The 40,695-nt window shown below is 63.5% G+C and carries 42 protein-coding genes (1 of these 42 running past the window's edge); 15 read left to right on the forward strand and 27 right to left on the reverse strand.

What is annotated here, in order from left to right; genetic code table 11:
• The 8 genes from NKH35_RS14525 to NKH35_RS14560 form a co-directional block, all read right to left on the reverse strand.
• A protein-coding gene (locus NKH35_RS14525; RefSeq protein ID WP_352446074.1) for a xanthine dehydrogenase family protein molybdopterin-binding subunit crosses the window boundary here: on the reverse strand, positions 1–984 show its 5' portion. It extends 384 nt beyond the left edge of the window; 984 of the gene's 1,368 nt are visible here — the first part of the coding sequence; it begins with the start codon at positions 982–984; its stop codon lies off the left edge, out of view.
• 11 nt (positions 985–995) lie between these two features.
• Entirely contained in the window at positions 996–1,478 is a 483-nt protein-coding gene (locus NKH35_RS14530) for a (2Fe-2S)-binding protein (RefSeq protein WP_023673043.1), read from the reverse strand.
• A 60-nt stretch (positions 1,479–1,538) separates the two neighbouring features.
• Complete coding sequence (locus NKH35_RS14535) at positions 1,539–2,333, reverse strand: FAD binding domain-containing protein (RefSeq protein ID WP_023673044.1); 795 nt, start codon at positions 2,331–2,333, stop codon at positions 1,539–1,541.
• Between the two features lie 16 nt (positions 2,334–2,349).
• A complete protein-coding gene (locus NKH35_RS14540) occupies positions 2,350–2,793 on the reverse strand; it encodes an SRPBCC family protein (protein WP_352915067.1) in 444 nt (147 codons plus the stop codon).
• Positions 2,794–2,904: 111 nt separating this feature from the next.
• Positions 2,905–3,732 carry an AraC family transcriptional regulator gene (locus tag NKH35_RS14545; RefSeq protein WP_023696208.1) on the reverse strand — a complete coding sequence of 276 codons (828 nt, stop codon included), beginning with the start codon at positions 3,730–3,732 and terminating at the stop codon, positions 2,905–2,907.
• A gap of 149 nt (positions 3,733–3,881) precedes the next feature.
• Entirely contained in the window at positions 3,882–4,652 is a 771-nt protein-coding gene (locus NKH35_RS14550; RefSeq protein ID WP_031194897.1) for an SDR family oxidoreductase, read from the reverse strand.
• A 39-nt stretch (positions 4,653–4,691) separates the two neighbouring features.
• Complete coding sequence (locus NKH35_RS14555) at positions 4,692–5,690, reverse strand: ABC transporter permease (protein ID WP_023673048.1); 999 nt, start codon at positions 5,688–5,690, stop codon at positions 4,692–4,694.
• A 41-nt stretch (positions 5,691–5,731) separates the two neighbouring features.
• On the reverse strand, positions 5,732–6,472 hold the full coding sequence (locus NKH35_RS14560) for an ATP-binding cassette domain-containing protein (protein WP_023682237.1): 741 nt from the start codon (positions 6,470–6,472) through the stop codon (positions 5,732–5,734).
• A gap of 466 nt (positions 6,473–6,938) precedes the next feature.
• Here NKH35_RS14560 and NKH35_RS14565 point away from each other — a divergent pair, with 466 nt between their 5' ends.
• Positions 6,939–7,928, forward strand: a complete 990-nt coding sequence (locus NKH35_RS14565) for a sugar-binding protein (RefSeq protein WP_023673050.1) — start codon at positions 6,939–6,941, stop codon at positions 7,926–7,928.
• 179 nt (positions 7,929–8,107) lie between these two features.
• A complete protein-coding gene (locus NKH35_RS14570; RefSeq protein WP_023733128.1) occupies positions 8,108–8,890 on the forward strand; it encodes a FadR/GntR family transcriptional regulator in 783 nt (260 codons plus the stop codon).
• Positions 8,891–8,908: 18 nt separating this feature from the next.
• On the opposite strand, the gene NKH35_RS14575 is transcribed toward NKH35_RS14570, so the two are convergent.
• Positions 8,909–9,847 carry an NAD(P)-dependent oxidoreductase gene (locus tag NKH35_RS14575; protein WP_023687954.1) on the reverse strand — a complete coding sequence of 313 codons (939 nt, stop codon included), beginning with the start codon at positions 9,845–9,847 and terminating at the stop codon, positions 8,909–8,911.
• Positions 9,848–9,964: 117 nt separating this feature from the next.
• Here NKH35_RS14575 and NKH35_RS14580 point away from each other — a divergent pair, with 117 nt between their 5' ends.
• Together NKH35_RS14580 and NKH35_RS14585 are read left to right on the forward strand one after the other, a co-directional pair.
• Entirely contained in the window at positions 9,965–10,855 is an 891-nt protein-coding gene (locus tag NKH35_RS14580) for an NAD-dependent epimerase/dehydratase family protein (RefSeq protein WP_023733126.1), read from the forward strand.
• Positions 10,856–10,973: 118 nt separating this feature from the next.
• The gene (locus tag NKH35_RS14585) at positions 10,974–11,750 is read left to right on the forward strand and encodes a FadR/GntR family transcriptional regulator (RefSeq protein WP_023733125.1); all 777 of its coding nucleotides are present in this window, start codon (positions 10,974–10,976) and stop codon (positions 11,748–11,750) included.
• A gap of 148 nt (positions 11,751–11,898) precedes the next feature.
• Here the strand turns inward: NKH35_RS14585 and NKH35_RS14590 are convergent, their stop codons facing one another.
• From NKH35_RS14590 to NKH35_RS14615, 6 genes are all read right to left on the reverse strand, one after another.
• Positions 11,899–13,005, reverse strand: coding sequence for a Gfo/Idh/MocA family protein (locus NKH35_RS14590; protein ID WP_023733124.1), 1,107 nt, complete (start codon positions 13,003–13,005; stop codon positions 11,899–11,901).
• Between the two features lie 33 nt (positions 13,006–13,038).
• On the reverse strand, positions 13,039–13,875 hold the full coding sequence (locus tag NKH35_RS14595; protein ID WP_023712088.1) for an ATP-binding cassette domain-containing protein: 837 nt from the start codon (positions 13,873–13,875) through the stop codon (positions 13,039–13,041).
• The gene (locus NKH35_RS14600) at positions 13,872–14,987 is read right to left on the reverse strand and encodes an ABC transporter permease (protein ID WP_352915095.1); all 1,116 of its coding nucleotides are present in this window, start codon (positions 14,985–14,987) and stop codon (positions 13,872–13,874) included. Before NKH35_RS14600 ends, NKH35_RS14595 begins: the two co-directional genes overlap by 4 nt.
• A gap of 157 nt (positions 14,988–15,144) precedes the next feature.
• Entirely contained in the window at positions 15,145–16,113 is a 969-nt protein-coding gene (locus NKH35_RS14605) for a rhizopine catabolism ABC transporter substrate-binding protein (protein WP_023682230.1), read from the reverse strand.
• A 63-nt stretch (positions 16,114–16,176) separates the two neighbouring features.
• Positions 16,177–17,088, reverse strand: a complete 912-nt coding sequence (locus tag NKH35_RS14610; protein ID WP_352915072.1) for a polysaccharide deacetylase family protein — start codon at positions 17,086–17,088, stop codon at positions 16,177–16,179.
• Positions 17,063–17,446, reverse strand: a complete 384-nt coding sequence (locus NKH35_RS14615) for a hypothetical protein (RefSeq protein WP_352915075.1) — start codon at positions 17,444–17,446, stop codon at positions 17,063–17,065. The genes NKH35_RS14610 and NKH35_RS14615 overlap by 26 nt, the downstream gene beginning before the upstream one ends.
• Here NKH35_RS14615 and NKH35_RS14620 point away from each other — a divergent pair.
• The gene (locus NKH35_RS14620) at positions 17,445–18,689 is read left to right on the forward strand and encodes a DegT/DnrJ/EryC1/StrS family aminotransferase (RefSeq protein WP_352915077.1); all 1,245 of its coding nucleotides are present in this window, start codon (positions 17,445–17,447) and stop codon (positions 18,687–18,689) included. The genes NKH35_RS14615 and NKH35_RS14620 overlap by 2 nt on opposite strands.
• Positions 18,690–18,710: 21 nt before the next feature.
• Here NKH35_RS14620 and mocR read toward each other — a convergent pair whose 3' ends face one another.
• The 4 genes from mocR to NKH35_RS14640 form a co-directional block, all read right to left on the reverse strand.
• Positions 18,711–20,177 (reverse strand): rhizopine catabolism transcriptional regulator MocR, encoded by a 1,467-nt coding sequence (gene mocR / locus NKH35_RS14625; RefSeq protein ID WP_023696197.1) that lies wholly within the window; start codon positions 20,175–20,177, stop codon positions 18,711–18,713.
• A gap of 1 nt (position 20,178) precedes the next feature.
• Positions 20,179–20,385, reverse strand: coding sequence for a LacI family DNA-binding transcriptional regulator (locus tag NKH35_RS14630; protein ID WP_023682225.1), 207 nt, complete (start codon positions 20,383–20,385; stop codon positions 20,179–20,181).
• Between the two features lie 214 nt (positions 20,386–20,599).
• Positions 20,600–21,511, reverse strand: coding sequence for a myo-inosose-2 dehydratase (gene iolE / locus NKH35_RS14635; RefSeq protein WP_352915080.1), 912 nt, complete (start codon positions 21,509–21,511; stop codon positions 20,600–20,602).
• 214 nt (positions 21,512–21,725) lie between these two features.
• Positions 21,726–22,013, reverse strand: coding sequence for a DUF3175 domain-containing protein (locus NKH35_RS14640; protein WP_352656156.1), 288 nt, complete (start codon positions 22,011–22,013; stop codon positions 21,726–21,728).
• A gap of 230 nt (positions 22,014–22,243) precedes the next feature.
• On the opposite strand from NKH35_RS14640, the gene NKH35_RS14645 reads away from it, so the two are divergent.
• The 7 genes from NKH35_RS14645 to NKH35_RS14675 all read left to right on the forward strand — a co-directional run bounded on the left by NKH35_RS14645 (position 22,244) and on the right by NKH35_RS14675 (position 30,233).
• Positions 22,244–23,416, forward strand: a complete 1,173-nt coding sequence (locus NKH35_RS14645) for an MFS transporter (protein ID WP_352915098.1) — start codon at positions 22,244–22,246, stop codon at positions 23,414–23,416.
• Positions 23,417–23,575: 159 nt separating this feature from the next.
• Positions 23,576–24,604, forward strand: coding sequence for an HTH-type transcriptional regulator GntR (gene gntR, locus NKH35_RS14650; protein ID WP_023682222.1), 1,029 nt, complete (start codon positions 23,576–23,578; stop codon positions 24,602–24,604).
• Positions 24,605–24,928: 324 nt separating this feature from the next.
• Complete coding sequence (locus tag NKH35_RS14655; RefSeq protein ID WP_023682221.1) at positions 24,929–26,053, forward strand: sugar ABC transporter substrate-binding protein; 1,125 nt, start codon at positions 24,929–24,931, stop codon at positions 26,051–26,053.
• A 100-nt stretch (positions 26,054–26,153) separates the two neighbouring features.
• Positions 26,154–27,716 carry a sugar ABC transporter ATP-binding protein gene (locus NKH35_RS14660; RefSeq protein ID WP_023815609.1) on the forward strand — a complete coding sequence of 521 codons (1,563 nt, stop codon included), beginning with the start codon at positions 26,154–26,156 and terminating at the stop codon, positions 27,714–27,716.
• Positions 27,713–28,693, forward strand: coding sequence for an ABC transporter permease (locus NKH35_RS14665; RefSeq protein WP_023733121.1), 981 nt, complete (start codon positions 27,713–27,715; stop codon positions 28,691–28,693). The genes NKH35_RS14660 and NKH35_RS14665 overlap by 4 nt, the downstream gene beginning before the upstream one ends.
• On the forward strand, positions 28,690–29,676 hold the full coding sequence (locus NKH35_RS14670; protein ID WP_023673071.1) for an ABC transporter permease: 987 nt from the start codon (positions 28,690–28,692) through the stop codon (positions 29,674–29,676). The genes NKH35_RS14665 and NKH35_RS14670 overlap by 4 nt, the downstream gene beginning before the upstream one ends.
• Positions 29,677–29,678: 2 nt before the next feature.
• The gene (locus tag NKH35_RS14675) at positions 29,679–30,233 is read left to right on the forward strand and encodes a gluconokinase (protein ID WP_023673072.1); all 555 of its coding nucleotides are present in this window, start codon (positions 29,679–29,681) and stop codon (positions 30,231–30,233) included.
• Here the strand turns inward: NKH35_RS14675 and NKH35_RS14680 are convergent.
• Positions 30,228–31,361, reverse strand: a complete 1,134-nt coding sequence (locus NKH35_RS14680) for a lysophospholipid acyltransferase family protein (RefSeq protein ID WP_352915085.1) — start codon at positions 31,359–31,361, stop codon at positions 30,228–30,230. The genes NKH35_RS14675 and NKH35_RS14680 overlap by 6 nt on opposite strands.
• A gap of 101 nt (positions 31,362–31,462) precedes the next feature.
• Here NKH35_RS14680 and NKH35_RS14685 point away from each other — a divergent pair, with 101 nt between their 5' ends.
• Positions 31,463–33,031 carry an acyl--CoA ligase gene (locus NKH35_RS14685; protein ID WP_023690804.1) on the forward strand — a complete coding sequence of 523 codons (1,569 nt, stop codon included), beginning with the start codon at positions 31,463–31,465 and terminating at the stop codon, positions 33,029–33,031.
• Between the two features lie 65 nt (positions 33,032–33,096).
• Here the strand turns inward: NKH35_RS14685 and NKH35_RS14690 are convergent, their stop codons facing one another.
• Complete coding sequence (locus NKH35_RS14690) at positions 33,097–33,546, reverse strand: RrF2 family transcriptional regulator (RefSeq protein WP_023673075.1); 450 nt, start codon at positions 33,544–33,546, stop codon at positions 33,097–33,099.
• Between the two features lie 259 nt (positions 33,547–33,805).
• Positions 33,806–34,792: a sulfate ABC transporter substrate-binding protein gene (locus tag NKH35_RS14695; protein WP_023707711.1), complete on the reverse strand. Its 987-nt coding sequence runs from the start codon at positions 34,790–34,792 to the stop codon at positions 33,806–33,808.
• A gap of 240 nt (positions 34,793–35,032) precedes the next feature.
• Between NKH35_RS14695 and NKH35_RS14700 the strand changes: the two genes are divergently transcribed.
• The gene (locus tag NKH35_RS14700) at positions 35,033–35,305 is read left to right on the forward strand and encodes an AbrB/MazE/SpoVT family DNA-binding domain-containing protein (protein WP_023687970.1); all 273 of its coding nucleotides are present in this window, start codon (positions 35,033–35,035) and stop codon (positions 35,303–35,305) included.
• The gene (locus NKH35_RS14705) at positions 35,305–35,703 is read left to right on the forward strand and encodes a type II toxin-antitoxin system VapC family toxin (RefSeq protein ID WP_023725412.1); all 399 of its coding nucleotides are present in this window, start codon (positions 35,305–35,307) and stop codon (positions 35,701–35,703) included. The genes NKH35_RS14700 and NKH35_RS14705 overlap by 1 nt, the downstream gene beginning before the upstream one ends.
• A gap of 14 nt (positions 35,704–35,717) precedes the next feature.
• Here NKH35_RS14705 and NKH35_RS14710 read toward each other — a convergent pair whose 3' ends face one another.
• From NKH35_RS14710 to NKH35_RS14730, 5 genes are all read right to left on the reverse strand, one after another.
• Positions 35,718–36,758 (reverse strand): sulfate/molybdate ABC transporter ATP-binding protein, encoded by a 1,041-nt coding sequence (locus NKH35_RS14710; protein ID WP_023673079.1) that lies wholly within the window; start codon positions 36,756–36,758, stop codon positions 35,718–35,720.
• Positions 36,759–36,831: 73 nt separating this feature from the next.
• Positions 36,832–37,716: a sulfate ABC transporter permease subunit CysW gene (cysW, locus tag NKH35_RS14715; RefSeq protein WP_023690809.1), complete on the reverse strand. Its 885-nt coding sequence runs from the start codon at positions 37,714–37,716 to the stop codon at positions 36,832–36,834.
• Positions 37,709–38,560, reverse strand: a complete 852-nt coding sequence (cysT, locus tag NKH35_RS14720; RefSeq protein ID WP_023687973.1) for a sulfate ABC transporter permease subunit CysT — start codon at positions 38,558–38,560, stop codon at positions 37,709–37,711. The genes cysW and cysT overlap by 8 nt, the downstream gene beginning before the upstream one ends.
• 18 nt (positions 38,561–38,578) lie before the next feature.
• Positions 38,579–39,607 (reverse strand): sulfate ABC transporter substrate-binding protein, encoded by a 1,029-nt coding sequence (locus NKH35_RS14725; RefSeq protein WP_023673082.1) that lies wholly within the window; start codon positions 39,605–39,607, stop codon positions 38,579–38,581.
• Positions 39,608–39,837: 230 nt separating this feature from the next.
• The gene (locus NKH35_RS14730) at positions 39,838–40,521 is read right to left on the reverse strand and encodes a M15 family metallopeptidase (protein WP_352915101.1); all 684 of its coding nucleotides are present in this window, start codon (positions 40,519–40,521) and stop codon (positions 39,838–39,840) included.
• Positions 40,522–40,695: the final 174 nt, after the last annotated feature.

Here is a 40,695-nt window from a genome sequence, read left to right on the forward strand (position 1 = left end):
ATCGGTATAGCCGGTCACCTTGCGCGCAACGATGCGGCCATCGTTCATCACGCCGTCCTTGATGATTATCTTTTCGGCGGCGCGGGGTGAGGAGATCTGCATCTCCTCTTCGCGGCTGTAGATGAAGGAGACGGGACGTCCTGTCAGCTTGGCGCCAAGAATGGCGATCGGCTCGACGATGACGTCGACCTTGCCGCCAAAGCCGCCGCCGACAGTGCCGCCGACGAAATGCAGTTTGGAGCCGGGCATCTGCAGGATGATCGACGCGTTGTCGAGGGTGAAGAACATCGCCTGGGTGTTGGTGTAGCAGGTGAAGCGGTCATTGCCTTCGGGCACCACGACGCAGCCCGTGGTCTCGGTCGGCGCATGCTCGATCGGCGAGGACTGGTAGCTCTGTTCCAGGATGTGGTCGGCGCCAGCGAAGCCCGCCTCGACATCGCCGAAGCGCACCTTGCGGCATTCGCCGCTGTCATAGAGGTAATAATTCTGGCCGTGATATTCGTTGACCAAAGGCGCGCCGGGCTTCAGCGCTTCTTCCATGTCGAAGACGGCCGGCAGCACCTCATAATCGACCTTGACCTTGGCTGCCGCTTCCTGAGCCGCGCGCTCGGTCTCGGCCAGCACCGCCACCACGGCCTCGCCCTTCCAGCGCACCTTGCCGTCGGCCAGCACCGTTTCGTCTTCCGGTCCGACCTGGATCAGGATCAGGATGGTGTAGACATTGTGCGGCACATCCTTGGCGGTGAGGATTTTCACCACGCCGGGATGCTTCTCCGCTTCGGAAGTGTCGATCGAACGGATGCGGGCATGGTGGTGCGGACTGCGCACCATTTTCAGGTGAAGCATATTCGGGAAGTTGCGGTCGGCGAAATAGGCGGTCTTGCCCGTCACATGTCCCGGCGAATCCAGCCGAGGCCGCCCATGGCCGATCTCGTGCAGGCCGTCCTTGCGCTGATCGGCGAAATAGTTTTTGCGCAGTTCCATTCTTTTGGTCCTTAGGCCGCGTTCTGCGAATTGGCTCGGGCCGCGGTCAGCACCGCCTGGATGATCGGCTCGTAGCCGGTGCAGCGGCAGATGTTGCCGGACAGCGCCTCGACCACATCCTCGCGGCTCGGATTGGGCGTGTGGTCAAGCAGCACCTTGGCGGCCATGATCATGCCCGGCGTGCAGAAGCCGCATTGCGTGGCGAAGGCGTCGAGGAAGGCACGCTGCAGCGGATGCAGGACGCCGGCCTCAGCGAGGCCCGATGTGGTGCGAATGTCGGCGCCGCCGCAGGTCTCGGCCAGCGTCAGGCAAGAGAGCCGGAGTTCGCCGTCGATGATGACCGAACAGGCGCCGCAGGTGCCCTGGTGGCAGCCGCCCTTGGGCGAGGTGTCGCCGATCTTGTCGCGCAGCGCGTGCAGCAGCGTCGTGCCGCTGTCGACAAATTCGGCCTTCTCCGAGCCGTTGAGCGTGAACTGAACCGGAACCTTTGCCATGTTTTCCTCCCAGCGCGCCTGCCCGGTTGATCGGACAGACGCGCGCCCCCCAAGCGGTGGTTAAGTAAGCAGCAGCCGGCCGAGATGGACCGGCAGAACCTCGGCGCGATACCAGGCGCTGGCGATCGGGTCGGTGATTGGCGAGGTGCCTTCACCGGCTGCAGCCAGCGCCGCTGCGACGCCGTCCTGCTCGAGCCTGCTGCCGATCAGTGCCTTTTCCGCAGCACGGGCGCGCATCGGCCGGTCTGCCATGCAGCCGAGCGCGATCCGCGCCGAGGAGACAGTGCCGTCGCCGGCCTGTTCGAGAACGGCGGCGATGCTGAGCACGGAGACGCCCTTCGGCTTGACCCGCGACACTTTCAGGAAGCGGAAATTCTCGGCCTTCGGCAACGCGAAGGCGACTGATGTGACGATGGCGCGGCTGTCGTCCCGCCTGGCCAGAAAATCCTCGATAGGCAATTCCCCATCATCGGTGCCGACCGTCGCATCCAACGCCAGCAGGGCGACAGCGAAATCACCGTAGGGCGCCGGTGCGAACAGATTGCCGCCGACAGTCGCCATATTGCGGATCGCCGGGCCGCCGACGGCGCGCGCAGCCCTGGACAGCGCCGCAAGCTCGGGATGGCGGGCGATGGCCGCCATTGTCACCGAAGCTCCGATGCGGACCTTGCCGCCGGCAACGGTGATCCCGGAGAGGGCCGGATCAGTCGAGCGGACGAGGCCGGTGACGGAGACATCGCCTTCATTGGCGGCGCGCACGACCAACGTGCCGCCGCCGAGATAGCGGGTGCCGGGCGCCTTCAGCGCCGCGTTGGCATCCCTGACGGCCGAAAAGGTCTGGAGGGCAAGCGCCATGGCAGTCTCCCCTGACTCAGCTCTGGCCAGAAAAATGGCTCTTCAATGCATTGAAGCCACCCTGGAAGACATTGGCGGCCATGCCGGCGGCGATCTTGTCGGCCTCTTCGGGCGCCGCGTCGAAGCTCGCGGTCCATTCAGCATAGGTGCGGTCGCCGTCGGTCACGCGGCGCAATTGCAGCGTTGCCTTGTGATTGGTCAGCGGCTGCGGCGTCTCCAGGATGGAGTAGCTGACGCGGAAATTCGAATCGGAGAAGTCGAGCAGTTTCTCGCGGATACGCGCGCCGCTGGCGAGCTCGAAATTACGCACGCAGCCGATGGTTTCGGCGCTCTTGCCGTCTTCGATATGGCTCTTGACCATGCGCGGATGCCAGCCCGGCAGGCCGTTGAAGTCGCGTATGCGCGCCCAGACCTTTTCGACCGGCGCGTCGATGACGCTGGAGACGGTGACTTCAGCCATATGATCATTCCCCTACGAATTCGATACGCTGCAGGGTAGGGCGGCGGCCGGCGCTGCGCTTATCAATGGGTCTTGCGGCCCTATCAAGGAGTCTGAAAAAGAACGGCCCGTTCAGGCCATGGCACGCGCCGCTTCGCGGTAAAGCGTCGGCGGCACGCCGACATGGTCGCGGAAGAAGCGCGAGAAATTGCCCTGGGTGGTGAAGCCGAGATTGCAGGCGACCGAGATCAGCGGCTCCTGCGACCACTGCAGCTGCCGCACGGCTTCCTCCATGCGCAGCGTGTTCCAGTAGACATTGGGCGTCAAATTGGTCTGTTCCTTGAACAAAGCGAAGAAATGCGGCCGCGACAAGCCAACGCTGCGGGCGACGTCGTCGAACGAGATGCGTTCGCAGACATTGGCCTTCATCAGCTGGATTGCCTTGCGGACGCGAAAGTCCTGCATGGTGTTGATGCGGATGCGTACCTCCGGCGGCGCCGAGGCGTCGGCGGCGTCGAGCACGCTATCGATGAAGCGCTCGATCTCGTAATTGGCGACGTCGTCGATGCTTTCATTTTCGCTCAAATGGTCGAGCAGATTGGCGGCGGCCTGGTGCAGCCATGGTTCGAGCGTGATTGCGGCCTGTGCAAACAACGGCGCCGACGAAGGCAGGTCGCGGCGCCGGCGCGCCCAATCCGGATCGATGTAGAAGGCGAGGAACAGGCCGGGCCTGCCGTTCTGCGACAGAATGTGGCTGTGCGGCTGGTAGGAATTGATGCCGGCGGCGGTGCCGGGACCCAGCGGCACCGTCTCGCGGCCGACGGTCATCTCGCCGGCCGTGCCCTCCAGCCAGATGATGATGTGGGCCTCGACATGCGCATGGGTGACGAAGTCGCTGGCGACATTCAGGACAGAAACATGTCCGAACCGGCCCCAATAGAGCCTGATCGCGTCCGTCATGGGTATACCTCCCGCAGACGACTGGCCTCCCTTCGCCTGCAACGGGATTGTGCGGCTGAGTTCGGGGTCGCGTCAAGGCTGGGAGGTGTGGTGAGCTTGGGGGGCCGCTTATGCCGACGGATTTTCAGACTGAGCGATAGGGTTTCCCGTCAAACCGAAGCCGTCATGCCGCCGTCGACATAAAGCGTATGGCCGTTGACGAAGGACGAGGCGTCGGAGGCGAGGAACACGGCGGCGCCGATCAGTTCGTCGACATACCCCCAGCGGCCGGCCGGCGTGCGCTTTTCCAGCCAGGCGGAGAATTCCTGGTTGTCGACCAGCGCCTGGTTCATCTCGGTGCGGAAATAGCCGGGGGCGATGGCATTGATCTGCAAGCCGTATTTCGCCCAGTCGGTGCACATGCCACGTGTCAAATTGCGGATTGCGCCCTTGGTGGCCGTATAGGGCGCGATGTTGGGCCGGGCGAGTTCGCTCTGCACCGAGCCGATGTTGATGATCTTGCCCTTGCCGCGCGCGATCATATTGCGGGCGACCGCCTTGCCGGCATGGAAGGCGCCGGAGACATTGGTCTTGAACAGCCGCTCCCACTGCTCCTCGGGAAAGTCCTCGAGCGGAGCGCGGAACTGCACGCCGGCATTGTTGATCAGGATGTCGATGGCGCCGATCTCGGCCTCGATGCGGGCGACATCGGCATCGACCGCGCGAAAATCCGTCACGTCGAAGGTCGAGGGGTGCGCTTTGAAGCCGGCGTCGCGCAAGCCGGCGACAGCACCGGCAACCTTGCCGGCATCGCGGCCGTTGAGCACGACACTTGCGCCATGCTCGGCAAGGCCGCGCGCCAGCGCCAGGCCGATGCCCTGGCCGGAGCCGGTGATCAGCGCCAGCCGGCCGTTGAGCTCGAACAGGGATTTCGATGTCAAGGCAACGGTTTCCAGCCGAAAGGTTCAGTCCAAAAACATTCAGTCATTGCGCCTGAAGTTGCGGATCCGGTCGAACAGCACCGCGAGCAGGATGGCGCCGCCGATGAACACGCCTTGCCAGAAAGCATTGATGCCGAGCAGACCAAGGCTGTTGCGGATCACTTCGATGAGCGCGGCACCGACAATGGCGCCGAAGGCGGTGCCGACGCCGCCGGCGAGATTGGCGCCGCCAATGACCGTGGCGGCGATGACCTGCAGTTCCATGCCGGTTCCGAGATTGGTGGTGACGGCGCCCAGCCATCCGGTCTGGATGATGCCGGCAATGCCCGCCGCCAGCGCCGAGATCATATAGACGGCGACCTTGATCTGCTTGACGGGAACGCCGGTCAGCGTCGCCGCGTGCTCATTGCCGCCAATGGCGAAGATGTGGCGGCCAAACTTGGTCCAGCGCAGCGTGAATCCGGTGATCAGCGCCAGAAGGATCATGTAGAGGACCGGATTGGCGATGCCGAACACCCAGGCGCCGCCGCCCAGCGCCAGAAGCTTGTCGTGATCCGGGCCGAACTGGAAGACGACAGTGTTGTTGGAGGCGACCATGGCGAGGCTGCGGGCAATCGACAGCATGCCGAGCGTCACCACGAAGGGTGGAAAGCCGAGATAGGCGATCATGATGCCGTTGAAGGCGCCTATGGCGAGCGCAGTGGCGATCGAGGCGAGGATGCCGACTTCTATGGAGTAGCCGGCATGCATGGTGACGGCCAGCACCATCGACGACAGGCAGAGCACCGAACCGACCGACAGGTCGATGCCGCCGGTGATGATGACGAAGGTCATGCCGAGCGCGATGATGGCGACGAAGGTGATGTTGCGGGTGATGTTGTACAGGTTCTTCGACGTGGCGAAGGCGTCGGTGGCAAAAGACAGGAACAGGCAGGCCAGGATGACCGCGATCACCACCCAGAAGGTCTGGCTGGCAAACAGTCTTGCCGGCAAGGATTGCTGCTTTTGTTCGATCGGCTGGTCAATTGTCAGTGCCATCGTCGACCTTCATGTGCTGTGCGTGGTGAAATTCGCTGAGATCAAACCTGTTCGATGGCGCCGGTGATCAGCCCGGTGACTTCCTCGGGCGAACTTGACGCAATCGTCTTGTCGGCGACCTTGCGGCCGCGCCGCATGACGATGACGCGGTCGGCGACGGTGAACACGTCAGGCATGCGGTGGCTGATCAGCACCACTGCGATGCCTTGGTCGCGCAAATGGCGGATCAGGTTCAGCACTTCGGCGACCTGGCGCACCGAGATCGCGGCCGTCGGTTCGTCCATCAACACGATCTTGGCCTGCGACAGCATGGTGCGGGCAATCGCTACTGCCTGGCGCTGGCCGCCCGACATCTGCTTGACGAGGTCGCGCGGACGGGTCTCGGACTTCAACTCGGCGAAGAGCTGGCCGGCGCGCTTGTACATGGCGGCATAGTCGAGGATGCGTAAAGGGCCGAGGCCCCGGCGCAATTCACGGCCGAGATAGACATTGGCGGCGGCGGTCAGATTGTTGCACAGCGCCAGGTCCTGGTGGACGATCTCGATGCCGTGCTGGCGAGCTTCCGCCGGCTTGTGCAGGATCAACTCCTTGCCGTCCATGCGCATGACGCCATGGCTGGGGCGGAAATTGCCGGCGATCATCTTGACCAGTGTCGACTTGCCGGCGCCGTTGTCGCCCATCAGGCCGACCACCTGTCCGGGCTCGATCGACAGCGATACGTCGTTGACCGCCTGGATGGCGCCGAAATGCCTCGAGATATTGGTGAGTTCGAGAACCGCCACCAGTCTTTGCCTCCCCGTGTTTTGCGACCCGCTGCTGTTCCCGGCGTGAATGCCGGCGCTGCTTTGGCCCCGCTCTCCCCATCTCCTCCCGGAAACAGCGTCAGCGTTCTTTTACGCAAAAGCCGGCGCTCGTCAATCAATTGTCGGACGAATTGAAGCGTTGGTTATCCAAAAATCCGTTTTGTAGGACAAATAGCATTGACGTTGGCCGCAAGCCGATATTAGCTAAGCGTCGGAGGAGATTATGCCGATGCCGCTGGCGGTTAGCCGGGCGGAATCGGCGGAGGTTTATCGGTCGAGGTTGCGGCGCCACCCTTGTGTTGAGCCGGGCCAATGCCGCATCTGGAAATGCTTATCGATCTGTCTTGGCGACACGAGTGCTCGTGAAACGAACCTCAGTCATCAAGCATCCGGTCGATCTGTGTGGCGGGCACGCCGTGTCCGTCTGTTTCAAGGGAGGACTGACATGAGGAAAACACTTTTGCTCGCCGCCGTCGCCGCCATGGCGCTGGGCGCCGGGCCGGCTTTGGCCAAGAAACAGCTCGTCATCGTGGTGAAGGGTCTCGACAATCCATTCTTTGAAGCCATCCACCAGGGCTGCGAGAAATGGAACAAGGAAAATGCCAGCTCGGAATATGAATGCTTCTACACCGGCCCGGCATCGACCTCCGACGAGGCCGGCGAAGCGCAGATCGTCCAGGACATGCTGAGCAAGGCCGACACGGTGGCAATGGCGATTTCGCCATCCAACGCGCCGCTGATCGCTCAGACGATCAAGACCGCCAATCCGACGATCCCGATCATGACGCTCGACGCCGATCTCAGCAAGGAAGATGCCGCGCTGCGCAAGACCTATCTCGGCACCGACAACTATTTGATGGGTCACAAGATCGGCGAGTACATCAAGAAGGGCAAGCCGAACGGCGGCACGATCTGTACCATCGAAGGCAATCCCGCGGCCGACAACATCCTGCGCCGCGCGCAGGGCATGCGTGACGCGCTGTCGGGCAAGGAAGGCCTGGCGGCACTTGCCGGCGAAGGCGGCTGGACCGAAGTCGCCGGTTGCCCGGTGTTCACCAATGACGACGGCGCCAAGGGCGTGCAGGCGATGACCGACATCCTCGCCGCCAATCCCAAGCTCGACGCCTTCGGCATCATGGGCGGCTGGCCGCTGTTTGGCGCACCGCAGCCCTATCGCGACCTGTTCGGGCCGCTCAAGGACCGCATCGCCAGCAACGACTTCGTCATCGGCGCCGCCGATACGATTGGCGATGAAGTGGCGATCGCCCGTGACGGCCTTGTAACTGCTCTGGTTGGTCAGCGGCCGTTCGAAATGGGCTACAAGGCACCGTCGGTGATGATCGATCTGGTCGAAGGCAAGGCCGTCGCCGATCCGGTGTTCACCGGCCTCGACGAATGCACCAAGGACACGGTCGACACCTGCATCCAGAAGTAGGTTCTCGATTTCGGGGCGCCCTTTGACGGGCGCCCCGTCTCTTCCCGGACGGACGCAACGGTTGGGGCAGCAGGCTCCGGCTTTGACGCGTCTGTAGTTTGGATTTTCGGCAACGAGATCGGCGCGCCGTGCAGGTTCGGACCAGTCCGGACGCAGACGGCCGACGCATTGGAACGTGAATGCCGGACGAGAAATCAAAGAAGCGAACCGAGCGGGCCAAGGCACAAGCCAGCCGCGGTCCGGCTGTCATGCGCAGAGCCGGTGCCGCGCATTTTCCGGGAGCGAGCGTCCATGTCTCGCTGGCCGGCGAGATCGGCCTCAGAATCGTGCGCGGCGATTATCCGCCCGGCACCATTCTGCCCAACGAGGCCAAATGGGCCGAGATCTTCGATGTCAGTCGTTCGGCGGTGCGCGAAGCCATCAAGATGCTGATGGCCAAAAGCCTGCTGGCTTCACGGCCCAAGATCGGCAGCTGGGTCGAGCCCAGGGAACGCTGGAACCTGCTCGACCGCGATGTGCTGGCCTGGTACGCGACCGGGCCGGACCGGGAGGCCTTCCTGCGCACGGTGCAGGAGTTCCGTCACATCATCGAGCCGGAAGCGTCGGCCTTTGCCGCCACGCGGCGCAGCGACGAGCAGATGGACGAGATCAGCCAGGCCTGTCGTGAGATGGGCGAGGCTCTGAACCTGCAGGAGCGTATCCGCGCCGATACGCGTTTTCACCTCGCCATACTGCGCGCCTCGGGCAACGATCTGCTGGTGCCGCTTGGCGTTCTGATCGAGTCGGCGCTCGATCATCTCTTTGTCTTCGTCACACGCGAGACCAGCGATCAGCGGCGGGCGCAGGCGCTGCATGAGGCCATCGAGAAGAACATCCGCCTGCAGCGCCCTGCGGCCGCGCGCAATGCGGTGCACAAACTGCTCGCCAACACCGACGATGTTATCGGCCGGTCGAGGCGCTGACACAGGCTTTTCGCCACCTCAAATCGTCTGCTTCTTGCCATCCTTGCTGGGCATCAGGTCGACGCCGTTGACCTTGCCGATATATGTCGCCAGCATCGGCACGAATTGCTCGGCCGGGCCAGTGGCATGGGCACCGGCGAAGGAGTTCTTGGTGGCGTTGCCGAGCGGGTTGGCGATGCCGGCCGCACCCGCCATCGATTCCAGATAGGTCAGGTCCTTGAAGGCGTTGGCGATGGTGAATTTATGCGCGTCGCGGTCGCCCTCCAGCGTCCAGCGCATGAAGGTCTGGTAGAAGCCGCAATCCATGCGGCCGTTGCGGATGACGCTGTCGAAACGCGGTGGCGAGATGCCGACCTTTTCGGCCAGCGCCAGCGCCTCGGAATAGATCGCGGCATAGCCCAGCGAGATGAAGTTGTTGAGCAGCTTCATGCGGTGGCCGTCACCGGTATCGCCAATATGGACGATGCGGCCGGCCCAGGTTTCGATGACCGGCTTCACACGGGCAAACAGCGCGTCGGGCGCGCCGACCATGGCGTCGAGCGTGCCTTCCCAGGCTTCCTTCGGGGTGCGGCTGAGCGGTGCATCGACGAAGTCGACGCCGATCTCCTTCAGTTCCGCCGCCAGCGCCACCGTCGAGACCGGATCGGCGGTCGAGCAGTCGACGACGACCGAACCCTTCTTCAAGCCCTCCTTGAGGCCGCCGGGGCCGCGGATGATGGCTTCCACCTCGCGCGAGCCGGTGACGCAGATGAAGACGATGTCGGACGCCGCCGCCACGTCGCGCGAAGTCGCCGCCTCCTTGGCGCCTCGGCCAATCAGGTCCTCCGCCGGCTTGCGGTTCTTGCGGCCGAGGAAGGTCAGGCCATAGCCCTTGTCGACGATGTTCTTGGCAATGCCGTGCCCCATCAGGCCAAGGCCGATAAAGCCGATCTTTTCGCTCGCGGCGGTCGTGGTCATGTCTTGAAGTCCTGTTGCGATGATTGATATTGGGCGCCGCCGTCTGGCGGGCGAGGGTGGTTGCGGAATGCCATATTGTCTGACAATACACGGAAATCCTAGGCATCGGAGACGAAAATGACAAAGCGGATCATGTTCACCGGCGGCAGCGGCAAGGCCGGTCGCCATGTCGTGCAATATCTGGTCGAACAGGGCTGCCAGGTGCTCAACATCGACACCAGGCCGCTCGACAATCCCAAGGTGCGCACGCTGATCACCGACATCACCGACAGCGGCCAGGTGTTCAACGCGCTGTCGAGCTATATGGGCCTGCATGAATTCGACCCGTCGCTGCGGCCGCAGCCGGTCGATGCCGTGGTGCATTTCGCCGCCATACCGCGCATCATGATCACGACCGACAATGAGGTGTTCCGCATCAATGCGATGGGCACCTACAACGTCATCGAGGCGGCGGTGAAGCTTGGCATCCCCAAGGTGGTGATCGCGTCCAGCGAGACCACCTACGGCGTGGTGTTCGCCAACGAACCGCGCGACCCCAAATATTTTCCCCTCGATGAAGAATACGACGTCGATCCGATGGACAGCTATGCTCTGTCCAAGGTCGTCAACGAGCACACGGCGCGCGCCTTTGCGCAGCGCAACGGCACCGATATCTATGCCTTGCGCATCGGCAACGTCATCGAGCCGCACGAATATTCGCTGTTTCCGAAGTGGTTTGCCGATCCGGGCTTTCGCAAGCGCATCGCTTGGAGCTATGTCGACGCGCGCGATCTCGGCCAGATCGCGCTGCGCGCCGTTGAAACGGACGGGCTCGGCTTCCAGGTGTTCAACGCCGCCAATGACGACACCTCGTCCGACCTGCCGACAGCGGAACTGTTGAAGCGGTTTTATCCCGACGTGCCGGTCAAGACGCAGCTCGGCGAATATGAAACGCTGCTCTCCAACCGCAAGGCCAGGGACATGCTCGGCTTCCGTCCCGAGCACAGCTGGCGCAAATACGTCAAATAGGTCTGGCAAATTGGGCTTTGGGGCAAGGTTGTAACCTGATCTGTGCACAGCCACAGGCTTTGCCGCCTGCGCCCGGTCCTCTGCTTGACAGCTTTCGAAATCCGGACTTTGTGGATGCATGAGGGACGGAAAGCCGAATAAGGGAAAGAAGTCTGACAAGACTGAGACAGCCGAGCGCCCGGCTGCCGTTCGGCGGGCTGACGCCACCCGGATGCCCGGCACCAGCGTGCATGCCTCGCTGGCCAGCGAAATCGGGCTTCGGATCGTGCGCGGCGACTATCCGCCAGGCACCATCCTGCCCAATGAAGCCAAATGGTCCGAAACCTTCAACGTCAGTCGCTCTGCGGTGCGCGAAGCGATCAAGATGCTGATGGCCAAAAGCCTTTTGGCATCGCGCCCCAAGATCGGCAGTTGGGTGGAGCCCAGGGAGCGCTGGAACCTGCTCGATCGCGATGTGCTCGCCTGGTACGCGACCGCGCCCGACCGTGAGGTGTTCCTGAAGACGGTGCAGGAATTCCGCCACATCATCGAGCCGGAAGCGACTGCCTTCGCAGCCATGCGACGCACCGAGGAGCAGATGGCCGAGATCAGCCAGGCCTGCCGCGAGATGGGCGAGGCGTCGAGCCTGCAGGAGCGCACGCGCGCCGACACACGTTTCCATCTGGCCATCCTGCGTGCCTCCGGCAATGACCTGCTGGTGCCGCTCGGCGTGCTGATCGAATCCGCCTTCGATCATCTGTTCACCTATACGACGCGCGAACTCGACGATCTGCAGCATGCACAGCAACTGCACGAGGCGATCGAGAAGGCCATCCGCCTGCAGCGGCCGGAGGCGGCCCGCAACGCGGTGCGCAAGCTGCTCGCCAATACAGACGGCGTCATCAACACCCGGTAGGATGTGCTGAAATTCAGGTGAGGCGGGCCTGCAAACGCCGGCTTTCTGCGCTTCCGGTGCTCACGTACTTAAGTACGCTCCGCTCCGGTTCTCGAACCCAATGTTTTCGGCGCGGCCTGACCTGAATCTCAACACATCCTGCGAGCGCTCAGCCGGCCTGCGAAGTGGCCAAATGCTGCCTGGTCAGCGCGATCAGCAGCGCCTGGTCGCGCGCGGCGTGCTCGGGGCGGTTGACCACCTCGTCGCCATTGACGATCGCACCCCAGAAGCCGCGCAGTTCCTCGACGAAGGCTTCGCCGTAGCCGGCGCGTAGATCCTTCCTCGACAGTGTGTGGCCGTCCGAGGTCTTCACAGTCAGCCGGGTCGGGTGATGGTTGAGCCAGGGCGAGGGGAATTCGAGCTCGAGGCTGGCAGCGTCGAAGAAGAGCGTGATGCGTTCCTTGTAGTCGGCGAGCTTCGGCACGGTGAGATGCGTCATCGTCCACAGCGCCTGGCCGTCGAGCAGTTTTACCGCGCCCTGGCCGCCATCGCCATTGGCGAAGATCTGCGCGCCGACAACCTCGCCCTCCGGCACGCCGAGTGCGTCGAGCAGTCCGTGCACGGCATTCACATCGTGAATCAAGGCGGAGCTGTAAGCGCCGATAAATCCACAGAAAGCCAGATCGGTCATGGGCTGGCCGATGGCGCGCTCGACCTGTTGTTTCTGCTTGCTTTGCGCGGCGGCAATCAGCTCCTCGGGAATGTCGTTGCCGCGCTTGTAGCGCTGGTGGGCGATGAACGGCCAGGCATCGGGATCGTTGACCTCGACCGAGACGGACCGCAACGTCTTTGCCGTGCCGGGCAGCGAGGCCAGCGCCAGCCGGTAGCTCGGATCGAAGCGCTTCATATAGCCGACCTGCATGACCTTGCCGGCCTTGTCGCGCGCGGCGACGATCTCGGCGATTTCCGCCGGGGAATAGCAGAGCGGCTTTTCGCTGAAGACATGCAGGCCGCGCCCGAGTGCGGCCAGCACCTGCTCGTGATGCAGCGGGTCGGGCGAGCCGATGACGACGGCGTCGAGCTTCTGGCCGAACAGTTGCTCCGGCGTTTCGAAATTGGCGATGCCGTGAATTTCGCTGACATATTCCCGCGAAATCCTTGACGGGTCGGCAACGCCGACCAGTTCGAACAGGTCGCCGAGCCGCAACAGGTTTGGAATATGCTCGACCTGCGAAATCATGCCGGCGCCGATGACGCCGACGCGTATCCTGCTCATGCTGTTAATACTCTCTGCAAAAGTGTTCCAGGCTCAGGGTGCGGCGGCCGGCCGGTTGCCGATCTGCGCCAACAGCCCGGCAATCTCAGCTTCCACCGCCTTCAAATCCTCGCCGCCCGACATGATGGAAATCACCTCGTCGCGCGAGATCTCGGACTTGGCGTATGTACCGCGATTGCGGCCGCGGTTGAGCAGCGTGAAAGTGTCACCGACAGGGTAGGCGTGGTGGATGTTGTGGCTGATGAAGATCACGGCCAGGCCGCGCATGCGCGCCTCGATGATGAATTTCAGCACCATCGCCGCCTGATGCACGCCGAGCGCCGAGGTCGGTTCGTCCAAAATCAGCACCTTGGCGCCGAAATGCACGGCGCGTGCGATCGCCACCGACTGGCGCTCGCCGCCCGACAGCGTGCCGACGGCCTGCGTCGGGTCGCGCACGTCGATGCCGATATCGGCCATCGCCTGGCGGGCAATTGTGTTGGCGCGCTCCTTGTCGAAGCGCGAGAAGGGCAGGCGGCTTCTGGTCGGCTCGCGGCCGAGGAAGAAGTTGCGCGTGATCGACATCAGCGAGATCATGCCGAGGTCCTGGAAGACCGTCGCGACGCCGAGGTCCTGCGCGTCGCGCGGGCTGCGGAACGTGACGGGCTTGCCGTCGACGAAAATCTCGCCCTTGGTCGGCCGGTGCACGCCCGACAGAACCTTGATCAGCGTCGATTTGCCGGCGCCGTTGTCGCCCAGCAAGCAGTGCACCTCGCCGGGATAGACCTTGATGTCGATATCCTGCAGCGCGCGCACCGAGCCGAAATTGACCGACACACCACGCAATTCCATGGCTGGCTGGATGGCCGGGGACGGGTTTGGGTAGGTCATTTGCCGCCTCCGCGTCCGAGCGCCTTGAGGCGGATGTAGTTGTTGACCAGCACGGCCATCAAAATGACGATGCCGAGGAAGACCTTGAACCAGTCGGTGTCGATGCCGGTGTAGAAGATGCCCATCTGCACCAGGCCGAAGATCAGCGCGCCGAACAGCACGCCATAGACGGTGCCGTAGCCGCCGGTGAGCAGCACGCCGCCGATGACCGCGGCGATGATCGCCTCGAATTCCTTGAGCAGGCCGCGCGTGGTGTCGGCGGAGCCGGCCTCCATCACCTGGATGGTGGCAAGCAAGGTCGCGGCACAGGCGGTGTAGATGAACAGCGCGATCTTAACCCGGTCGACCGGCACGCCGACATTGCGGGCGGCATTGAGGTCGCCGCCGGTGGCGAAGATCCAGTTGCCGTATTTGGTCTGGGTCAAGACATAGCCGGCAAGCGCTGTCAGTCCGAGCCACCAGACGATCGACATCGGAATGCCGACGACGAAGGGAATGCCGTCGGTGCGGGTGGCGATCCAACCTTGCGTGCCCATCCATTGGAAGAAGCCGGTCAGGAGATGGCCGTTGAACAGGCCCGCGGTTGCCGGGTCCGGCGCGCCGTCGAGGATGTAGGGGATCTGCGTGCGGCCGGTGACGGCGCGGGTGATGCCGATCGATAGGCCGCGCAGGATGTAGAGCGACGCCAGCGTCACGATGAAGGAGGGCAGGCGGGTCTTCACAACGATCAGCCCGTTGACGTAGCCGGTGAGGATGGCGACAGCGAAGGCGCAGGCGATGCCGCCCCACAGCGGTAGGCCCCAGTATTTCACCGTCAGCCCGATGACGACGCCGGCGAAGCCGACCATCGAGCCGACCGAGAGATCGAACTCGCCGGCGATGATGAGAAGGGCTGCGGCAGTGGCGATGATGCCGAGTTCGGCCGCCAGCGTCAGGAAGGTCATCGACCCCTGCAGCGAATAGAGGTTCGATGCACCCGGCAGCAGGGCGAAGATGATAATGGTGGCGATGAGGCCGCCGGCGGCACCGGCTTCGGGCCGGCGCAGCCATTGAGTCAGCCGGCCGGTGCTGGCCAGCCGCTCGTCAGCACGGGCCGGCCGTTTCGACATCATGCCGAAACGGTCCTTGCCCAGTACCCCGGGGGCCGGCGCTTCTGGAGGTATCGCCTTGTCTTCCACAACAGCCATTAGGCTCCCCAATCGCTCACTTCGCAATCTCGACCAGAGACGGGGAGCGCATGGCGGCTCCCCGATCCGTTTTGGTCTTGCCTTAGCGGATGCCGTCCTTGGCGAGCGCCAGGATCGCCTTGGCCTTGTCGGGCGAGTCGATGAACAGCGGGCCGGTGTAGGCGTTGTTCTGCGGCCAGAAGCCATGTGTGGCATGCTCGACCAGATAGATCACCGGCAGGTATCCCATCAGATATTGCTGGGCGTCCATGCCGAAGCCCATTTCGCCGGCGACGACGGAATCCAGGACTTCGGGGCTGATGTCGAAGGTGTAGAGCTTGATCTTGCCGAACAATTCCTTCTGCCGGAAGAACGGGATCAGCGGATTGGCGGCGGTGGCGCCGAGCGCGAAGACGGCCTGGGTGTCGAGATGCGCCGACAGATAGGCCTCGGTGCGGCGCTGGATGTCGGCCGGATCGGGCGACACGGTAAGCACCTCGGTGCCGCCGCCTGACGGCTTCAGCCCGTCATTCAACCCCTGGCAGCGCTGGTCGAGGCTGACATTGCCGACCTCGTGGTTGATGCAGACGACCTTGAGCGTGCCTTCCTTGGCCAGGCGCTCGCCGGCCTTCTTGCCGGAATCATATTCGGAGACTGTGCCGACATAGAGAGAGGTGCCGAGTTCGGCGCCTTCCTTCTCGCCGGAATCCAGCACGACCATCGGAATGTTGGCGGCAAGTCCGGCCTTGACCGATTTACCAAGCGCATTGGCGTCGGCAATGGAGACGGCGATGCCGTCTGGATTGGTGGCGATGGCCGCGTCGAGCAGGCGGGCCTGTTCGACCACGTCGAACACTTGCGGCGCATAATATTCGACCTTGGCGCCCGTGAGCGCCGCCGCATCGTCGACGCCGCGCTTGACCACCGACCAGTAGGGATCGGAGGCCGAGCCATGCACCACGAAGGTGATGCGGACATCCTTGGGATCCTTCAGGCCGGCCGCTTGCACGACGCCCGCCAGCATACTCATCGAGACAAGCGCGCCGAGCGCCAGTTTCAGAACAGTCTTCATGTCATTCTCCCATTGTCGTTGCAGTTCCAATTCCCTCTTTGCGCCTCGGCCGACCGGATCGGCTTACGGTGCTGCCCGGGTGGCCGCTTTGCGGGCCTTTGCCGGTGTCGATGCCCCGAGCCGTGCACGAAGCTCCTCGCGCAGCGGCTTCATGCCGATGACGTCGATGTCCTGCGCGCCGAGCCAGTCGCGGAAAGCCTGGTCGCGGAAGAGTTCATATTCCTCGGTGCGGATATAGGCGGAGCGCGGCTCGATGAGTTCCAACTCGCCCGGCGCATTGAAATGCAGGCAAAAGAAGGTCAAGCCTTTGCGGACTCCTTCGACCAATGCCTTGTAGGCTGGCTCTATCGGCTTTGAGCGTGGACGGCCCCAGGTCGTCTGTATGGCAGCGTCGAAGATGACAAAGCCCTTGGCCCGGGCTTCAGTGACGCCGCGCTGGAAGGCCGCTTCGGTGACGCCAACCAGATTGTCGTTGGGCGAATAGGCCGACAGCGTTTTGGTCAACAGCACCGGCAGCCGATATTCCAGGCCGAGCTTGATGTAGACGTCGCAAAACTCGGGCGACAGCGCTGCCCCCATATGGGCGTCAAGATGAGTGACGTCGATGCCGGCGCGGTAGGCGGTGTCGATCTGCGCGCGAAGCTCGGTTTCCACCGCTTGCGGTGCTGCCTTGCGGCGGGTGGTCGCGACATCGGGCCAGAAATAGCCGAACTCGTCCGTCAGGCCGGCCGCGCGCGACGGCGACGTCAGCGGCCGCCATTTGTAGTGCTGCTTTTCGCTGTTCAGCGTCAGGTGGACGCCGAGATCGAGCCGGGGATCGGCGGCTGCCGCTTCGGCCACCTCAGGGAACCATGGGCACGGCACCATCACGGCGCCGGAGCTGCAGGCGCCCAGTGCGGTCAGTTCGAGGAAGGCGCTGTTGGCGCCATGGCACATGCCTACATCGTCTTCATGCAGGACGAGCTGTCGCGTCATGGACGGCCACCGTTTTGCCGGCCACCATCTTGCCGGCCACCATCTTGCCGGCACCCTTTCGAGGGTCTTCCAAAGTGTGTCCCGTGCTGCATGGAACCGACCGTTTGCCCAACTGGACGCGATGGAACGCCCAATGCGGGCTTTCCAACAGGGCCACTTCAGCGAATTCGGATGGGTACGATTTTTCCGCGGGCCTGCATTCTGGAATGTCGATTTCATTCGTTATGCCCACAGTCGGCGCTAAACGCCGCTCCGACGTGAGCAGGATGGCTTGGTCCGATCGCAGCGGAGTGGTTCTTTCAAACAGCGGCCGCAGGCGTACTGCTTTCATACCATCAGCGATGTGGAGACTTGCCATGTACACTGCCGGCGAAGAAGAGATCGAAGCCATTGCCAGGGTGATCCGCTCGGGTGCGCTGTTTCGCTATGGCGAGAACAGCGAGTGCAACCGCTTCGAGGCCCGCTATGCCAGGCATCTCGGCGTCGAGCATTTTGCGCTGGCCGCCAGCGGCACCTATGGGCTCGCCGCCGGCCTGATCGGCCTCGGCATCGGCCCGGGCGATGAGGTGCTGGTGCCGGCGCACACCTATATGGCGACCGCCACAGCAGTGCTGTCGGTCGGCGCCATTCCGGTCATTGTCGATATCGACGAGAGCCTGACCATCGACCCGGCCGCTCTGCGCGACGCCGTCGGCCCGCGCACCAAGGCGGTCATCCCGGTACATATGTGGGGTGCGGCCTGCAACATGAACGCCATCATGGACATCGCTAAAAAACGCGGTCTGCTCGTGCTGGAAGATGTCTGCCAGGGCATTGGCGGCGGCTATGAGGGCAAGAAGCTCGGCTCCATCGGCCATGCCGGCGCCTACTCCTTCAACTACTTCAAGAACATCACGTCGGGCGAGGGCGGCGGCATCGCCACCAGCGATCCGAAAGTGGCCGAGCGCGCGCGCTGCGCCATCGACCCCTGCCACTTCTACTGGCAGGGCCGCAGCGACAGCATCAAGCCGTTCGCCGGCATCGGCGCGCGCGCCTCGGAATTGATGGGCGCGATGCTCAATGTCCAGCTCGACCGTCTGGACGGCATCATCGAGGCGATGCGGGCGGAGAAGAAGAAGGTGCTGGCCGGCACGCGCCATCTCGGCAATCTCGGCCTGACGCCGTCGCCGATGAACAGCCCCGACGACGATTGCGCGGCACAGGTAATGTATCTGCTGCCCAGCGAACAGGCGGCGCAGACTTTTTCGAAGACCATTCCGAGCGTCATTGCCGGCAAGACCGGCCGCCACAATTTCACCCAGTGGGACCAGGTGCTGATGCATGAGGGCGCGCATCATCCGGCGCTCAATCCGTACACGCTGCCGGAAAACAAGGGCCTGCGGCTGACCTATGCCGACGACCTCGGCAAGGGTTCTCTCGACATCCTCAACCGCACGGTGATGATCGCGATGAATCCGGCGCATGGCGACGCCGACATCGACGACATGATCCATAACATCGATGCGGCGGCCCGTGTGGCGCTGGAGAATGCCTCGCTGGACGATGTCGAGGTGCGCAAGGCAGCGCCCGTCGATCTGCAGAAATTCGATAGTGTGAACTGAAGCGCTCAGCGCTGGATCGGCCTATTGCCGGTCCAGCCGCATGAAGGCAGCGCGCAACGCCAGCACCGCGCGCAGGATCTGGCGTTCGTCCATCGCGGCATAGCCGAGCAGCAGGCCGTGTTCCGGCTCGCTCGAATGGTAGTTGATCGAGATGCCCTGCACGTCGAGGCCCTCCTTGACGGCGGCGGCGACGACGTCACTGTCCTTGTAGGGTCGGACAAAACTGGCCAGCAGTTGCATGCCGGAATCGTTCTCGGTCACTGTCAGCCATTCGGCCAGATGCTCCTGGCACAGCTTGACGAAATTGGCTTGCCGGCGCGCATAAAGGCGGCGCATGCGTTTCAGATGTGTGGCGAAATAGCCTTGCGTGATGAAGTCGTTGACCGTCGCCTGCAGGATCAGCGGCGCGAACTGGCCGGTGATCGAGACGGCACGGTCGAAGGGCACGGACAGTTCGCGGGGTACGATGAGATAGCCGATGCGCAGCGCCGGGATCAGCGTCTTGCCGAAGGAACCAATATAGACGACGCGGTCGGCATGATCGAGGCCGCGCAGCGCCGGCACCGGCCGGCCGCGATAACGATATTCGCCGTCATAATCGTCCTCGACGATCCAGGCGCCGTGGCGTTCCGCGATGTCAAGCAGCTGCAGTCGTTCCTCGATGCGCATGATGGTGCCGAACGGCCACTGACAGGATGGCGTCACATAGATTAGGCGCGGCGGCGGCAGCTCTGGGTCTGCGAGATGCCATCCAAGGCGATCGACCTTCAAGGGCGCAAGCTGCGCGCCGCTGGCGAGAAAGGCGCTCTTGGCGCCGAGATAGCCGGGCTCCTCCATCCAGACATGGTCGCCTTCGTCCATCAGCACGCGCGAAGCGAGGTCGAGTGCTGCCTGCGCGCCGGTGACGATGATGACCTGGTCGGCGGTGCAATTGATGCCGCGCGACAGGCTTATGGTCGAGGCGATGGCCTGGCGCAGGCCGGGATGGCCGGCAAAGGAGATATAGCCGAGCAAATTCTCATCGCGGCTGCGCGCATTGCGCACCAGAAGGCTCGACCAGATGGTGAAGGGAAAGGATGCCGATTCCGGCACGCCCGGATGGAAGTTGATGACGCCGGCATTGCGTGGCGGCTGCGGGCCGTTGACGATGGTCTGACCGCGCCGCGAGAGTTTTTGCGGGGCGGCGAGGCCGGCGCGCAGCGCGGCCGGCGGGCGTTTCTGCTGGATCGGCGCCACCCAGGTGCCGGACCCGGCGCGCGCCTCTATAAACCCTTCGGCGAGCAGCTGGTCGTAGGCGGCGATCACCGTGTTGCGGCCGACCTTGAGATCCTCGGCCAGCGAGCGTGTCGAAGGAAGCAGCGTGTTCTGCTGGATCTGGCCGTCGAGGATGAAGCGCCGCAGGGCGCCGTAGATCTGCCGGTGCATCGGTTCGTCCGAGCCGCGGTCGACCGACATGATGTCGAGGGAAAGGCGCATATGGTCGGCCAAGCTAGTCTCCGACCAACCTGGCGGCGCGGGCGATCTTCTCTTCGTTAAGCAGGCAGACAGTCTCCAGCACCAGCCGTCTGGTTTCGGGATGAACCTCGCGGCTGTTCTTCAGCGCGCGGTGAACGGTTGCCGCGCCGAGTTCCGCCTTCTCGGCGATCTCACGGATGGTGCAAAGCCGTTCCATGCCGAGTGCCGCCTCGAATGCCATGTCGCTCCTCCATCTGCATCAAGGCATGCCTCGTTCCCAGCCTCAAGCTGGAAACGCCGGGCCGGCAACTCGGGGGCAAAAATTTCGATGCCAAGAACTGTGCGATCCGCGCCGCCAAGGGAGGGCGGCGGCGCGGATCGCCGGGCGCTTTCGCGTCGCTACCCCTACCGAGGCGCGCGCCCAACCGGCCCAACCACCAGCCCCCCGGCGGTGGTTAGGCCATGTCTCGTATTGCCACGTCGAACCCGGCCGCGCAGGCCGTTTTGAGAAGCGAAGCGTAACCTTTCGTGGCATAGGTCAAGGGGTGTGCCTTGGCCGGATCCTGCTCGGCCTCAACGACGATCCAGCCTTCGAAGCCATGGCTGGCCAGAGGCTGCAGCAGCGACAGGAAATCGACGGAGCCATCGCCAGGCACGGTGAAGATTCCTTCCATCACTGCCGCCATGAAGCTCATGTCCTCGCGCCGTGCCTTCTCCAGCACGGCCGCGCGGACGTCCTTGCAATGAAAATGCACGATGCGGTCGAGATGCCGGTTCAGGAGCGAGGCCGGGTCGCCGCCCGAAAACAGGCAATGGCCGGTATCGAACAGCAGGCCGACGCTCTTGCCGGTTGCGGCCATCAGCCTGTCGACCTCGTCATCGCTCTCGACGATGGTGCCCATATGGTGATGGAAAGCCATGCCGACGCCGAAGGCAGCCATGCGGTCGGCGAGTTCGGTCAGCTTCTCGCCATAGGCGGTCCATTCGCCGTCAGCGAGGCGCGGACGCTGCGAGATCGGTGCGAAAATGCCGTCATGACGGCCGCGCGAGGTGTCGGCATAGACCACGCCGGCGGCCGGGGGGACGCGCAGCAGGGTCAGATGCGAGGTGACGGCGGCGAATTCCTCGTCGACCGTGCGGTCGAGGATGCGGCCGTCATACCAGCCGGAGACGAGCTCCAGTCCGTAAGAAGACAGGATCGGTCCAAGCTCGTCGCTTCGCCTGGGGAATTTGCCGCCGAGTTCGGTGCCGCGATAGCCGGCCTGCCTGGTTTCCGACAGGCATGTCGCGAGCGGCGTATCGCCGCCGAGTGCGGGAACATCGTCATTGCTCCAGGTGATGGGATTGATGCCGATCTTGACCGTCATGCCGCTACTTCAAAGGGCTCGGGGAAACACAAAGCCGAGGCCGGCAAACTGAGGGGAAAGAGGACCTGTCACTAGGTCCAGTTGAGGTGAATTTGGCAGAGCCAATCGGGAGCGCTAAAGCGCGTCCCGTTTGAACGGACTAAGTCGACGCGCTTAGGTCTTGGTTTATGCATGTCGTTGTCTCAAAACCGGCGCCACTTTTGAGCGACATGCATTAATCCTGCTGCGGCCGTCCGAAGGCCGCGCGCAGTTCGTCCTTGGCGTCCTCGAGCACTTTCCGGCGCGCCTGCGGCAGGTTCTTGCCGGCGCGGTTGATGTAGAAATTCAGCATCGCCATGGCCGACTGAAACGGCTCGGCCTTGCGGCGGTCGCTGTGCTCGGCCGAGCGCTTGAGCGAGGCCGCGATCTTCCTGGCGTCGTCGGCTTCGAAGATATGGTCCTCAAGGTCCATCGCATCGCTATGCTCGGTCACCTCGGCCGACCATTTCTTTTTCGCGGTCATGACAAACTCCTTCCTGTCGCAAAACTCGGGCAGGCCGCCGCCGGTTCCCGAGAAAGTCGCCGGGCCGCTGGAGCCACGAATCATGGCCCTGTGGCGCTGCCCGTCGCGGTGAATGCGCCGATAGTGGCGACACAACGGTCGACTTCCCAGGACCGTAGACAGGAAACGCCTTGACCCCGATCGTCGCCAATCAGGCGGATAGCCCCGGCATCGACAGCAGCTACGCCTGGATGCGGCTTGCCATCTCCATGCTGCTGGCGACGATCGGTGCGGTCGGCATGTGGGCCGTCGTCGTCGTGCTGCCGGCCGTGCAGGCCGAGTTCGGCGTTGACCGCGCCGCGGCATCGATGCCCTACACCGCAACCATGATCGGCTTCGCCGCCGGCAATGTGCTGGTTGGCCGCGCGGTCGATCGCATGGGGTATTGGATCCCGGCACTGCTATCCTCGGTGGCTCTCGCCGCCGGCCTGCTGCTCGCCGCGTTGTCGACCTCTATCCTGCAATTCACCCTTGCCCAGGGCGTGCTGATTGGTGTCGGCACATCGGTGATCTTCGGGCCGCTGATCGCCGACATCTCGCACTGGTTCAACCGTCGGCGCGGCGTCGCCGTCACGGCGGCGGCGGCTGGCAACTATCTCGCCGGAGCGCTCTGGCCAACCATCATGCCGACACTGATCAAGGCGGAAGGCTGGCGCTTCACCTATGCCGGCATCGGTGTCTTCTGCCTGGTCACCATGGTGCCACTGGTGCTGTTGTTGCGGCGCGCTGCTCCGGCGGCGGCTGCCGCCGGTTCACCCGGAAGCCGGCCAGTGCAGTCGATTTCGCTGTCGCCGGCGGCGTTACAGGTGCTGCTGATCGTTGCCGGTCTCGGTTGCTGCGTGGCGATGTCGATGCCGCAGGTGCACATCGTCGCCTATTGCATGGATCTTGGCTACGGCATTGCGCATGGCGCCGACATGCTGTCGATCATGATGGCGGCGGGCGTCGTCAGCCGGCTCGCCTCCGGCTTTGTCGCCGACCGCATCGGCGGCGTGAAAACCCTGCTTATCGGTTCCGTGCTGCAATGCCTGTCGCTTTTGTTTTACATCCCGTTCGACGGGCTTGCCTCGCTCTATGTCGTGTCGCTGGTGTTCGGCCTGTCGCAAGGCGGCATCGTGCCTTGCTATGCCATCATCGTGCGCGAATACCTGCCCGCCAGGGAGGCCGGCCAGCGTATCGGCATCGTCATGATGGCGACCATCTTCGGCATGGCGATCGGTGGCTGGATGTCGGGCTGGATCTACGACCTGACCGGCTCCTACGCCGCCGCGTTCCTCAACGGGATCGCGTGGAACTTGCTGAACATAGTGGCCATCGGGCTGCTGCTGTGGAAAGCAAAACGCAGTGCTGCCCTGATGGCTTAGGAAGGCAGGATTGCCCTGTTGCTTGACAAGGGCGATTGGCTGCGCGACGCCAGCAGGCGAGTGGGTGCGGCAGCAGCCGGTTGGCATGGTGGCGGTGGAAAAGCTGAACATGGTTTCGCAAGGGCGCAGCGGCCGGGGCCCGGCACGTGGAGGATGTCCATGACCAAGCCGCGCTCGCGTCGTGGGGGCGGCCGCCCGACCCTATCAGATGTGGCGCGCAAGGCCGGCGTCGGCGCCATCACCGTGTCGCGGGCGCTGCGCGAACCGGAACGCGTCAGCCAAGATCTGCGGCGCCAGATCCAGGCCGCCGTCGACGAACTCGGTTATGTCCCGGATCCCAATGCACGGGCGCTGGCCTCGGCGCGCGCCGATGTGTTCGGCGTGCTGGTGCCGTCGCTGACCAACAACGTCTTCGCAGAAGTGGTGCGCGGCATCTATGACAGCCTGTCGGACGGCCCGTTCCGCGTCCAGCTCGGCAACACCCATTATTCCGGCCTCGAGGAGGAGCGCCTGCTGCAGGTGTTCGCACCGCAGCGCCCGGCGGCGCTGATCGTGGCCGGCATCGACCAGACGCCGACCTCGCGAAAGCTGCTGGAGAGCGCGGGCTGCCCGGTGGTGCAGGTGATGGAGACCGGGCCCGATCCGGTCGACATGCTGGTCGGCTTCTCGCATTTTGACGGCGGCCGCACCGCGACCGAGCATCTGATCGAGGCCGGCTACCGGCGGATCGGCTTCATCGGCGCACGCATGGACCCGCGCTCGCAGCGGCGGCTTGCCGGCTACCGCGCGGCAATGGAGAAGGCCGGCCTGTTCGACCCCCGGCTGGTCACCACCACGCCGCTACTGTCCAGCGTGACGCTCGGCCGCGAGCTGCTTCGCGATGCGCTGGCCAAGATGCCGGCGCTCGACGGCGTCTTCTGCAACAATGACGACATCGCGCTCGGCGTTTTGTTCGAATGCCATAGCGCCGCGCTCAACGTGCCGAAAACAATCGGCATTGTCGGCTTCAACGACCTCGAAATGATGCAGGCGGCGTTCCCGCCGCTCACCAGTATCCGCACCCCTCGCTATGAAATCGGCCGTCGGTCTGTCGCCATGGCGCTGGCGGCGATCGCAGGACGAAGGCCTGAGCAGCGGGTCGTCGATCTCGGTTTCGAACTCAAGCCCCGCGAGAGCACCGCACGCTGAACAGGCTTTGGCGGCCTCAGCAAATGGTGCTTTACACAACGTGATGGTAGCGCTACCATTTTCGTCGGGCAGACGTTTTGATGAAAGGCCGCCCTGTTTATTATACATAAGCAACAGCTCATGCTTGTTTATTATGTATAATATGCTAGTTTCGTTTCTCGCCTGTGAAGCGGCGAGGGGGAGGGGATCGGGCCGGCTTCGGGCCCTTGAGACGTGGCGCCGGCCAGGCTGGAGGGCCTTCGGCAGGCGTGGAAACCACACCACGACAAATTGCATCAAATAAACAAGCAGCAGCAAACAAAACTACAACTGGGAGGAATATCGATGATCAAGTCACTTGTTGGTGGCATCGTTGCCGCCACTGCATTCGTCATGCTGAGTTCGTCGGCCATGGCCGACCCAGAAGTCGTCAAGGGACCGTCGGCTGAGCCGGATTGCTTTGCGCCCTGGGCGGCCGATACGCAGTTCTTCAAGTTCCCCAAGAAAGACGGCCCATACCGCATCGCGCTCGCCAATGGCTATATCGCCAACACTTGGCGCATCCAGATGGTGCAGACCGCCAAGGCCTATGCGGCCCAGCCGGAGGTCGCCGCGAAACTGAAGGAATTCAAGGTCGTCTCGACCGGCGAGGACGTGCCGGCTCAGATTTCGGCGATCAACAACTTCATCGATTCCGGCTATGATGCGATCGTCGTCAACGCCCAGAACCCGACCGCTTTCGGGCCGGTCATCAAGCGCGCCAAGGAAGCTGGCGTCATCCTCGTCGCCTTCGACAATATTCTCGATACCAAGGACGCCATCAACGTCAATGTCGACCAGAAGGGCCTTGGCGAATTGTGGGGCAAATGGCTGGTCGGCCATGTGCCGAATGGCGGCAAGGTGCTCGAAGTGCGCGGCGTTGCGGGGACTTCCGTCGACACCGACCGTCACAACGGAATCCATGAAGCGCTCGATGCCTCCGGCAAGAAATGGGACGTCACCGAGGTGGTCGGCAAATGGGACGACGGCGTGGCACAGAAGGCCACGGCCGACGCCATTGCCACCAACGGTCCGTTCGACGGAATCACCGGGCAAGGCGGCGACACCGGCATCGTGCAGGCGATGATCGATGCCAAGCATGCTTTCGTGCCGTTCGGCGGGGAGACCGAGAACGGTTTCCGCAAGTTCTGCGCGGCACATGCCGGTGACGGGCTGAAATGCTCATCGGCTGGCACCGGTCCGGCGCAGGTCGCGGTCGCCATCAAGACGGCGATTGCCGCGCTCGAAGGCAACGTCGTGCCGCAGGCGGTGAAACTGCCGCTGGCGATCGTCGAGGATCCGAACTTCAAGGCCGGTCAGGATTTCTTCCCCGACCAGTCCGACAATTTCTTCGTCGGCAATTCCTTCCCGACCTGCGGCATCAATTTCACCGCGCAGGAAATCATGGGCCAGACCAAAGCTGACCAATAGGGCTGACCAATAGGCGGTAGGCGGCATATCCGGCGCCGCGGGATCTCCGCGGCGCCGGCCACTCGATATCCCTTGAAGTCAAACTGCCTCGGGAGGGCCGATGGACGGTGCGGTTCCGCTCTTCCGGATGGAAGGCATATCCAAGCGCTATGGTGGTGTGCGGGCGCTGGAAAAGGCCGAGCTTTCGGTCGCGTCCGGTAGCATCCACGCCATTCTCGGCGAAAACGGCGCCGGCAAATCGACGCTGATCAAGGTCATGGCGGGCGTCGTCGCGCCCGACGAAGGCCGCATGATGCTGAACGGCGGCGAGGTGACGTTCGCTTCGCCTGCTGCTGCAAACAAGTCCGGCATCGTCTGCATCTTCCAGGAGCTGTCGCTGGTTCCCGAACTCAGCGTTGCCGACAACATCGTCATCTCCGATCCGCCGAAGCGTTTCGGCATGATCGACCGCAAGGCGCAGCGCCGCATTGCCGAGGATGCGCTGGCACGCGCAGGTGCGGCCGATATCCATCCATTGGCGCTGGTCAAGGATCTTCCGCTTTCAAGAAGACAGATGGTCGAGATTGCCAAGGCATTGGCCAGGAAGCCGCGCATCCTGATCCTCGACGAGGCGACCTCGGCGCTGACCGCGACGGACGTCGCCAGGATATTCAGCGTGCTCAAGCGGTTGCGCTCGGAAGGGTTGGCGCTGCTTTACATTTCGCACCGCATGAACGAGATCGCCGAGCTTGCCGACCACTGCACGGTGTTTCGCAACGGCCGCAATGTCGCCAGCTACAAGGCAGGCACAAAGAGCGACAACGAAGTCGTCGAACTGATGATCGGGCGCGAATACAGCCATATTTTCCCGCCCAAACCCGCGCGCACCGCAGCCGCCGCCGTTCCTGTGCTGGAGGCGCGCAAGCTGTCCTGGACGGACCGGCTGGACAATGTCTCGCTGACGGTCGGGGCAGGCGAGGTCGTCGGCCTTGGCGGCCTGGACGGCCAGGGCCAGCGCGAATTGCTGCTTGCCTTTTTCGGTGTGCTGCGCGGCCTCGGCGGCCAGATCCTTATCGACGGCAAGCCTGTTTCGATCGCCAGCCCCCAAGCGGCGCGCGACGACCGCATCGGCATGGCGCTGATCCCGGAGGACCGCAAGACCGAAGGCCTGATGCTGCCGATGACGGTGCGCGAGAACCTCTCCTTTGCCGCCCTAGACCGGCTGTCCAAGGCCGGCATCATCGACCGCGCCGCCGAACAGCGGCTGATCGACGACATGGTCGGGCTGCTGGCGATCAAGACGGCCGGCCTCGACATTCCGGTCGGTGCGCTGTCGGGGGGCAACCAGCAGAAGGTGGTCATCGCCAAATGGCTGATGCGCCAGCCGCGTATCATCCTGCTCAACGATCCGACGCGCGGCATCGACGTCGGCACCAAGCAGGAACTCTATCAACTGATGCGCAAGCTGGCGGATGCGGGGGCAGCGATCCTGTTCTATTCGACCGACTATGACGAACTGATCGGCTGCTGCGACCGCGTGCTGGTGCTCTATGACGGCGCGGTCAAGCGCGAGCTGGTCGGGGCCGAGATCACCGAGCGGGCGCTCATTGCAAGCGCGCTCAACATCCACGGCGATGACGGCGCGAGAGACGATGCCGGCGCAAGACAGGGAGCGGACGCGTGAAAGAGTGGCGCTACTGGCTGGCCGAGCAGCGCGGAACACTGATGGCACTCGGCATATTCATTGTCATGTTCGTCATCTACACCTCGAACCATCCGGCGGGCTTCACCGCCAATGTCGTGCAGACGGCGTCCAACAAGGGCGTGCTGCTCGCCTTCGTCGCCATGGCGCAGACACTGGTCGTGATCACCGCCGGCATCGACCTCTCCGTCGGCATGATCTTCACGCTGACCAATTGCCTCGCCTCCTGGCTAGTCATCGGCACCGGCCTCGAGACCGCTTTCGGCGTCATCGCCGTGCTCGGCACCGGGTTCCTGTGCGGGGCGATCAACGGCGCCATCGTCATCTACGGCCGCCTGCAGCCGATCGTCGCCACGATCGCCACGGGTGCGGTCTATTTCGGCATCGCGCTGCTGCTGAGGCCGTTTCCCGGCGGTTCGGTCAACGAAGGTCTCGCCGACGCGCTGACCGGACGCCTGTTGGGCGTGGTGCCGGCGAGCCTGGTCGTGCTGCTCGCCGTCGTGCTCGTGGTCTGGGTACCGTTCAGCCGCTCGGTGCTCGGGCGCGCGGCCTATGCGGCCGGATCCTCGGAGACGGCGGCCTACATGTCCGGTGTGCCGATAAGGCGCGGCAAGTTCGCTGCCTACGCGCTCGCAGGCCTGTTGGCCGCGATCGGCGGACTGTTCCTGACCTTCTTCACCTATACCGGCGATGCAGCCTATGCCAGTGGCAACGCCTATACGCTGTTTTCGATTGCCGCGGTGGTGCTGGGCGGCGTCTCGCTGTTCGGCGGCAAAGGCAGCGCCATCGGCGCCATCTTCGGCGCGCTGGCCTTCCGCACCATCGGCGACCTGTTGTTCGTGTTCGATTTCGACCCGCTATGGCAGCCACTGTTCCAGGGCGTTATCCTGCTGGTTGCGGTCAGCCTCGGCGCCTTCGCACTGTTTCGGGTCCGCAACCGGCTGGAGTGGTTCCTGTGAGCGAAACGACGTTGGGCGGCATAGCCGGCCGCATGCCGAAATTCATCCGCCGCGCCGATCCGGCGGTGCTGACGGCCTTCGCCTGCATCGTGCTGTTGCTGTTCCTAGGCAGCCTCTATTCCAGGAGCTTTCTGTCGCCTGAATATCTCTTGCAGCAGCTCAAGGTGGCCTCGTTCCTCGGCGTCATCGCCACAGGCATGATGCTGGTCATCCTGCTAGGCCAGATCGACCTGTCGGTGCCGTGGGCGGTGGCGGCGGGCGCGATGATGGCGTGTGCGGCTGCGGCCTATGGCCCGATCGGTGTGGCGCTGGCCATCCCGTTCGGCATCTTCTGCGGGGTGCTGATCGGCATCGTCAACGGCTTTGGCGTCGCCTATCTGCGCATACCCTCGATGATCATCACGCTCGCAACCAACGCTGTCGCTCAGGGGCTCATGGTCGTTTATACCGGCGGCTACTCGCCACAGGATTCGGCCACCGGCGCCATGCGCTATCTTGCGACAGGTTTTACCATTCCAGGCGTGCCTAACGCCGTCATCATCTGGGCCCTGATTGGTGCCGCGATGGTGTTCGTGCTGTCCCGCACCAGCTTCGGCCGCACCGTCTACGGCATCGGCAACCGCGAGCGTGCCGCCTATCTCTCCGGCATCGATACAAGGCGCGTGGTGATGATCGCCTTCGCTATCTCAGGCGGGCTGTCCGCCTTTGGCGGAGTGCTTCTCGCCGGCTATGCCTCCAAGGCGGCGCAATCGATGGGCGATGCCTATCTCCTGCCGTCGATCGCCGCCGTGGTTCTGGGCGGCACCTCCATCCTGGGTGGCCGCGGCTCCTATCTCGGCACCGTCGCCGGTGTCATTCTGATCACCCTCCTGCAGTCCATACTCTCGGTCATGCAGATGCCGGAGGCGGGGCGGCAGATCGTCTATGGCCTGGTCATCGTCGCCATGCTCCTGCTCTACGGCCGCGCGCCGGCAAGCCGCTGACCATGGACGAAAAGACCGCAAAGGCGCCAATGGGCGCTACCGGCTCAGTGCCTCGGGCCATTGTGGTGATGGGCGTCGCCGGCTGCGGAAAATCGGCTGTCGGCAAAGCATTGGCAGCAGAGGAAGGGGCCGTCTTTGTCGAAGGCGACAGGCTGCACCCACCCGAAAACGTCGCCCGCATGGCGAGCGGCGAGCCGCTCACAGATCAACTGCGTGAGGGCTGGCTCGATGCCATCGGCGAGCGGATCGCCGACCTGACCGGCAGCGGCCAAAGCGTGGTTGCCGCCTGCTCGGCGCTGAAGCGCAGCTACCGCGATCGTCTGCGTGGCTTCCGCCGGGATATCGATTTCATCTATCTGAAGATCGATCCCGCAACCGCCAAGCAGCGTGTCGCCAACCGCAAGGGCCATTTCATGCCGGCAAGCCTGGTCGAAAGCCAGTTCGCCATCCTTGAACCGCCTGGCGCCGACGAGCGGGCGCTGACGGCCGACGCCACACTTCCAGTGGCTGAAATCGTCACCGCCGTTGCCAGCCTGCTGGCCGGCGCAAAATCATGAACCACCCTCGTCGGGCAAGGCGGTTTCCGGCCGTTCGGTGAACCGGTCATGGCCTGACCAGACCATCATTTGCTCGGGATAGAGTTTCAGCGCCTCCAGCAAGCGGTCGCGCTTGAGCAATATGTACTCGGCCTGAAGCGCCATGTTCTTGGCGCCGCCGGCTCTGGTCGCGGGCTCGCCGGCCTCTGCCGGGGCCGGCACCAGTTCGGGACTTAGGACGGCGCGGTATTGGCGGAACGGATTGGTCTCGAAGGTCGACATGGAAAACAGCGCCGCCTTGCCTCTGGCAGCGAAATTCGTCGGCGCCGAAGCCAGGTGGGTCCAGCCGCTCTCGCCAAGGCCGACTTCGGTGAATGTCGAGCCGGCATGCACCGTGTTGGTCACCAACACCACGCCGTTGCTGCCAAGGATCTTCTGGATCCGGCCGGTGACCTGGTAGGCGTCGCTGCGGTCGAACATGATCCGGCTTTTCAGGAAACGGTTCTCGACCCGAACCATCGGCGGGTTCAGGAAGCGCAAGCCGAAGGTCGAATCGGATATGCCGTGAGCCCTGACGCTGAGCTGGTGTGTCTCGATGCCGGCTTCATGGAGAGCGCGTTTGCCGATGATGGTCTGGGTCGTGAACTGATCGCACCAGATGATAGCGCCGTGGCCGCGCTTCAGCGCCGCTTGCAGGCCTTCCAGGCCCTCCAGCCGGATATCAGGTGACCAGCGGCGGCCGATGAGATGCGCGGCAAGTAGCAAACGCCGGCGGTGGTTGGCGCAGAGCAAGGCCCTGAACTGCCTTTGCGCATCGATGCCATTGCCGAGCACGGCGCGCGTCGCGGCAGCGTAGCGCACGAAATCCTTGCGGATATGGCGCTTGAGGCGCAGCCCCGATACGCGGCTGCAGATCGCGGCCCACCAATTGACCGGTAGCAATGCCGCGACCCCGAGATAAAAGGCGGCCAGCAGCAGCTCGCGGAGATCCCTGTTGTTGAAGGTGCGCAACTTGCCGGCGCGGACCTGCTTGCGGCTGAAGAAGCGAACATTCTCGGCGCGTTCGGGCACCAGGATGTCGGCGATGACTTCCGTATGATAAATGACGGCGGAAGATGGTGTCCGGTCGGCTTTCCGGGATTTTCCCAACCACGGCAGCCTCATCCGATCGGTGTCCACCTGTTCTTGCGTGCGTCCGGAAATCGCTTTACTGCGTCTGCCACGGGCGCGCAATCGGCGCCGGCAAGGCCATGGTGAACGCCATTCAGGGTTCGAACTTGAAACAGGCCCTATCGGTAGCACTTCCCCAACTGGCGCCCTGGCGGCCGGCTGCGGTGGCGCTGATGGCGCCGGACCGGCCATCCCTGAGCTTTGCCGGCCTCGCCAATCTTGTCGACAAGCTCTGCGGCGATCTCGCCAGGCGTGGCGTTGCCCGCGGCACGGCCGTCGGCATCGTCTTGCCCAACGGCCCGGAAATGGCGGCCTGTTTCCTGGCGGTCTCGGCGTTGGCGACGGCGGCGCCGCTCAATCCGGCTTACGGCGAAGACGAATTCCGCTTCTATCTCGGCGATCTCGATGTGAAGCTGCTGCTGTGCGGACAAGGCATGGGCGATGCCGCGCGCAACGCCGCAAAGGGGCTCGGCATTGCGGTGCTCGACGTCGTCGTGACTGACGGCGCCAAGGCCGGCGAGTTTCTGCTGGCGGGCGACGCCGAGGTGGAGGCTGCCAGCGAGGCTCGCCTCGACGATATGCAGTTCAACGGACCCGACGATTTCGCGCTTGTCCTGCACACATCGGGAACCACGGCGCGACCGAAGATCGTCGGCTTGCGGCAGCGCAATCTGCAGGCATCGATGGCCAACATCGCCAGCACCCTGGCGCTGTCGGCAAACGATATGTGTCTCAACGTGATGCCGCTGTTCCACATTCACGGGCTGATGGCGGCGCTCAGCGCACAGCTGGCAGTCGGCGGCGCTGTTGTCTGCACGCCGGGCTTCAACCCGCTCAAATTCTACGGCTGGCTGGGCGATTTCCGGCCGAGCTGGTACAGCGCGGTGCCGACCATGCATCAGGCGATCCTGGCGCGCGCCGCCCGCAATGGCGAAACCATCGCGGCTGCGCGGCTGCGCTTCATCCGCTCGTCTTCGGCAGCGCTTCCCGACACCGTGTTCCGCGACCTCGAGCGCGTCTTCGGCTGTCCGGTGGTCGAGGCCTATGGCATGACCGAGGCGGCGCACCAGATGACATCCAACGGCCTGCCGCCGGCACGCCGCAAGCCAGGCTCGGTCGGCCTGCCTGCGGGTCCGCAGGTGACGATCCTGGACGACAAGGGGACGATCCTGCCGGCGGGTGAAAAGGGCGAGATCGCGGTGCGCGGCGCCAACATCCATGATGGCTATCTCGACAATCCGGTGGCCAATGAAGCTGCCTTCAGCGATGGCTGGTTCCGCACCGGCGACCAGGGCCTCATCGACGAGGATGGCGATCTGAAGATCACCGGGCGGCTGAAGGAGATCATCAATCGCGGCGGCGAAAAGATCTCGCCGCTCGAGGTCGACAATGTGCTGCTCGATCATCCGCTGGTGGCGCAGGCGGTGACCTTCGCCGTGCCGCACGCCATGCTCGGCGAAGAGGTGGGTGCGGCCATCGTGCTGGCCGAGGGCGCCACCGCCGATGCCGAGCAGATACGCGATTTCGCGCGCAGCCGGATCGTCGAGTTCAAGGTGCCGCGCCACATCCTGTTTCTCCAGGAGATACCCAAGGGTCCCACCGGCAAAATCCAGCGCGTCGGCCTGGCCGGCAAGCTCGGCCTGGTCTGAGGACTCTCATTTCAGCATGATCTTGTCCGAAAACCGGTTCGCACTTTTCGGGACCATGCTCTAATTTAGATCTGCGATGTCAGCTCGACCGGAAAATCATCATTGTCGGCGTCGCGCATGGCGGCGAGGCTGCGATTGTCCAGCACTTCGGCGATCGCCTGGCGCACTTCCAGCATCATGTGCCGGACTTGGCAGGTCGCCTCGTCGCAATCCTCGCAGCGCTGGTATTGCGTGCGGCTGGCGCAGGGTATGGGAGCGAGCGGGCCGTCCAGCACGCGCACGACGTGGCCGATCTTGATTTCGGAAGCCGGCCGGGCGAGGCGATAACCGCCTTCCTTGCCCTTGCGACTGAGGACGAAACCGGCATTGCGCAGCTCGCCCAGAATGGCATCCAGGAATTTCTTCGGGATGTTGTTGGCGATCGCGATGTCGTTGACGAATGCAAGCTGGCCGACCGGCAGGCCGGAAAGATGCACGAGGGCCTTGAGGCCGTATTTGCCTTTTTTGGTAAGCATGCCCGCTTCAGTTCATGAAAACCCCAACCACCCGCATCTGGCGGTTGTTTGTGTGCAAATCATGACGTTTCGCCTGAACAACCCGGTTTCGCGTAGAACAAGCCGCCCGATTGCACGTTGGGCACAAAGGCGTTGATTCTTTGTAACGTTTTTCACCGATCGCGACAGATTCCGCCTGAAGCCGTTTGTCGGCGCGCGAAAACGAAGAAGGCGGCAAAGCGCCGGCTTTCTTGTGAGGTGAGGTCGAACGCTGCTGATATCAGCGGCTGCCATAGGTCTGGTCGAGCAGACCGCCGGCGGCGAAGTGCTCCTTCTGTACCTTGTCCCAGCCGCCGAAGACGTCTTCCACAGTCAGCAGGCGGACATCGGGGAAGTCGGCCTTGTATTTTGCCGCGACTTCAGCGTTGCGGGCGCGCAGGCCATTTTCAGCCGCGATGGTCTGGCCCTCGGGCGTGTAGAGGAAGTCGAGATAGGTCTTGGCGAGGTCACGGCTGCCGTGCTCGTCGGCGACCTTGTCGACGATCGCCACCGGGAATTCGGCGAGCAGGCTGACCGTTGGCGTGACCTGTTCGAACTTGTCGTTGCCATACTCCTTGCGGATGCCGCGCGTTTCCGACTCGAAGGTGATCAGCACGTCGCCGATCTCGCGTTGCACGAAGGTGGTGGTGGCGGCGCGCCCGCCGGTGTCGAAGATCGGCACGTTGTTGAACAGCTTGGTGACGAACTCCTTCACCTTGGCGTCGTCGCCCTTGAAGGCTTCCTTGGCGTAGGCGGTTGCGGCCAGATAGGTGTAGCGCGCATTGCCCGAGGTCTTGGGGTTGGGGAAGATCACCTGCACGTCGTCGCGCACGAGGTCGTTCCAGTCCTTGATGTGCTTGGGGTTGCCCGCGCGGACGAGAAAGGATGGGAGCGAGTAGAAGGGCGAGGCGTTGTCGGGGAAATCCTTCTGCCAGTCGGCGGAGACGAGGCCTTTCTTGACCAGAAAGTCGATGTCGGTGACCTGGTTGAAGGTGACGACATCGGCGCCGAGGCCTTCGGCAATGGCGCGCGCCTGCGCCGAGGTGCCGGCGTGCGACTGGTCGACGGTGACGCCCGGATGGCCGGCGACGAAAGCCTTGTTCACCTGGGCGAACAATTCGCGGCCGACATCATAGGAAGCGTTGAGCAATTTGTCGGCCGACCAGGCCTGCGAACAGGCGAGGATCAGGCCGGCGACAGTGGCGACGCTGAGGAAAAATCGCTTCATGAACACAGGCTCCGATGTGCAATGCGTTGCCAGAACATAGCCGGGCCGGAGGGTGTACTGCGAGGCACACGGGGCAGACGTATGGCGTTGCAGCGAAAAAGAAATCGCTGAAGCAGGTTATCGGCGAAATTTCATTCCAGCCGAAATGCCGATGCGTTGGGGTTTTCTGTGGTTTGCAATTCGAGGCCGAGTGGCATATACAAATGGCATATACAAGTGGAACAGACAGGGGAGGCTGCCATGCCGCAGCACCGTCACTCGATACCACCGCCCAGGGAGGCGAAGTTGTTTCGCAACAACCGCAGTCAGGCGGTTCGCATCCCTGTCGAATTCGAGCTGCCTGGCGAGAAGGTCCTGATCAGCCGCGATGGCGACCGGCTGATCATCGAGCCGGTCCGCAAACCCGGCCTCGTCGCGCTCCTTGCCCAATGGGCGAAAGAGCCGCCGCTTGGTCCTGAAGACGACTTTCCCGAGATTCATGATGCGCCCGTGGGGCCCGAGGACATCTTCTGATGCGGTTCATGCTGGACACGAACATCATCAGCGACATGATCCGAAATCCGGCCGGCAAAGCCGCCAGTACGGCGGTTCGCGCGGGAGACGGTGCCCTGTGCACCAGCATCGTTGTCGCCTCGGAGCTGCGTTATGGCTGCGCCCGCAAGGGATCGGCCAAGCTGCTCGCCAAGGTCGAGCAATTGCTCGCCGAGTTACCTGTGCTGCCGCTCGATGTGCCGATGGATAACGAATACGGAGCACTTCGTGCCGAGCTGGAGGCCAGAGGCCAGCCAATCGGCCACAATGATCTTTTCATTGCTGCCCATGCCTGTGTGTTGGGGACGACACTGGTGACGGCCAACACCGCTGAGTTCCGTCGGATCAAGGGCCTGACGCTCGAGAACTGGCTGGAGTAGCGCCGGATCGATGTCTATGCCGCCGGGAAAAGCTTCCAGCGCCTTGGCCTGAACGCCACCCGGCTCTTCTGCGCCGCAGGATGGTCCACAGGCAGTTCGATCTCGACGCGCTGGCGCTCGCCGCCGATTTCCAGTTCGACGCGTCTTGTGCCGGCGACGCGGCGGCTGGCGGCGACCGTGCCGGCGATGCAGCCGCTGCAGCCGTCGAGCAGTTCGATATCGTGCGGGCGGAAATACAGCGTCGCATCGCCCTCGGGTGCGTGCGGCGCCGACACGCCGATCGGACGGTCGGCGAGCCAGATTTCGCCATTCTCAACCTTGACCGGCAGCATGCTCGATTCGCCGATGAAGGAGTAGACGAAGGGCGAGTTCGGCGTGTCGTAGATCTCGTCGGCGGAGCCGACCTGCTCGATGCGGCCCTGGCTCATCACCACGACGCGGTCGGCAAGCTCGAGCGCCTCTTCCTGGTCGTGGGTGACGAAGACGGTGGTGTGGCCGGTACGGTCATGGATCTCGCGCAGCCAGCGGCGGAGTTCCCGGCGCACCTGCGCATCGAGCGCGCCGAACGGCTCGTCGAGCAACAGCACCTTGGGCTCGATGGCCATGGCCCGGGCGAGCGCCACGCGCTGGCGCTGGCCACCGGAAAGTTGCGCCGGATAGCGCTTTTCCAGGCCGGAAAGCTGAACGAGATCGAGCAGTTCGGAGGCGCGTCGGCGGATTTCGGCCGCCGGTGGTCGCGACGGTCCATGCCGCACCTTGAGGCCGAAGCCGATATTGTCGGCGACCGTCATGTGCCGGAAGAGCGCATAGTGCTGGAAGACGAAGCCGACATTGCGCTCCTGGATCGAGCGGTGCGAGGCGTCCTCGTCGCCGAAGAAGATCTTTCCGCGCGTCGGCCGCTCCAGGCCGGCGATAAGCCTCAGCAGCGTCGTCTTGCCGGAGCCGGATGGCCCAAGCAGCGCGATCAGCTCACCCGACTTGATGTCAAGCGATACGTCATGGAGGGCCGGAAACCGGTCAAACTCCTTGCGTACGTTGGCAACGCGAACTTCCATGTAGATCCCTCAGTAATTTGGTGCATGTCGTTGTCCCAAAACCGGTTCCCAGTCTTGGGCGATATGCATTTAGTCAGTGCCCGCGCGTCGCGGCGATCTCGGCGCCGTAGCGCATCTCGAGAAGTGTTTTCAAGACCAGCGTGACCAGCGCCAGGCCGGCAAGCAGCGAAGCGACGGCAAAAGCGCCGACGGCGTTGTACTCGTTGTAGAGGATTTCGACATGCAACGGCATGGTGTTGGTCAGCCCGCGTATGTGGCCCGACACGACCGAGACCGCGCCGAATTCGCCCATCGAGCGGGCGTTGCACAGAAGCACGCCGTAGAGCAATCCCCATTTGACGTTGGGCAGCGTCACGTACCAGAAGGTCTGCCAGCCATTGGCGCCCAGAGAGAGCGCGGCTTCCTCGTCGCCGTTGCCCTGTTCCTGCATCAGCGGGATCAGTTCGCGGGCAACGAAGGGGAAGGTGACGAAGATGGTCGCGAGCACGATGCCGGGCACGGCGAACAAGATCTGGATGCCGTGCGCCTTCAGCCATTCACCGAACAGTCCCTGAGCGCCAAACAAAAGCACATAGACCAGGCCGGAAATGACCGGCGAGACCGAGAAGGGCAGGTCGATCAGCGTGGTTAGAAAAGCCTTGCCCTTGAACTCGAACTTGGCGATCGCCCAGGCAGCCGAAATGCCGAAGACGACGTTGAGCGGAACGGCGATCACCGCCACCAGCAGCGTCAGCCGGATCGCCGAGCGCGTATCGGGATTGGAGAGCGATTCCGTGTAGGCGCCAATGCCTTTCGCCAGCGCCTCGTGGAAGACGATGATCAGCGGCAGCAGCAGGAAGATGGCGAGGAAGGCGAAGGCCACCGCCATCAGCAGCAGCCGCACCGGCCGGCTTTCGGTCACCGCCGCCGACCGGCTCTCGTGATGCGGTTCGTAGGATTTGATCTCGGGGTCAGCCATAGCGCTTGCGACTCCATGACTGCGCCAGGTTGATGACCAGCAGCATCACGAACGACAGCAAAAGCATGATCGCCGCGATCGCGGTGGCCGCCGGATAATTGTACTCCTCGAGCCGGATGACGATCAGAAGCGGTGCGATCTCCGACTTGTAGGGAAGGTTGCCGGCGATGAAGATGACCGAGCCGTATTCGCCGACGCCGCGCGCGAAAGCGAGTGAGAAGCCGGTGATGATGGCCGGCGCCAGGCCGGGAAACAGGATGCGGGTGATGATCTGGAAGCGGTTGGCGCCGAGCGTCGCAGCGGCCTCCTCCACTTCCTTGTCGATCTCCTCCATGATCGGCTGCACCGTGCGCACGACAAACGGCAGGCCGATGAAGACAAGCGCCACGACAATGCCGAGCGGCGTGTACGCGACCTTGATGCCGAGCGGCGCCAGGAGATGGCCGATCCAGCCATTGGGCGCATAAAGAGTGGTCAGCGCAATGCCCGCGACCGCGGTCGGCAGCGCGAAGGGCAGGTCGACCATGGCGTCGACGACGCGGCGGCCGGGGAAGCGGTAGCGCACCAGCACCCAGGCGACGAGCGTGCCGAAGACGACGTTGACGGCGGCTGCGATGAAGGCTGTGCCGAAGCTGATTTCGAGTGCGTTGATGGTCCGGCGGTCGGTGGCGATCGCCCAGAAATCGGTCCAGCCGAGGGCTGCCGAGCGCCAGATCAGGCCCGACAGGGGGATGAGGATGATGAGCGTGAGGTAGGCAAGCGAGAAGCCGAGCGTCAATCCGAAACCCGGAATGACACTCGGCTGTCTGAATCGCCACCCCGCCTTGGCGGGTGCTATGGTCATGTCGTCCTGATCTAAATCCTACTGGGCCGGCTTGTAGATCTGGTCGAATATACCACCATCGCCGAAATGATAAGGCTGTGCCTTCTTCCAGCCGCCAAAAAGCGGATCGTCGATGGAGATCAGCTTGATTTCGGGCGTCTTCGGAATGTCAGCCGCATCCACCAGCTCGGGCTTGGCCGGACGATAGTGGTTCTTGGCGATGATCGTCTGGGCTTCCTTGGAATAGAGCCAGCCGAGATAGGCTTCGGCGACCTTGCGGGTGCCCTTGGCATCGACATTGGCGTCGACGATCGCCACCGGCGGCTCGGCCAGGATCGAGGTCGGGGGATAGACGATCTCGAAATTGTCGGCTCCGAATTCATTGAGCGCCAGATAGGCGTCGTTTTCCCAGCCGATCAGCACGTCGCCGATGCCCTTTTGCGCGAAGGTGACCGTCGAGCCGCGCGCACCGGTGTCGAGCACCGGAGCATTGGCGTAGAGCTTGCCGACGAATTCCTTGTTCTTGGCCTCGTCGCCGCCATCATTGGCGTTGGCATAGGCCCAGGCGGCAAGGTAGTTCCAGCGGGCGCCACCCGACGTCTTCGGGTTCGGCGTGATCACCTGGACACCGTCCTTGACCAGATCGCTCCAGTCGTGGATGCCCTTCGGGTTGCCCTTGCGGACCAGGAAGATGATGGTCGAGGTGTAAGGCGCCGAATTGTTCTCGAACTTCTTGCGCCAGTCCGGGTTGATCTTCTTCGACTTGGTGACGATGGCGTTGATGTCGCCTTCGAGCGCCAGCGTCACCACATCGGCATCGAGGCCGTCGATCACGGCGCGGGCCTGGGCGCCGGAGCCGCCATGCGATTGCTGGATGGTGACCGTCTCGCCGGTCTCGGCCTTCCAGTGTGCGACGAAGGCTTCGTCATAGGCCTTGTAGAGTTCGCGTGTCGGGTCGTAGGACACGTTCAGAATGGTCGTATCGGCAAACGCGAAACCGAGCGTGCCGAACTGGATCGATGTGGCGACCAGTGCGCCGAGCAGTTTCTTGAAATGAGGTTTGGTCATTTCCGCCTCCGTTGATGACGGCTGAACTCTATCGAATTGATAGAAATTAGATGCATTCAACGTTGCATTTTTTGTCCCCCCGAAGGAAATTTTCGCCGATATTGGGTTTCGGAAGGAAATATTTTCCTCATATTGGTCTAACCCGAATCCGGCCGGTTTGACGCTATCTAGGAGCTGACAGCGCAGAAGCAAGGCCGAGCGAGGGAAGGCTCGGTGTAGCACCGGGCGGTTCAGCCCGCAGTGATGGGAAAATCGAAGCGCAGCTTTGGATACGGCTCATCCCGAAGCGTGTAGTGCCACCACTCGCGCGCATAATTCTTGAAGCCGCCGGCGCGCATGGCGTCGAGCAGCCTTTTGCGGTTTGCCGCCGCTTCTGCCGCCAATGGGCGATGGGCGGTTTCGCTTGCCGGGTCGAAACAGTCGAAGCTGGTGCCGAAACCGAGCGTGCCGGCGCCGGCCGCGCCGCAAGCGGCGGATGACTTGTTCTTGCCGTCGCTGCGGGCGATGGCGACATCGACGGTCGAGCCGCGCGAATGGGTGGACAATTCGCCGATATAGCCCTTGGCGATGAGGTCGCCGCGCTGCACCTGAGGGTACCATTGCGGATCGGGCGGGCCGCCCTCTCTGGTCCATTTGCCCATGTCGGCAACGGCGCGGGCCGGGCGGTAGCAGTCGAAGACGACCAGCGTCAGGCCATCGGCGGCGAGCGCTTTCTGCACACCGGACAGCGCTTGCGCAGCTTGCTTCGTGAGGATGCAGATTGGGGCTTCGTAGCCATCGGCCTTGCGATGCAGGAAATTTTCCAGGCCGGCATAGCGGATGTCCTGGCGGATCGAGGGATCGACATCGGCCAGGCGGACGAAGCCGGCGGGCAGGGGATCGGCGTCGGCGGGGGAGCAAGTCGAAACGAACATGGATAGGGCTAAGGCCAATCCTCGATGCAAGCGCTTCGGCACACCCCCCTCGGGGGGGGGGGGGCGGGGGGGGGGGGGGGGCGGGGGGGGGGGGGGGGGGGGGGGGGGGGGGGGGGGGGGCCGCCCCCCCCCGGCGGGGGGGGCGGCGAAGTTAAGCAACCAAACCCCCAGAGG

Source organism: Mesorhizobium sp. M1143 (assembly GCF_040318435.1).
In the GTDB taxonomy this organism is placed as follows: Bacteria; Pseudomonadota; Alphaproteobacteria; order Rhizobiales; family Rhizobiaceae; genus Mesorhizobium.

What these genes read in the sequence shown, in the direction of transcription:
- NKH35_RS14530 (WP_023673043.1), bottom strand. Translation starts at nt 1,478, where the DNA reads ATGGCAAAGGTTCCGGTTCAGTTCACGCTCAACGGCTCGGAGAAGGCC.
- NKH35_RS14535 (WP_023673044.1), bottom strand. Translation starts at nt 2,333, where the DNA reads ATGGCGCTTGCCCTCCAGACCTTTTCGGCCGTCAGGGATGCCAACGCG.
- NKH35_RS14540 (WP_352915067.1), bottom strand. Translation starts at nt 2,793, where the DNA reads ATGGCTGAAGTCACCGTCTCCAGCGTCATCGACGCGCCGGTCGAAAAG.
- NKH35_RS14545 (WP_023696208.1), bottom strand. Translation starts at nt 3,732, where the DNA reads ATGACGGACGCGATCAGGCTCTATTGGGGCCGGTTCGGACATGTTTCT.
- NKH35_RS14555 (WP_023673048.1), bottom strand. Translation starts at nt 5,690, where the DNA reads ATGGCACTGACAATTGACCAGCCGATCGAACAAAAGCAGCAATCCTTG.
- NKH35_RS14565 (WP_023673050.1), top strand. Translation starts at nt 6,939, where the DNA reads ATGAGGAAAACACTTTTGCTCGCCGCCGTCGCCGCCATGGCGCTGGGC.
- NKH35_RS14570 (WP_023733128.1), top strand. Translation starts at nt 8,108, where the DNA reads ATGCCGGACGAGAAATCAAAGAAGCGAACCGAGCGGGCCAAGGCACAA.
- NKH35_RS14575 (WP_023687954.1), bottom strand. Translation starts at nt 9,847, where the DNA reads ATGACCACGACCGCCGCGAGCGAAAAGATCGGCTTTATCGGCCTTGGC.
- NKH35_RS14580 (WP_023733126.1), top strand. Translation starts at nt 9,965, where the DNA reads ATGACAAAGCGGATCATGTTCACCGGCGGCAGCGGCAAGGCCGGTCGC.
- NKH35_RS14585 (WP_023733125.1), top strand. Translation starts at nt 10,974, where the DNA reads ATGAGGGACGGAAAGCCGAATAAGGGAAAGAAGTCTGACAAGACTGAG.
- NKH35_RS14590 (WP_023733124.1), bottom strand. Translation starts at nt 13,005, where the DNA reads ATGAGCAGGATACGCGTCGGCGTCATCGGCGCCGGCATGATTTCGCAG.
- NKH35_RS14595 (WP_023712088.1), bottom strand. Translation starts at nt 13,875, where the DNA reads ATGACCTACCCAAACCCGTCCCCGGCCATCCAGCCAGCCATGGAATTG.
- NKH35_RS14600 (WP_352915095.1), bottom strand. Translation starts at nt 14,987, where the DNA reads ATGATGTCGAAACGGCCGGCCCGTGCTGACGAGCGGCTGGCCAGCACC.
- NKH35_RS14605 (WP_023682230.1), bottom strand. Translation starts at nt 16,113, where the DNA reads ATGAAGACTGTTCTGAAACTGGCGCTCGGCGCGCTTGTCTCGATGAGT.
- NKH35_RS14610 (WP_352915072.1), bottom strand. Translation starts at nt 17,088, where the DNA reads ATGACGCGACAGCTCGTCCTGCATGAAGACGATGTAGGCATGTGCCAT.
- NKH35_RS14620 (WP_352915077.1), top strand. Translation starts at nt 17,445, where the DNA reads ATGTACACTGCCGGCGAAGAAGAGATCGAAGCCATTGCCAGGGTGATC.
- NKH35_RS14615 (WP_352915075.1), bottom strand. Translation starts at nt 17,446, where the DNA reads ATGGCAAGTCTCCACATCGCTGATGGTATGAAAGCAGTACGCCTGCGG.
- NKH35_RS14630 (WP_023682225.1), bottom strand. Translation starts at nt 20,385, where the DNA reads ATGGCATTCGAGGCGGCACTCGGCATGGAACGGCTTTGCACCATCCGT.
- iolE (WP_352915080.1), bottom strand. Translation starts at nt 21,511, where the DNA reads ATGACGGTCAAGATCGGCATCAATCCCATCACCTGGAGCAATGACGAT.
- NKH35_RS14640 (WP_352656156.1), bottom strand. Translation starts at nt 22,013, where the DNA reads ATGACCGCGAAAAAGAAATGGTCGGCCGAGGTGACCGAGCATAGCGAT.
- NKH35_RS14645 (WP_352915098.1), top strand. Translation starts at nt 22,244, where the DNA reads ATGCGGCTTGCCATCTCCATGCTGCTGGCGACGATCGGTGCGGTCGGC.
- gntR (WP_023682222.1), top strand. Translation starts at nt 23,576, where the DNA reads ATGACCAAGCCGCGCTCGCGTCGTGGGGGCGGCCGCCCGACCCTATCA.
- NKH35_RS14655 (WP_023682221.1), top strand. Translation starts at nt 24,929, where the DNA reads ATGATCAAGTCACTTGTTGGTGGCATCGTTGCCGCCACTGCATTCGTC.
- NKH35_RS14660 (WP_023815609.1), top strand. Translation starts at nt 26,154, where the DNA reads ATGGACGGTGCGGTTCCGCTCTTCCGGATGGAAGGCATATCCAAGCGC.
- NKH35_RS14675 (WP_023673072.1), top strand. Translation starts at nt 29,679, where the DNA reads ATGGACGAAAAGACCGCAAAGGCGCCAATGGGCGCTACCGGCTCAGTG.
- NKH35_RS14685 (WP_023690804.1), top strand. Translation starts at nt 31,463, where the DNA reads ATGGTGAACGCCATTCAGGGTTCGAACTTGAAACAGGCCCTATCGGTA.
- NKH35_RS14690 (WP_023673075.1), bottom strand. Translation starts at nt 33,546, where the DNA reads ATGCTTACCAAAAAAGGCAAATACGGCCTCAAGGCCCTCGTGCATCTT.
- NKH35_RS14695 (WP_023707711.1), bottom strand. Translation starts at nt 34,792, where the DNA reads ATGAAGCGATTTTTCCTCAGCGTCGCCACTGTCGCCGGCCTGATCCTC.
- NKH35_RS14700 (WP_023687970.1), top strand. Translation starts at nt 35,033, where the DNA reads ATGCCGCAGCACCGTCACTCGATACCACCGCCCAGGGAGGCGAAGTTG.
- NKH35_RS14705 (WP_023725412.1), top strand. Translation starts at nt 35,305, where the DNA reads ATGCGGTTCATGCTGGACACGAACATCATCAGCGACATGATCCGAAAT.
- NKH35_RS14710 (WP_023673079.1), bottom strand. Translation starts at nt 36,758, where the DNA reads ATGGAAGTTCGCGTTGCCAACGTACGCAAGGAGTTTGACCGGTTTCCG.
- cysW (WP_023690809.1), bottom strand. Translation starts at nt 37,716, where the DNA reads ATGGCTGACCCCGAGATCAAATCCTACGAACCGCATCACGAGAGCCGG.
- cysT (WP_023687973.1), bottom strand. Translation starts at nt 38,560, where the DNA reads ATGACCATAGCACCCGCCAAGGCGGGGTGGCGATTCAGACAGCCGAGT.
- NKH35_RS14725 (WP_023673082.1), bottom strand. Translation starts at nt 39,607, where the DNA reads ATGACCAAACCTCATTTCAAGAAACTGCTCGGCGCACTGGTCGCCACA.
- NKH35_RS14730 (WP_352915101.1), bottom strand. Translation starts at nt 40,521, where the DNA reads ATGTTCGTTTCGACTTGCTCCCCCGCCGACGCCGATCCCCTGCCCGCC.